The 54,968-nt window shown below is 66.3% G+C and carries 54 protein-coding genes and 2 riboswitches (1 of these 56 running past the window's edge); of the genes, 18 read left to right on the forward strand and 36 right to left on the reverse strand.

The window, feature by feature from the left end:
* Window positions 1–51 precede the first annotated feature (51 nt).
* Window positions 52–342, forward strand: a complete 291-nt coding sequence (locus J2Y55_RS11315; protein ID WP_310152390.1) for a DUF1330 domain-containing protein — start codon at window positions 52–54, stop codon at window positions 340–342.
* A 71-nt stretch (window positions 343–413) separates the two neighbouring features.
* On the opposite strand, the gene J2Y55_RS11320 is transcribed toward J2Y55_RS11315, so the two are convergent.
* Both J2Y55_RS11320 and J2Y55_RS11325 read right to left on the reverse strand, forming a co-directional pair.
* Complete coding sequence (locus tag J2Y55_RS11320) at window positions 414–1,430, reverse strand: LLM class flavin-dependent oxidoreductase (protein WP_310152393.1); 1,017 nt, start codon at window positions 1,428–1,430, stop codon at window positions 414–416.
* Between the two features lie 202 nt (window positions 1,431–1,632).
* Window positions 1,633–2,082 (reverse strand): GNAT family N-acetyltransferase, encoded by a 450-nt coding sequence (locus J2Y55_RS11325; protein ID WP_310152395.1) that lies wholly within the window; start codon window positions 2,080–2,082, stop codon window positions 1,633–1,635.
* A 299-nt stretch (window positions 2,083–2,381) separates the two neighbouring features.
* On the opposite strand from J2Y55_RS11325, the gene J2Y55_RS11330 reads away from it, so the two are divergent.
* Window positions 2,382–3,158 (forward strand): GAF domain-containing protein, encoded by a 777-nt coding sequence (locus J2Y55_RS11330; protein ID WP_310152399.1) that lies wholly within the window; start codon window positions 2,382–2,384, stop codon window positions 3,156–3,158.
* Window positions 3,159–3,354: 196 nt separating this feature from the next.
* Here the strand turns inward: J2Y55_RS11330 and J2Y55_RS11335 are convergent, their stop codons facing one another.
* Window positions 3,355–3,840: a peroxiredoxin gene (locus tag J2Y55_RS11335; RefSeq protein WP_310152402.1), complete on the reverse strand. Its 486-nt coding sequence runs from the start codon at window positions 3,838–3,840 to the stop codon at window positions 3,355–3,357.
* Between the two features lie 49 nt (window positions 3,841–3,889).
* Window positions 3,890–4,741 carry a protein-disulfide reductase DsbD domain-containing protein gene (locus tag J2Y55_RS11340; protein WP_310152407.1) on the reverse strand — a complete coding sequence of 284 codons (852 nt, stop codon included), beginning with the start codon at window positions 4,739–4,741 and terminating at the stop codon, window positions 3,890–3,892.
* Window positions 4,742–4,920: 179 nt separating this feature from the next.
* Between J2Y55_RS11340 and J2Y55_RS11345 the strand changes: the two genes are divergently transcribed.
* Window positions 4,921–5,532, forward strand: coding sequence for a YqgE/AlgH family protein (locus tag J2Y55_RS11345; protein WP_103719611.1), 612 nt, complete (start codon window positions 4,921–4,923; stop codon window positions 5,530–5,532).
* Between the two features lie 82 nt (window positions 5,533–5,614).
* Here J2Y55_RS11345 and J2Y55_RS11350 read toward each other — a convergent pair whose 3' ends face one another.
* The 12 genes from J2Y55_RS11350 to coxB all read right to left on the reverse strand — a co-directional run bounded on the left by J2Y55_RS11350 (window position 5,615) and on the right by coxB (window position 18,700).
* Window positions 5,615–8,557 carry an EAL domain-containing protein gene (locus J2Y55_RS11350; RefSeq protein WP_404978885.1) on the reverse strand — a complete coding sequence of 981 codons (2,943 nt, stop codon included), beginning with the start codon at window positions 8,555–8,557 and terminating at the stop codon, window positions 5,615–5,617.
* A 70-nt stretch (window positions 8,558–8,627) separates the two neighbouring features.
* The gene (locus tag J2Y55_RS11355) at window positions 8,628–9,224 is read right to left on the reverse strand and encodes a GNAT family N-acetyltransferase (protein WP_310152414.1); all 597 of its coding nucleotides are present in this window, start codon (window positions 9,222–9,224) and stop codon (window positions 8,628–8,630) included.
* 6 nt (window positions 9,225–9,230) lie between these two features.
* Entirely contained in the window at window positions 9,231–10,574 is a 1,344-nt protein-coding gene (locus tag J2Y55_RS11360) for a M16 family metallopeptidase (protein ID WP_310152416.1), read from the reverse strand.
* Entirely contained in the window at window positions 10,571–11,986 is a 1,416-nt protein-coding gene (thrC, locus tag J2Y55_RS11365; RefSeq protein ID WP_310152418.1) for a threonine synthase, read from the reverse strand. Before thrC ends, J2Y55_RS11360 begins: the two co-directional genes overlap by 4 nt.
* A gap of 71 nt (window positions 11,987–12,057) precedes the next feature.
* Window positions 12,058–12,849: an SURF1 family protein gene (locus J2Y55_RS11370; protein WP_310152421.1), complete on the reverse strand. Its 792-nt coding sequence runs from the start codon at window positions 12,847–12,849 to the stop codon at window positions 12,058–12,060.
* Window positions 12,846–13,220 (reverse strand): DUF983 domain-containing protein, encoded by a 375-nt coding sequence (locus J2Y55_RS11375; protein ID WP_310152424.1) that lies wholly within the window; start codon window positions 13,218–13,220, stop codon window positions 12,846–12,848. Before J2Y55_RS11375 ends, J2Y55_RS11370 begins: the two co-directional genes overlap by 4 nt.
* A gap of 80 nt (window positions 13,221–13,300) precedes the next feature.
* Entirely contained in the window at window positions 13,301–14,167 is an 867-nt protein-coding gene (locus J2Y55_RS11380; RefSeq protein ID WP_310152428.1) for a cytochrome c oxidase subunit 3, read from the reverse strand.
* 67 nt (window positions 14,168–14,234) lie between these two features.
* Window positions 14,235–14,834, reverse strand: a complete 600-nt coding sequence (locus J2Y55_RS11385) for a cytochrome c oxidase assembly protein (protein ID WP_310152430.1) — start codon at window positions 14,832–14,834, stop codon at window positions 14,235–14,237.
* Window positions 14,834–15,004, reverse strand: coding sequence for a hypothetical protein (locus tag J2Y55_RS11390; RefSeq protein ID WP_199579105.1), 171 nt, complete (start codon window positions 15,002–15,004; stop codon window positions 14,834–14,836). The genes J2Y55_RS11385 and J2Y55_RS11390 overlap by 1 nt, the downstream gene beginning before the upstream one ends.
* On the reverse strand, window positions 15,001–15,957 hold the full coding sequence (locus J2Y55_RS11395; protein WP_310152437.1) for a heme o synthase: 957 nt from the start codon (window positions 15,955–15,957) through the stop codon (window positions 15,001–15,003). Before J2Y55_RS11395 ends, J2Y55_RS11390 begins: the two co-directional genes overlap by 4 nt.
* Window positions 15,958–16,123: 166 nt before the next feature.
* Window positions 16,124–17,758, reverse strand: coding sequence for a cytochrome c oxidase subunit I (gene ctaD / locus J2Y55_RS11400; protein WP_310152440.1), 1,635 nt, complete (start codon window positions 17,756–17,758; stop codon window positions 16,124–16,126).
* Between the two features lie 96 nt (window positions 17,759–17,854).
* The gene (coxB, locus tag J2Y55_RS11405; RefSeq protein ID WP_310153319.1) at window positions 17,855–18,700 is read right to left on the reverse strand and encodes a cytochrome c oxidase subunit II; all 846 of its coding nucleotides are present in this window, start codon (window positions 18,698–18,700) and stop codon (window positions 17,855–17,857) included.
* Between the two features lie 407 nt (window positions 18,701–19,107).
* Here coxB and J2Y55_RS11410 point away from each other — a divergent pair, with 407 nt between their 5' ends.
* The 7 genes from J2Y55_RS11410 to gcvPB all read left to right on the forward strand — a co-directional run bounded on the left by J2Y55_RS11410 (window position 19,108) and on the right by gcvPB (window position 25,987).
* A complete protein-coding gene (locus tag J2Y55_RS11410; protein WP_404978886.1) occupies window positions 19,108–19,608 on the forward strand; it encodes an invasion associated locus B family protein in 501 nt (166 codons plus the stop codon).
* On the forward strand, window positions 19,605–20,240 hold the full coding sequence (locus J2Y55_RS11415; RefSeq protein WP_310152446.1) for a hypothetical protein: 636 nt from the start codon (window positions 19,605–19,607) through the stop codon (window positions 20,238–20,240). Before J2Y55_RS11410 ends, J2Y55_RS11415 begins: the two co-directional genes overlap by 4 nt.
* Window positions 20,241–20,380: 140 nt before the next feature.
* Window positions 20,381–20,480, forward strand: a riboswitch (glycine riboswitch).
* Window positions 20,481–20,591, forward strand: a riboswitch (glycine riboswitch).
* A gap of 51 nt (window positions 20,592–20,642) precedes the next feature.
* Entirely contained in the window at window positions 20,643–21,806 is a 1,164-nt protein-coding gene (gcvT, locus tag J2Y55_RS11420) for a glycine cleavage system aminomethyltransferase GcvT (RefSeq protein WP_310152449.1), read from the forward strand.
* 29 nt (window positions 21,807–21,835) lie between these two features.
* Window positions 21,836–22,210 (forward strand): glycine cleavage system protein GcvH, encoded by a 375-nt coding sequence (gene gcvH / locus J2Y55_RS11425; protein WP_310152452.1) that lies wholly within the window; start codon window positions 21,836–21,838, stop codon window positions 22,208–22,210.
* A 165-nt stretch (window positions 22,211–22,375) separates the two neighbouring features.
* On the forward strand, window positions 22,376–23,716 hold the full coding sequence (gcvPA, locus tag J2Y55_RS11430; RefSeq protein ID WP_310152455.1) for an aminomethyl-transferring glycine dehydrogenase subunit GcvPA: 1,341 nt from the start codon (window positions 22,376–22,378) through the stop codon (window positions 23,714–23,716).
* A gap of 24 nt (window positions 23,717–23,740) precedes the next feature.
* Window positions 23,741–24,397 carry a hypothetical protein gene (locus J2Y55_RS11435; protein ID WP_310152458.1) on the forward strand — a complete coding sequence of 219 codons (657 nt, stop codon included), beginning with the start codon at window positions 23,741–23,743 and terminating at the stop codon, window positions 24,395–24,397.
* 15 nt (window positions 24,398–24,412) lie between these two features.
* On the forward strand, window positions 24,413–25,987 hold the full coding sequence (gcvPB, locus tag J2Y55_RS11440; protein WP_310152460.1) for an aminomethyl-transferring glycine dehydrogenase subunit GcvPB: 1,575 nt from the start codon (window positions 24,413–24,415) through the stop codon (window positions 25,985–25,987).
* A 9-nt stretch (window positions 25,988–25,996) separates the two neighbouring features.
* On the opposite strand, the gene J2Y55_RS11445 is transcribed toward gcvPB, so the two are convergent.
* On the reverse strand, window positions 25,997–26,419 hold the full coding sequence (locus J2Y55_RS11445; protein ID WP_310152463.1) for a type II toxin-antitoxin system VapC family toxin: 423 nt from the start codon (window positions 26,417–26,419) through the stop codon (window positions 25,997–25,999).
* Window positions 26,416–26,679 carry a type II toxin-antitoxin system Phd/YefM family antitoxin gene (locus tag J2Y55_RS11450; RefSeq protein ID WP_310152467.1) on the reverse strand — a complete coding sequence of 88 codons (264 nt, stop codon included), beginning with the start codon at window positions 26,677–26,679 and terminating at the stop codon, window positions 26,416–26,418. The genes J2Y55_RS11445 and J2Y55_RS11450 overlap by 4 nt, the downstream gene beginning before the upstream one ends.
* Before the next feature lie 177 nt (window positions 26,680–26,856).
* On the opposite strand from J2Y55_RS11450, the gene J2Y55_RS11455 reads away from it, so the two are divergent.
* Complete coding sequence (locus J2Y55_RS11455; protein ID WP_310152470.1) at window positions 26,857–28,143, forward strand: L,D-transpeptidase family protein; 1,287 nt, start codon at window positions 26,857–26,859, stop codon at window positions 28,141–28,143.
* 106 nt (window positions 28,144–28,249) lie between these two features.
* Here J2Y55_RS11455 and J2Y55_RS11460 read toward each other — a convergent pair whose 3' ends face one another.
* The 9 genes from J2Y55_RS11460 to J2Y55_RS11500 form a co-directional block, all read right to left on the reverse strand.
* Window positions 28,250–29,077 (reverse strand): dienelactone hydrolase family protein, encoded by an 828-nt coding sequence (locus J2Y55_RS11460; protein WP_310152472.1) that lies wholly within the window; start codon window positions 29,075–29,077, stop codon window positions 28,250–28,252.
* A 103-nt stretch (window positions 29,078–29,180) separates the two neighbouring features.
* A complete protein-coding gene (locus J2Y55_RS11465) occupies window positions 29,181–29,657 on the reverse strand; it encodes a F0F1 ATP synthase subunit B family protein (RefSeq protein ID WP_310152475.1) in 477 nt (158 codons plus the stop codon).
* A gap of 11 nt (window positions 29,658–29,668) precedes the next feature.
* Window positions 29,669–30,226, reverse strand: a complete 558-nt coding sequence (locus J2Y55_RS11470; RefSeq protein WP_310152478.1) for a F0F1 ATP synthase subunit B family protein — start codon at window positions 30,224–30,226, stop codon at window positions 29,669–29,671.
* A 131-nt stretch (window positions 30,227–30,357) separates the two neighbouring features.
* Entirely contained in the window at window positions 30,358–30,585 is a 228-nt protein-coding gene (locus J2Y55_RS11475) for a F0F1 ATP synthase subunit C (RefSeq protein WP_056707584.1), read from the reverse strand.
* 63 nt (window positions 30,586–30,648) lie between these two features.
* Window positions 30,649–31,413, reverse strand: a complete 765-nt coding sequence (locus tag J2Y55_RS11480) for a F0F1 ATP synthase subunit A (protein WP_069690157.1) — start codon at window positions 31,411–31,413, stop codon at window positions 30,649–30,651.
* 44 nt (window positions 31,414–31,457) lie between these two features.
* Window positions 31,458–31,808 carry an AtpZ/AtpI family protein gene (locus J2Y55_RS11485; RefSeq protein WP_092169535.1) on the reverse strand — a complete coding sequence of 117 codons (351 nt, stop codon included), beginning with the start codon at window positions 31,806–31,808 and terminating at the stop codon, window positions 31,458–31,460.
* 222 nt (window positions 31,809–32,030) lie between these two features.
* Entirely contained in the window at window positions 32,031–35,486 is a 3,456-nt protein-coding gene (locus tag J2Y55_RS11490) for an AAA family ATPase (protein ID WP_310152488.1), read from the reverse strand.
* A gap of 156 nt (window positions 35,487–35,642) precedes the next feature.
* A complete protein-coding gene (locus tag J2Y55_RS11495) occupies window positions 35,643–36,263 on the reverse strand; it encodes a DsbA family protein (RefSeq protein WP_404978887.1) in 621 nt (206 codons plus the stop codon).
* Window positions 36,264–36,354: 91 nt separating this feature from the next.
* A complete protein-coding gene (locus tag J2Y55_RS11500) occupies window positions 36,355–36,852 on the reverse strand; it encodes a DUF721 domain-containing protein (RefSeq protein WP_310152491.1) in 498 nt (165 codons plus the stop codon).
* 104 nt (window positions 36,853–36,956) lie between these two features.
* On the opposite strand from J2Y55_RS11500, the gene J2Y55_RS11505 reads away from it, so the two are divergent.
* Window positions 36,957–37,532: a hypothetical protein gene (locus tag J2Y55_RS11505; protein WP_310152495.1), complete on the forward strand. Its 576-nt coding sequence runs from the start codon at window positions 36,957–36,959 to the stop codon at window positions 37,530–37,532.
* Window positions 37,532–38,602, forward strand: a complete 1,071-nt coding sequence (gene mutY / locus J2Y55_RS11510; RefSeq protein WP_310152499.1) for an A/G-specific adenine glycosylase — start codon at window positions 37,532–37,534, stop codon at window positions 38,600–38,602. The genes J2Y55_RS11505 and mutY overlap by 1 nt, the downstream gene beginning before the upstream one ends.
* Here the strand turns inward: mutY and J2Y55_RS11515 are convergent.
* The 3 genes from J2Y55_RS11515 to J2Y55_RS11525 form a co-directional block, all read right to left on the reverse strand.
* A complete protein-coding gene (locus tag J2Y55_RS11515; RefSeq protein WP_310152502.1) occupies window positions 38,577–39,776 on the reverse strand; it encodes a site-specific DNA-methyltransferase in 1,200 nt (399 codons plus the stop codon). The two genes, mutY and J2Y55_RS11515, sit on opposite strands and share 26 nt — an antisense overlap.
* 194 nt (window positions 39,777–39,970) lie before the next feature.
* Window positions 39,971–40,582, reverse strand: coding sequence for a ribonuclease HII (gene rnhB / locus J2Y55_RS11520; protein WP_310152504.1), 612 nt, complete (start codon window positions 40,580–40,582; stop codon window positions 39,971–39,973).
* Between the two features lie 192 nt (window positions 40,583–40,774).
* Window positions 40,775–41,860, reverse strand: a complete 1,086-nt coding sequence (locus J2Y55_RS11525) for a PA0069 family radical SAM protein (protein WP_310153325.1) — start codon at window positions 41,858–41,860, stop codon at window positions 40,775–40,777.
* Window positions 41,861–42,103: 243 nt separating this feature from the next.
* Here J2Y55_RS11525 and J2Y55_RS11530 point away from each other — a divergent pair, with 243 nt between their 5' ends.
* A complete protein-coding gene (locus tag J2Y55_RS11530; protein ID WP_310152507.1) occupies window positions 42,104–42,592 on the forward strand; it encodes a glycosyltransferase family A protein in 489 nt (162 codons plus the stop codon).
* A 54-nt stretch (window positions 42,593–42,646) separates the two neighbouring features.
* Here the strand turns inward: J2Y55_RS11530 and J2Y55_RS11535 are convergent, their stop codons facing one another.
* A complete protein-coding gene (locus tag J2Y55_RS11535) occupies window positions 42,647–43,252 on the reverse strand; it encodes a TetR/AcrR family transcriptional regulator (protein ID WP_310152510.1) in 606 nt (201 codons plus the stop codon).
* Between the two features lie 226 nt (window positions 43,253–43,478).
* Between J2Y55_RS11535 and J2Y55_RS11540 the strand changes: the two genes are divergently transcribed.
* Entirely contained in the window at window positions 43,479–44,321 is an 843-nt protein-coding gene (locus J2Y55_RS11540) for a DUF3313 domain-containing protein (protein ID WP_310153328.1), read from the forward strand.
* Between the two features lie 14 nt (window positions 44,322–44,335).
* On the opposite strand, the gene ypfJ is transcribed toward J2Y55_RS11540, so the two are convergent.
* From ypfJ to J2Y55_RS11560, 4 genes are all read right to left on the reverse strand, one after another.
* The gene (gene ypfJ, locus J2Y55_RS11545) at window positions 44,336–45,220 is read right to left on the reverse strand and encodes a KPN_02809 family neutral zinc metallopeptidase (RefSeq protein WP_310152513.1); all 885 of its coding nucleotides are present in this window, start codon (window positions 45,218–45,220) and stop codon (window positions 44,336–44,338) included.
* A 198-nt stretch (window positions 45,221–45,418) separates the two neighbouring features.
* Window positions 45,419–46,423 (reverse strand): cytochrome d ubiquinol oxidase subunit II, encoded by a 1,005-nt coding sequence (gene cydB / locus J2Y55_RS11550; protein ID WP_310152515.1) that lies wholly within the window; start codon window positions 46,421–46,423, stop codon window positions 45,419–45,421.
* A 13-nt stretch (window positions 46,424–46,436) separates the two neighbouring features.
* Window positions 46,437–47,867 (reverse strand): cytochrome ubiquinol oxidase subunit I, encoded by a 1,431-nt coding sequence (locus tag J2Y55_RS11555; RefSeq protein ID WP_310152518.1) that lies wholly within the window; start codon window positions 47,865–47,867, stop codon window positions 46,437–46,439.
* 140 nt (window positions 47,868–48,007) lie between these two features.
* A complete protein-coding gene (locus J2Y55_RS11560) occupies window positions 48,008–48,829 on the reverse strand; it encodes a uracil-DNA glycosylase (protein WP_310152522.1) in 822 nt (273 codons plus the stop codon).
* A gap of 212 nt (window positions 48,830–49,041) precedes the next feature.
* Here J2Y55_RS11560 and J2Y55_RS11565 point away from each other — a divergent pair, with 212 nt between their 5' ends.
* The 3 genes from J2Y55_RS11565 (at window position 49,042) to J2Y55_RS11575 (ending at window position 54,133) form a co-directional block, all read left to right on the forward strand.
* Window positions 49,042–50,721: an electron transfer flavoprotein-ubiquinone oxidoreductase gene (locus J2Y55_RS11565; RefSeq protein WP_310152526.1), complete on the forward strand. Its 1,680-nt coding sequence runs from the start codon at window positions 49,042–49,044 to the stop codon at window positions 50,719–50,721.
* Window positions 50,722–51,198: 477 nt separating this feature from the next.
* Window positions 51,199–52,974 carry a tetratricopeptide repeat protein gene (locus J2Y55_RS11570; protein ID WP_404978888.1) on the forward strand — a complete coding sequence of 592 codons (1,776 nt, stop codon included), beginning with the start codon at window positions 51,199–51,201 and terminating at the stop codon, window positions 52,972–52,974.
* Between the two features lie 127 nt (window positions 52,975–53,101).
* A complete protein-coding gene (locus J2Y55_RS11575; protein WP_404978889.1) occupies window positions 53,102–54,133 on the forward strand; it encodes a 4-(cytidine 5'-diphospho)-2-C-methyl-D-erythritol kinase in 1,032 nt (343 codons plus the stop codon).
* A 9-nt stretch (window positions 54,134–54,142) separates the two neighbouring features.
* Here J2Y55_RS11575 and tcuC read toward each other — a convergent pair whose 3' ends face one another.
* Window positions 54,143–54,968 carry the 3' portion of an MFS transporter gene (gene tcuC, locus J2Y55_RS11580; protein ID WP_310152529.1) on the reverse strand. The gene runs 497 nt beyond the window's last position, so 826 of the gene's 1,323 nt are visible here — the last part of the coding sequence; the start codon falls outside the window, past its right edge — the gene reads right to left on this strand; it ends in the stop codon at window positions 54,143–54,145.

Below are 54,968 nucleotides of genomic sequence, written 5' to 3' on the forward strand. Positions count from 1 at the left end.
GATTGTGAGAGGATCGTCGGCCTGAACGGTTCATGTCCACGGAGTCTCGCGATGCCCAAAGCCTATTGGCTCAGTTCCTATCGCTCGGTCAGCAATCCCGACGCGCTCGCGGCCTATGCCAAGCTGGCTGGCCCGGCCATTGCCGCCGGCGGTGGCAGATTCCTGGCGCGCGGCCTGCCGGCACAGGTCTACGAGGCTGGGCTCCAGCAGCGCACCGTCCTCATCGAGTTCGACAGCGTCGCGCAGGCGCAGGCGACCCATGACAGCCCGGCCTATCAGGAAGCCCTGGCTGCGCTCGCCGGCGGAGCGGAGCGCGATCTCCGCATCGTCGAGGGCGTGTAGAGCACGCTGATTTTCCACGGAAACAGACCGTCATCCCGGGGCAAGCCCGGGATGACGGCGATGGCTAAGCCTCAGCGCCAGCCGAGAGCTGGCGCGACATGCTTCAGGATCATCTCGATCACATGGGCGTTGTAGGCGACGCCGAGCTGGTTGGGCACCGTCAGCAGCAGCGTGTCGGCCTCGGCGATCGCCTCGTCCTGCGCCAGTTCCTGGATCAGCTTGTCCGGCTCGGCCGCATAGCTGCGCCCGAAGATCGCGCGGGTGTCGTCGATGAAGCCGATCTGGTCGTCGCCCTGGTTGCCGCCGAAATAGGCGCGGTCGCGGTCGTCCACCAGTGCGAAGATGCTGCGGCTGACCGAGACGCGCGGCTCGCGCGCATGTCCGGCTTCCTTCCAGGCCTCACGATAGGCGCGGATCTGCTTTGCCTGCTGGATGTGGAAGGGCTCGCCGCTCTCGTCGTTCTTGAGCGTCGAACTCTGCAGGTTCATGCCGAGCTTGGCGGCCCAGATCGCGGTGGCGTTGGAGCCGGCGCCCCACCAGATGCGCTCGCGCAGGCCCTCGGAATAGGGTTCGAGCCGCAGCAGCCCGGGCGGGTTGGGAAACATCGGCCGGGGGCTGGGCTTGGCGAAACCCTGGCCACGCAGAAGATCGAGGAAGACCTCGGCGTGCCTGCGGCCCATATCGGCATCGCTCTGGCCCTCTGCCGGCTCATAGCCGAAATAGCGCCACCCATCGATCACCTGCTCCGGCGAGCCGCGGCTGATGCCGAGCTGCAGGCGCCCGCCGGCGATGAGATCGGCGGAGCCGGCATCCTCCACCATATAGAGCGGGTTCTCGTAGCGCATATCGATGACGCCGGTGCCGATCTCGATGCGGCTCGTCCGTGCGCCGACGGCAGCAAGCAGCGGGAAGGGCGAGGCGAGCTGGCGCGCGAAATGGTGCACACGGAAATAGGCGCCGTCCGCGCCCAGCTCCTCGGCCGCAACAGCGAGATCGATCGATTGCAGCAGCGTGTCGCCCGCCGAACGCGTCTGGGATTGCGGCGAGGGCGTCCAATGCCCGAACGAGAGGAAACCGATTGTCTTCATGGCTCGACGCCTGTCGCTGCCCGCGAACGCAGCTGCGCTCCACGGAAAGAGGGATGTCCGAGCGGCTGGCGCGAGCACCATGCCGTCTGACGGATGTGTCCCTCATATAGTGGGCCGCAGCAGCGCTCGGGTTGCATGCACGCACATGCTCCCATGCGCGGGCGCAGTCCCGCGACGGCGACAGGCCGCGCTGGCGAGCGTCTCAGCTCAGCGCCTGCCGATAGACGATGAAGCCGGATTTATCCGCGACCTTGTCGTAGAGCTCCTGCGCCTGCAGGTTCGTCTCATGCGTCTGCCAGTAGACTCGGAAGGCGCCCTTGACCTGGGCCATCTCGCGCACGGCCTCGATCAGCTTGCGCCCGACGCCGCTGCCGCGGGCCTCGGCCACGGTGAAGAGGTCCTGCAGGTAGCAGATGTCCTTCGCGCTCCAGGTCGTGCGGTGCATCACCCAGTGGACGATGCCGAGCGCCTTGCCGTCGCGCTCGGCGATGAAGCCGCCCATCGGCTCCGCGCCGCCGGTGAGGCGGGCGAAGGTCAGCTCGTAGAGCCCCGGCGACAGGGCGCTCTTGTAGAAGGTCAGATAGCCCTCCCAGAGCGGCTCCCAGGCGGCGCGGTCGCTCGCGACGAGCGGACGGATGATGACGTCTGACATGGCTGTGCCCCCAAGATAGGCGCCAAGGCTAGCGCGCTCCCCGGGAGCTGTCTCATGACAAGGCGCGATCGCATCGATCACCGCGGCATGGGCATTTATGCCGCTGGCGCATCTCGCGCCGGTGGGATTGGCTTGCCGAGACAAGCGCGGAGTGCCCTTGTCTGGAGGGAGAGCCGGACCCGCGACGCCCTCTACCCTTCTCCCTCGTCGGGGGAAGGTGGATCGGTGAAGCCGAGGCGGTTTAGCAATAGGCACTCCATTTTTGCAAAATAGTAAGCATTGGGGGCCGAAATCGAGCTGTGAAGCTCATCTTGCCACCAGCCGTCGCGAGTCCCGCGGCCTTGCGAGAGCAAGCGCGTCTTGACGCGCTTGCATCCTATGACGTGTTGGACAGTCCGCCGGAGGAGACCTTCGACAGGCTGACACGCCTGGCGAGGCGCGTCTTCAATGTCCCGATGTCCACCGTCACCTTCATTGACGGCCACCGGCAATGGTTCAAGTCGCAACAGGGCATGACGACCTGCGAGACCGATCGAGAGCCGGCATTCTGCAATATGGCGATCCAGCTGCCGGACGCGTTGATCGTACCGGACGCGACACTCGACGAGCGGTTTTCGGACAATCCATTCGTGCGGGGCGAGCCCTATATCCGGTTTTATGCAGGCGTTCAGCTCCGCTCGCCGGACGGTCATGCGATCGGGACCCTTTGCACGATAGACACCCGCCCGCGCAGCTTCAGCGCCGATGACAGCGCGACATTGGCGGAGATGGGCGGCATCGCCACCGACCTGCTCGGGCTGCGCCGACAGGTTTCTCTGGCGAAGCGGGGCAATCGCCCGCGATCGGGCGACGCTCACGCCGTCATGAAGGCGGGGCGCCTGGTTTTCAACAGAGGCAAAACCTCTCTCAGATGCACCGTTCGATCGCTGTCGCCGGCCGGCGCGGCGGTTGACGTCATGTCGACGGCCGGCATCCCGGATCGGGTTGCCCTGCTGATCGATTCCGACGCGACCTCAAGGCTTTGCGACATTGCTGCGAAAGCCGAACAGCGTCTCGAATTGTTGTTCGAGAGTTGATGACAGGGGCCTACGCCTCACTCCTGCCCCTCTCACTGAACTCGGCCTGCCCGAGTTCAGCACTCAAAGTGTCGAAGTCGGGTTTACCCGATTTCGATGCAGGAGAGGGGATCCCGGCGCCCTTCGCCGGAATCCGGCGCATGAAAAAGCCCGCGGCGCTGGGCGTCGCGGGCTGGTATCTGCGCGGTGGCTCGGCTCAGAGCTGCGTCAGCAGGTTCTCGGCGCCGGAGATGTCGGCCTTGCCCGGGCCTTCCTCGATGTTGAGCGAGGTCACGACGCCGTCCTCGACGATCATCGAATAGCGCTGCGAACGGGTGCCGAGGCCGAAGCCCGAGCCGTCGAGCGAGAGGCCGATTTCCTTGGCGAAGTCGCCATTGCCGTCGGAGAGGAACTCGATCACGCCGGCGCCGCCGGTCGCCTTCGACCAGGCGTCCATGACGAAGACGTCGTTGACGCCGGTGACCATGATCGCGTCGACGCCCTTGGCCCTGATGTCGGCGGCGTTGTTGAGATAGCCCGGCAGATGGTTCTTGTGGCAGGTCGGCGTGAAGGCGCCGGGAACGGCGAAGAGCACGACCTTCTTGCCCTTGAACAGGTCGTCGGTCGTCTTGGCGGCGGGGCCGTCCGCGGTCATCACCCGGAACGTCGCCTGGGGAAGCTTGTCACCTACCTTGATGGTCATCGCGCCTGTTCTCCGTGAAGCCTGCGGCCAGCGCCGCGAGGCTCACGAATTAGGGCTTGGCGGCGGGGATGTCGAGTTCCAGCCGCGTCTCGACGGCATTCGGCGAGCCGCGTAATGTGACGATGAACGGTGTCGGCCCAGATGCGCCCTTGGGCCTGTCCTTGAGCCTGACCTTGGCGAGGACGGTTCCGTCGGCCTGCGGGAACAGCATGGCCTTGCCGAAGGACCACATGCCGGGCCCCTCGACGAAGACATCCTCGACTTTGCCGTCGGGCGGCGTGCGCAGCATGAATTTGAGGCCCGGCACGGGCGAGGTTTCATCCAGCCGCGCCTCGGCGATCGACAGCATGTCCTTATGCTCGCCGAGCTTGGCGCGCACCGGGACACGCGCCTCGAACTGCTCCAGCCGCGGCGAGGTCACCGATGTGACGCCGGGCTCCAGCCAGAGCCGGGCCTCGCCCTTGGTGGGAATGCAGATCTTCTCGCAGACGGCATAGTCGAGCTTGAGCACCAGCATGACGGGCTTGGCCGGGTCGACCGGCTGCACCGAGACCGGGATGACGACCTCGCCGACATAGCCCAGCGAATAGCCGGCGCCGTCAGGGAAGCGCTCGGGCGCCGGCCAGCGCACGTCGAGGCCGCCGACATTGTCCGAGCCACTCCAGTCGAAAACCGGCGGCACGCCGAAATCGCCGGGGCTGCGCCAATAGGTCTTGTAGCCAGGGGCCAGCGCGATCTCGATGCCGACGCGTTGTTTGCCCGAAGCTGCGGTCGCGCCCGCGATCAGGCGCAGCGACGCATTGTCGCCCTTCGACCATGACGACATCACCGCCTCCTGCGCGAGGGCAGGGGCGCTCAGCGCCGAAGCGGCGATCACGAGCAAGGTCAAAACGAGTTTCACGATGCTGACTTATGTGTTCCGGCGCGAAATAGCGAATTCAGTCCGCTCATTTTCGACAACGATTGCGTGAAGCGCATGTGCCCAGTGGATGAAGCATGATTGGGGCGCAATCGCGATGTCCGATTTTCATGCACGTCCCCCGGTTCCCAGCGCGGGGGAAAGTGATCTAGCATGGAGCCATGAAGATTGGCTCAAATCAGCGCGTGAGCGGCCGCAGCTATCTCGACGGGCAATGCTTGATCGCGATGCCCGGCATGACCGACGCGCGTTTCAGTCGCAGCGTCATCTATGTCTGCGCCCATTCCGAGGATGGGGCGATGGGGATCATCGTCAACAAGCCGGCCGCCGACACCAAGTTCCCCGACCTCCTGGTCCAGCTCGACGTCATCCCCTCGGACGAGCTGATCCGCCTGCCGAGCCAGGCCGAGCGCATGCAGGTGCTGCGCGGCGGGCCGGTCGAGACCAAACGCGGCTTCGTGCTCCACACCGCTGATTTCTTCCTGGAATCGGCGACGCTGCCGATCGATGACGGTATCTGCCTGACGGCGACGCTCGACATCCTGCGCGCCATCGCCATCGGCAGCGGGCCGGAGAACGCGATCCTTGCGCTGGGCTATGCCGGCTGGGCTGCAGGCCAGCTCGAGAGCGAGATCCAGTCGAATGGCTGGCTGCATTGCGCGGCTGACCCGGAGTTGCTCTTCGACGACGGCATCGAGACGAAATATCACCGCGCGCTGGGCAAGATCGGCATCGACCCGGCCTTCCTGTCGAGCCAGGCCGGGCACGCCTGAGCATCTCCGTCACGCTCGGGCTCGACCCGAGAATCTCTGGCACGAGGTGCTCGGGTCGAGCCCGAGCATGACGCAGCTGCCTCTATGCCGCCTCGGACGAGCTCGCCGCCGCCGCCCCGACCAGGCGCCTCGCCTCGGCCGCAGTCATCGGCTGGCCGAAGATGTAGCCTTGCGCGTATTGGCAGCCGAGCTGGTAGAGCTCGATCGCGTCGGACTCGCTCTCCGCGCCCTCCGCGACCACGTCCATGTGCAGATCTGCGGCGAGCTGGACGATCGAGCGCAGGATCACCGGCGGCTTGCCGTTGCCCATCTGACGCACGAAACTCTGGTCGACCTTGATCGTGTCGAAGGGGAAGCGCTGCAGATAGGACAGCGAGGAGTAGCCGGTACCGAAATCGTCCAGCGACAGCCCCGCGCCGAGATCGCGGATGCGGCTGAGCATCTGCGCCGCATATTCCGGGTTCTCCATCACCAGGCTCTCGGTGATTTCGAGCTTGAGGGTGCCGGGCAGCACGCGCCGGCGGCCGAGCACGGTCTTGACGTCGTGCAACAGGTCGTGACGCAGCAATTGCCGGCTGGAGACGTTGACGCTGGCGAAGATCGGCGGGTCGACCTCGAGCGCCGCCTGCCAGGCTTCCAGCTCGCGCGCCGTGCGGTCCATGACATAAACGCCGAGATCGACGATCAGCCCGGTTTCCTCGGCGATGGCGAGGAAGTCCTGCGGCATCAACCGTCCCTCGCGCGGATGGTCCCAGCGCACCAGCGCCTCGAAGCCGGCGATGGTGCGGTCTTCCAGCCGGACGATCGGCTGGTACATCACCTGGATCTCGCCGCGCTCGATGGCGCGGCGCAGATCGCTTTCGAGCGCCAGCCGGTCGTTGCGGTCGGTCCGCATCGCCGGCACGAAGACCTCGATCTTGTTGCCGCCCTGGCGCTTGGCATGGGCCATGGCGAGCTCGGCGTTCTTCAGCGCATCGTCCTTGCGCGCGGCGGGCGCAGGGTCGAACAGGGCTAGCCCGATCGAGGGCGTCAGGAAGATTTCCCGCTCCGCGAAGGTCACCGGCGTCGAGACGGCGCGGCGCACCAGCTCGGCCAGCGCCAGGATGCGCTCGGGGTCGCGCTCCGAGACCAGGATCATCGCAAAGGTGTCGCCGCCGATGCGGGCGAGCGTGTCCTGCGCCCTGAGAAGCCGCCCGAGCCGGCGCGCCAGCGTCAGCAGGATCGAATCGCCGGCGGAGAAGCCGACGGATTCGTTGACCTGCTTGAACCGGTCGATGTCGATCACGATCACGGTGGGACGGATGTTTTCATCCGCGCGGCAGAAGCCGAAGATCGCGCCCAGCCGGTCCTGGAAGAGCTTGCGATTGGGCAGGCCGGTGAGGTTGTCGTGGACTGCGTCGTGCAGCAGCCGCTCCTGCGCGGTGCGCTGCTCGGTGACATCCGACAGCGTACCGATGACGCGGATGACCTCGCCGTCGGAGCCGATGACCGGCCGCGCCTTGAGGTTGAACCAGTGATAGGCGCCATTGGCCGAGCGCAGGCGGGAATCGAGGTTGAGCTTGCCGCGGCGCTGCTCCAGCACCGCGTCGAGCGTGACGCGGTAACGGTCGCGATCGGCGACATGCATGTGTTCGAGCCAGCGCGCCGCCGAGCCTTCGAGCGAGCCGCGCGGCAATCCGAGCAGCGCCTCGATCTGCGGGGAGACGAAGATCTTGTCGGCAGTGACGTCCCAGTCGAAGACGAGGTCCCCGGCGCCCGAGAGCGCGAGCGCCCGCCGCTCCGTATCCGAGACCAGGCCTTGCGAGACCGCGCCGCCGGCGAAAGCATGCTGGATCACGGTGAAGCCGATCAGCAGCACGATCAGCACCAGGCCGCCCAACAAGGCAGGCGCGACCAAATCGCGTTGAAATTGCCCGGTCACGGTGAAGCCGGCGGCGGTGACCCAGACCGCGAGCAGGAACCAGGTCGGGATCAGCATCACGGCGCGCTCATAGCCATGCGTCGCCAGATGCAGGATCAGGACGAAGCCGACCGCCGCGACCGCCGCGATCGAGATCCGAGCGATGCCTGACGCCATCGGCGCGTCGAATACGGCAAGCCCGAAGAGCCCGGCGAGGCCGAGGATCCAGACGATGGTGACGTGGCTGTAGCGCACATGCCAGCGCGCGAGATTGAGATAGGCGAAGAGGAAGACGAGCAGCGTCGCTGCCAGCACCACCTCCGCGCCGGCGCGATAGATCCGTTCGATCGCGGGAGTCAGCGGAAAGATGCGCTGGAAGAAGCCGAAATCGAGCCCGGCATAGGCCAGCACGGCCCAGGCCAGCGCAGCAGCGGCGGGAAAGATCACCGCGCCCTTGACCACGAAGATGATGGTCAGGAACAGCGCCAGCAGGCCGGCGATGCCGATGATGATGCCCTTGTAGAGCGTCAGCCCGTTGGTTTTCTGGCGATAGGCCTCCTGCTCATAGAGATAGAGTTGCGGCAGGTTCGGCGATTTCAGCTCGGCGACGAAGGTCACCGTCGTGCCGGGGTCGAGCGTGATCAGGAAGACGTCCGCATCCGGGCTTGCTTCGCGGTCGGGGGAGAGGCCCTGGCTCGCAGTCACGGCCTCGATGCGCCGATCGCCGAGATCGGGCCAGATCACGCCTGAGCCGATCAGCCTGTGGAAGGGCGCGACCAGCAATCGGTCGATCTGCTCGTCGGAGTCATTGGTCAGCGCGAAGACGATCCAGTCCGGCCGCGCACCGGATTCGCGCGCCCTGACCGCGATGCGGCGCACGATGCCGTCGGGCCCCGGCGCGGTCGAGATCTGGATGACGTCGCCATCCGACTTGTTGCGCTCCACCACATTGGTCAGGTCGATCACCGCGGTGTCGACGGGAACGCGCACAGCTTCCACGGCAAGCGCCGGGCTCGCCGTCTCGACGGCGAACCAGAGCGCGAGGCCGGCAAGCGCGAGGCCAATCCGGAGAAGTCGATCAGGAATGGACAAACGCGACTCGGAGCTGGGGCGGAAAGCGATCATTCGAATTCTAGTAACCAGTCGTATCGGTGGCTCATGGCGAGGGCAAGGCGAGGAATCGGCCAGCCCACCGTCACTTTTCCATCGGCAGACGGTCGCTGGACAGGGCAGCATAGAGCAGATGATCGGCCCAGGAGCCGTTGATGCGCAGATAGGCCCGCGCCATGCCCTCGCTTTGGAAGCCGACCCGCTCCAGCAGGCGCTTCGACGGTTCGTTGTTGGGCAAGCACGCAGCCTCGACGCGGTGCAGGGCGAGATCCTGGAAGGCGAAGCGCAAGGCGCCGCGCACGGCCTCGGTCATGTGGCCCTTGCCGGCATGGCGCTCGCCCATCCAGTAGCCGAGCGTGCAGGCCTGGGCGACGCCGCGCCTGACGAGGCCGAGGGTCAGCCCGCCGAGCAGGATGTCCGAGCGCGTGTCGAAGATGAAAAGCGAATAGGCTTCGTCGGTCGTGATCTCGCGGGCGGCGCGCTTGACCCGGAGGCGGAAGGAGGTGCGCGTCAGATCGTCCTCGTTCCAGACCGGCTCCCATGGCGTCAGGAATTCGCGGCTCTCCATGCGCAGCACGGCCCAGGCGGCGTAGTCGGTTGCAACAGGCGCGCGCAGCGCGAGGTTCTGCGTGCGGATCAGCGGGCGCGTCGGGGGATCCGTCGAGAAGCGGAAGAGCGCCATCGCGGTTCAGTCCGGGACCCGTGCTGCGTGGAGCAGGCGCTGGGCCGGTGGCAGGCCCTGCAGCGGTCCGACCGCAGCGATCGTCGGCTGGTGGCCGAGCAGCGAGCGCCCGGCGGCGCGGACGTCTTCCAGGGTCACCGCATCGAGCCGCGCGGCAAGCTCTTCGCGCGGGATGGCGCGGCCGAAGAGCAGGACCTGGCGTGCCATCTGCTCCAGCTTGCCGCCGGGGCTTTCGAGCGAGGCCAGAAGCCCGACCTTCATCTGCGCCCGGGCACGCGCGACCTCGACCTCGCTGACATCCTCAGCCGCCTGGCGCAGGCAGGCGAGCGCGACATCGATCAATTCGCCGACATCCTCGGGCGCGGTGCCGGCGCTGATGCCGAACACGCCACAATCCGAGAAGGGCCAGTGGAAGGCGTCGACCGCATAGGCGAGGCCGCGCTGCTCGCGGACCTGCTGGAACAGCCGCGACGACAGCCCGCCGCCGAGCACCGAGGAGAAGATCTGCAGCGGGTAATGCGCGCCATTGCTGAAGGGCTGGCCGGGAAAGCCGAGGACGAGATGGACCTGCTCTTCGTCGCTCTTGATCCGGGCCTCGCCGCCGCGATAGTGGCCCGTCTCGCGGGGGGCGGCGGTGGCGGGGCCCGGGAGCAGGGTGGAGAGGTGCTTTTCCGCCAGGGCGACGAGTTCGGCATGGTCGACGGCGCCCGACGCCGCCAGCACCATATTGCCGGCATGATAGTGCCGCGCCAGATAGGCGCGGATCGCATCGGGCGTGAAACCCTTGACCGTCTTGGCCGTGCCCAGGATCGGCCGGCCGAGAGGCTGGTCCGGAAAGGCCGCCTGCAGGAAGCGATCATAGACGAGGTCGTCGGGCGTATCCTGGACGGCGCTGATCTCCTGCAGGATCACGCCCTTCTCGCGCTTGAGCTCTTCGGCGGTCAGCGCCGGCGCGGTCAGGATGTCGGAGAGGATGTCGACGGCCAGCGGCAGGTCGGAGCCGAGCACACGGGCGGTGTAGCAGGTGTATTCGACTGATGTCGCGGCGTTGAGATCGCCACCGACGCTCTCGATCTCCTCGGCGATCTCGAGCGCATTGCGCCGCGCCGTGCCCTTGAAGGCCATGTGCTCGAGCAGATGGGCGAGGCCGTGCTCATGGGGCAGCTCGTCGCGCGAGCCTGCGCCGATCCAGATGCCGAGCGAGACGGTCACGGCGTGGTCCATATGCTGCGAGACGATGCGCAGGCCCGATGGCAGCGTCGTCAGCCCGACATCGGGGTCGTGCGCGCCATGGCCGTTGCCGGTCGGGGCCGCGATGTCGGCTGTCTCGGCCGGGCCGGTCGCGCTCATGCCGCCGCTCCCCTGACCGCGCGCGCATTCTGCCGCACGAAATCCTCGATGCGGGCGAGATCGTTCGGCAGCAAGGTGAAGCGCTCCTGGCGTTCCATCAGATCGGCGAGATGGGCCGGCAAAGCAGGCGAGACGCCGCTCGCCGCCTTCACCGCCACGGGGAATTTCGCGGGATGGGCCGTGCCGAGCACGATCATCGGCGTGGCCGGATCGGCCTCAAGGCCGCGCCGCGCCGCACTGAGGCCCACCGCCGTATGCGGATCGAGCAGATAGCCCGCCTCGCGCCAGGTCCGGTCGATCTCGGCGGCGGTCTGCGCCTCGTCGACCGCGGTGGCGTCGAATTCATTGCGGATTTTCGCCAAGGGCCCGGCGGCGATCTCGAAACGGCCGGATTGCTGCAGCGATTGCATCAAACGGCGCACGGCAGCGCCGTCGCGGTCATGCGCCTCGAACAGCAGACGCTCGAAATTCGACGAGATCTGGATGTCCATCGAGGGCGAGGTCGTCGCGGCGACGCCGCGCATCTCGTAGACGCCGCTCGCCAGCGTCCGCGCCAGGATGTCGTTGCTGTTGGTGCCGATCAGCAATCGTTGGATCGGCAGCCCCATGCGCTTGGCGACGAAGCCGGCGAGCACATCGCCGAAATTACCGGTCGGCACGGCGAAGGAGACCTTGCGCGCCGGTCCGCCAAGCGCCACCGCCGAGGTGAAGTAGTACACGCTCTGCGCCGCGACCCGGGCCCAATTGATCGAGTTGACGCCCGACAGACCGATCTCGTCGCGGAAGGCGTGGTGGTTGAACATCGCCTTCAGCAGATTCTGGCAATCGTCGAAGGTGCCGTCGACCGCGATGGCGTGGACATTGGGCGCATCGACCGTCGTCATCTGCCGGCGCTGCACATCCGAAACCCGCCCCTGCGGGTAGAGGATGAAGACATCGACGCGGGCAAGACCCTTGAAGGCGTCGATCGCCGCCCCGCCAGTGTCGCCCGAGGTCGCGCCGACGATGGTGGCGCGCTCGCCGCGCAAGGCCAGGACATGGTCCATCAATCGCCCGAGCAACTGCATCGCCACGTCCTTGAAGGCGAGCGTCGGGCCGTGGAAGAGTTCGAGCACGAAGAGATTGTCGGCGAGCTGCGTCAGCGGGCAGACGGCCGGATGCCGGAAGCCGGCATAGGCCTCCTTGATCATCTCGCCCAGCGCCTTGGTCTCGATGTCGCCATCGGTCAGCGCACCGAGAACACGTTCGGCGACCTGCGTATAGGATTTTCCGGCAAAGCCCGCGATCTCGCCCTGCGGCAGGACAGGCCAGGACTTCGGTACATAAAGCCCGCCATCGCGGGCAAGCCCGGCGAGAAGAGCGTCGGAAAAGGAGAGCGCGGGCGCTTCCCCGCGAGTGGACTCGTGCAGCACTGTGTTTGGTCTCGGTGATCCCAGCTGATGCTATAGGCTGCTCTGCCGGTTTGGGCAAAACCGGCTGCGCATCACGGCACTGCGTTGCCGGCCTTGTGCGCCTGCGGGAGCTTGCGCGCCTGCAAGACGAAGGCCACGAACACCCCCAGCAGCGTCAGCGCCAGCCCGAACCAGGTCAGCGCATATTGCAGGTGGTTGTCGGGAATCCGGGCGATCAGCTCCTTGGGGTCGACCCCGGCAGGCGGGGTCAGGCCGTCGCCCTGGCGTTCGGCTTCGAGATAGAAGGAGGGGCCGCCGCTCAAGCCCAGCGAGGCTGCGATGGCGGCGGGATCGCGCGTATAGAACTCGCGCTGGGCGGGCAGATCGTTGGGTGTGAAGGCGTTGCGCACCTCTGCCGCGCGCAGGAAGCCGGTGACGGTCGCCGGGCCCGCTGCGGGCTTGATCTCGCCGAGCCTGTTCTCCGGCACGAAGCCGCGATTGATCAGGATCGTGCCGCCATCGGCCAGTCGGAAGCCCTGGAAGACCCAGCGCCCGAAGCCGGAGAGCTGGCGCGTGCCCGGCCCGCCGGAGGCGATCGTGGTGCGCACGCTGGCGAAGGGGCCGTCGATGAAGGCTCCGCTTGCCGCAACGCGCGTCAGGTCGAGCTTAACGGGGTCGAGCGTGAGCCAGTCGGCGGTAGCGGGCATGGCGGCGGGGGCGCCGGCGGCCTGCGCCTCCAGTCGCGCGATGAAGTCGTGCTTCTCGGTCATGCGTTCGAGCTGCCAGGCTCCAAGCGCGCAAAGCACCAGCGTGCCGATGACCGTCAGGATCGCCGGAGCGAGCAAGCTGGGGCGGCGCCGGGCGGGGAGGGCCTCGCCGCTCATTTCTCCAGCCTGCCCTCTTCCGCCTTGTTGACATATTGCAGGGCGACCGCGAGCCCCTTCATCGGGCGCAGCAGGGCCAGGCAGACGATCACGGCGAGCGGCAGCCAGATCATCATATGCACCCAGATCGGCGGCTCATAGGCAATCTCGACATAGAGCGCCGCGCCCAGCACGGCAAAGCCCGCGATCAGCATGATGAAGACGGCCGGCCCATCGGCCGAATCGGCGAAGGCGAAGTCGAGCCCGCAGGCGGCGCAGCGCGGGCGCACCTTGAGAAAGCCGTCGAACAATTTGCCTTCGCCGCAGCGCGGGCAGCGGCCGGTCAGCCCCGTGGTATAGGGCGAGGGCAAACTATGGTGTTCGTCGGCCATGGCGGCCTCCATCATGTGACTTCAAAGCACAAAGGCGGCCTTGCGGCCGCCTTTGCCATATCAGTGCCTGCGGCCGCTCGTCAGTGCGCGCCAGCGGCGGCGTGGGCGCCCGCGCCCCAGACATAGATCGAGGCGAACAGGAACAGCCAGACCACGTCGACGAAATGCCAGTACCAGGCGGCGAATTCGAAGCCGAGATGCTGGTCGGGTTTGAAATGGCCGAGATAGGCCCGGTAGAGGCAGACCGCGAGGAAGATCGTGCCGATGATCACATGCGCGCCGTGGAAGCCGGTCGCCATGAAGAAGGTCGCGCCATAGACGTTGCCGCTGAAGGCGAAGGCCGCGTGCGAATACTCATAGGCCTGGCAGAGCGTGAACAGGATGCCGAGGATCACGGTGAGCCAGAGGCCTTGCTTCAGCCCCTTGCGGTCGCCCTCGATCAAAGCGTGATGTGCCCAGGTCACGGTGGTGCCGGAGGTCAGCAGAATCAGCGTGTTGAGCAGCGGCAGATGCCAGGGGTCGAAAGTCTCGATGCCCTTGGGCGGCCAGACGCCGCCGGTGAACTCATGGCGGGTGAAGTTGATCGCCTCGTAGCTGAACAGGCTGGCGTCGAAATAGGCCCAGAACCAGGCCACGAAGAACATCACCTCGGAGGCGATGAACATGATCATGCCGTAGCGATGGTGCATCTGCACCACCTTGGTGTGGTAGCCGTCCTTCTCGGCCTCGCGGACCACGTCCATCCACCAGGCGAGCATGGTGTAGAGCACGCCGAGCAGGCCGATGCCGAAGACCATGGGGCCGAGCTTCATGCCGCCCAGCAGCATGGCCTTCATCCACATCACGGCGCCGATCGCCATCACCGTCGCGCTGGTCGCGCCGACGAGCGGCCACGGGCTCGGGTCGACGAGATGGTAGTCGTGGTTCTTGGTATGGGCCCCGGCCATGTATCAGTCTCCGCGTCCGACTTTATCTGCGCAGCGCTTCGGCTTCGCTCGTATTAGGTTTGACTAGTTACAGGTTTGACTTGGCCGCGTCACCCTTGCCCTCGGCGACGGGCTGGCCCGCCTTCGACTGGAAATAGGTGTAGGACAAGGTCATCGAATTGACGCCGTCGAGGTCGCGATTTCCGGCGATCTCCGGGTCGATGTAGAAAACCACCGGCGCCTCCAGGCTCTCGCCCGGCTGCAGCGTGTGCTCGGTGAAGCAGAAGCACTGGATCTTGACGAAATAGGCCGCGCCCTTCTCGGGCGCGATGTTGAAGGTCGCGATCCCGGTCGAAGTGCGGCTGGTGCGGTTGGTGATCTTGTAGAACACCGTCTGCGTCTGGCCGACGCGCAGGCTGATCTCGGGGCTCTCGGGCGTGAAGGTCCAGCCCAGCCCGGGCGCGACATTGGCGTCGAAGCGCACGGCCATGGTCCGGTCGAGGATCACGCCCGCGCCGGCCGTGCCGACCATCGGCGTGCCGCCGAAGCCCGTCGCCTTGCAGAACATGTCGTAGAGCGGCACCGAGGCAAAGGCCAAGCCGGTCATGCCCATGGCGACGCCGGCACAGATCAGCGCGGTGCGCCGCAGGTTCGCGGGCTGTCCGCGAGGCGCAGGGGCGGGCGCCATTACAGCGGCCTGTTCATGATCGCGGGGCCGGTCTTCACCAGCGTCACCACGAAGAAGAACACGACGAGGCCGGCGAGCACGAGCGCAAGCGCCACCGAGCGACGCTTGCGGCGCGCCAGATCCTCTGGCGTGAAAGCCGGTGCTTTCGGGCGCTTGGGAGCCTCGCTCATCCGATCACCTTGGGCAGTGCCCACATCAGACCGAGGCTGTTCTCGGCGAGCAGCACGGCAAACAGCAGGAAGAGATAGAGGATAGAGAAGCCAAACAGCGCATAGCAGGCCTTGCTGGCGGCCTCGCCCTGCGTCGTGCGCAGCACGCGCACCGCAAGGCCGATCATGGCCAGGCCCGTGATCACGGAGACGACAAGATAGATCAGCCCGCCGAAGCCCATCAGGGCGGGCAGCACGGCGACGGGCGCCATCACCAGCGAATAGGCCATGATCTGGCGACGCGTCGCGGCGGCTCCGGCGACATTGGGCAGCATCGGGATGCCGGCGCGGGCGTAGTCCTCGGACTTCACCAGGGCCAGCGCCCAGAAATGCGGCGGCGTCCACAGGAAGATGATCGCGAACAGCACGAGCGAGTGCATGCCGAAATCGCCGGTCACCACCGCCTCGCCGATCATCGGAGGGAAGGCGCCGGCCGCGCCGCCGATGACGATGTTCTGCGGCGTCCAGCGCTTCAGCCACATCGAATAGATCACGGCGTAGAAGAAGATCGTGAAGGCGAGCATGCCGGCCGCCAGCAGGTTGGCAACGAGACCGAGCACGAGCACGGAGCCGACCGACAGGGTCAAGCCGAAGGCCAGCGCCTCCGAGGGCAGGATGCGGCCGGCCGGAATCGGGCGCTTGGCGGTGCGCGCCATCAGCACGTCGATGTCGGCGTCGTACCACATGTTGAGGCAGCCCGAGGCGCCGGCCCCGACGGCGATCGCCAGCAGGGCGGCGAGGCCGATCACCGGATGCACGGAGCCAGGCGCCGTCGCCATGCCGCCGAGCGCGGTGACCACGACGAGAAGCATCACGCGCGGCTTCAGCAGCTCGAAGAAGTCGCGCGCCTCTCCCGTGGAGGTCAGCGCGCCACCTTCGGTGCGAGGATCGATCCTGTCGAACGCAGCGGACATCGGATTCAGGTCAATTCACTTGTTGCGGCACCCCTTGGGGCGCGATGGGCTTTCGGCGGAAGCGAGCCAGGGCAGAAGAAGCTTTGGCCGCCCGTCTCCGGAACGCCTCGACAGGCGCTCGGGAGAGGGGCGGCGGCGGGCCCCGATGAGCCCGCCGCCGGTTGGATCAGTGGTCCGAGCCGGTGATGCGCGGCAGGGTTTCGAACTGGTGGAAGGGCGGCGGCGAGGGCAGCGTCCATTCCAGAGTCGTGGCGCCTTCACCCCAGGGATTGTCCCCGGCGAGGACTTTCTTCGAGAAGGCGGCGTAGACGCCGTAGAAGAAGATCAGCAGGCCGGCGGCGAAGATGTAGGAGCCGATCGACGAGATGAAGTGCCAGTGCGTGAAGGCGTCGGGATAGTCGGCATAGTGACGCGGCATGCCGGCCAGGCCGAGGAAGTGCTGCGGGAAGAACAGCACGTTGGCGCCGATGAAGGCGACGTAGAAGTGCAGCCTGCCGATCCAGTCCGGGATGACGTAGCCGCTCATCTTCGGGAACCAGTAGTAGAAGCCCGCGAAGATGCCGAACACGGCGCCCAGCGACAGCACGTAGTGGAAATGCGCCACGACGTAATAGGTCGCGTGCAGCGAGCGGTCGACGCCGGCATTGGCCAGCACGACGCCGGTGACGCCGCCGACGGTGAACAGGAAGATGAAGCCGTTCGCCCACAGCATCGGCGCGGTGAAGCGAATCGAGCCGCCCCACATCGTCGCGATCCAGGAGAAGATCTTCACGCCCGTCGGCACCGCGATGACCATCGTCGCGAAGACGAAATAGCGCTGCGTGTTGAGCGAGAGGCCGGCGGTGTACATGTGGTGCGCCCACACGATGAAGCCGACGACGCCGATCGCGACCATGGCGTAGGCCATGCCGAGATAGCCGAAGATCGGCTTTTTCGAGAATGTCGAGATGATGTGGCTGACGATGCCGAAGGCCGGCAGGATCATGATGTAGACTTCGGGGTGGCCGAAGAACCAGAACAGGTGCTGGTAGAGGATCGGGTCGCCGCCGCCGGCCGGGTCATAGAAGGTCGTGCCGAAATTGCGGTCGGTCAGCAGCATGGTGATGGCGCCGGCGAGCACCGGCAGCGCCAGCAGCAGCAGGAAGGCGGTGACCAGCACCGACCAGGCGAAGAGCGGCATCTTGTGCAGCGTCATGCCTGGAGCGCGCATGTTCAGGATGGTGGTGATGAAATTGATCGCGCCCAGGATCGAGGCCGCGCCGGCGAGGTGGAGCGCCAGGATGCCGAAATCGACGGAGGGGCCGGGATGGCCGGCCGAGGAGAAGGGCGGATAGATCGTCCAGCCGGTGCCGACGCCATGGGCGCCGGGAGCGCCTTCCACGAACATCGAGATGATCAGCAGCACGAAGCCGGCGACCGTCAGCCAAAACGAGATGTTGTTCATGCGCGGGAAGGCCATGTCCGGCGCGCCGATCATCAAGGGCACGAACCAGTTGCCGAAGCCGCCGATGACGGCGGGCATGACCATGAAGAAGATCATGATCAGGCCGTGGCCGGTGACGAAGACGTTGTAGCTCTGGCCGTTGGCGAAGATCTGGAGCCCCGGCTGCTGCAGCTCGATGCGCATCATGATCGACAGGAAGCCGCCGACGAGGCCCGCCATGATCGAGAAGCACAGATAGAGCGTGCCGATGTCCTTGTGGTTGGTGGACAACAGCCAGCGGCGCCACCCGGTCGGGTGGTGCTCGTGGCCGGCATCGTCATGTCCGTGGCCATGGGCGTCGTGAGCCGCAGTTGCCATGGGGTGGTCTCCTTATGCGAATCGGGTTCGCTACAGTCGGTCGATCGAGTTGCGCCGCAGCAGTGGCCGGGCGGCAAACGGTTCGTAAAACGGCGCCTATTGGCCGACGGCGGCGACCTTGTTGGTCGCGTCGTCGGCATTGGCGAACTTCTTCTTCGAATCGGCGAGCCAGGCGGCGTATTTCTCGGCGCTGACGACCCGGAAGGCGATCGGCATGTAGGAATGGTTCTGCCCGCAGATGAACGAGCACTGGCCGTAATAGATGCCCTCGCGGTCGGCCTTGAACCAGGTTTCGTTCAGGCGGCCGGGGATGGCGTCGATCTTGATGCCGAAGGACGGCACCGTGAACTTGTGGATCACGTCGGCGCCGGTGACCTGGATGCGTACGATCTTGCCGACGGGGACCACGGCCTCGTTGTCGACGGCGAGCAGGCGGGGGGCCTCGGCGGCGGCGATCTTGTTGGTGCTGATCGCCTCGGCGCGCTGCTTTTCGTCCAGCATCAGCGAGTCGAAGCCGAAGGCGCCGCCATCCTGCGGGTACTCATAGGACCAGTACCACTGCTTGCCGGTGACCTTCACGGTGAGGTCGGCCTGGGGAATCTCGAGCTGCAGCTTGAGCAGGCGGAAGGAGGGGATCGCGATGACGACCAGGATCAGGACCGGGATCACCGTCCAGGCGACTTCGAGCAGCGCGTGATGCGTCGTCTTCGAGGGAACCGGGTTCGCCTTCTCGTTGAAGCGCCAGGCGACATAGACCAGGAGCCCCAGCACGAAGACCGAGATGATGAAGATGATGACGTTCAGCCAGTTGTGGAACCAGTGAATGTATTCCGAGACCTCGGTCGCCGGCCCCTGCAGATTCATCTGCCAGTCGCTGGGCATCCCGGTGCCGGCCAGGGCGGCGTCGGGGAGAAGCGCCGTCGCTCCGGCCGCAAGGGCCATGGCGGCCACGGTTGCAAGGGTCCTGCTCAGAAATCGCATCGGTCCGACCTAGCTCCTCATCATGCCCGCTTCGGAACGCCCTGATCGAAAGGCGTCCGTGCGACAAAGTTACGACCCAGCGGCCCACCTTGCACTTCGGCATTGCGATAAATCAAAGATCACGCTTGCGCCAGTGGGGCAATGCGGGCCTTCCACGCATGCCGTGCGGCATAATCGCGCGAGGTCGTATGTCGCGGCGGGCTCGGCTTTGGGCTCTCGCCTTGACAGGACAGGGCCTGCATGGTCCCAACACGGGCATGATTTGGCGAGGGCGGCGCGCGCCGGGGCGCTGACCGGCTTTTCGCCTGAATTCGGCTGCTTTATTCGTCACGCCCGGCGGCGTGCGCCGGTTTGGAGGTTAGGCAGGGATGGGCAAGATGATCGGACGCGTCCTCGCGACCGCGCTGGCCGCCTGCAGCGGCAGCGGCGCTGCGCTGGCCCAGGGCGCGGTCAAGTCGACGCATGGCGACTGGCAGATGCGCTGCGAGGTGCCGCCCGGCGCCAAGGCCGAGCAATGCGCGCTCGTGCAGAATGTCGCGGCCGAGGACCGGCCGAACCTGACGCTGCTCGTCATCGTGCTCAAGACGGCCGATCAGAAGAGCCGGCTATTGCGCGTGGTCGCGCCGCTCGGCGTGCTCTTGCCCTCGGGGCTGGGCTTGAAGATCGACGACAAGGATATCGGCCGGGCCGGCTTCGTGCGCTGCCTGACCACCGGCTGCGTCGCCGAGGTGGTGATGGACGATGCGCTGCTCGGCCAGCTCAAGACCGGCAAAAGCGCCACATTCATCGTGTTCCAGACACCCGAGGAGGGCGTGGGCATCCCCGTCTCGCTTTCCGGATTCGGCCCCGGCGTGGAGACCTTGCCGTGATTGACGCGACATTCAGCCGGCCGCAGTGGCTGATTCTTCCTGTCTTGTGTGTCGGCCTCGCCGGCTGCGGTTCGTCCGGCTCCTCCTCGGGAGAGCCGAGCGCGTTCCAGAAATTCAGCAATGTCGTGATGTTCCAGTCCACGACCGTGCCGCCGGCGCCGCCGAAGACGCAGGGCGAGGTCCAGAAGGAGCGTCAGGACGAAGAAGAGTCGCTGGTCTGCCCCGAGGTGATCATTGCCGATGGCGGCGCCGCGATGCGCGCCCAGTCGGGCACTGACAGCGGCAGCCTGCGCCATCAAATTTCGATTCTGAATGTTGCGCGCGAATGCACGGCGACGGGCAATGGCGGCTACAATCTCAAGGTTGGCGTCGAGGGCCGCGTGCTGCTCGGCCCGGCCGGTGCACCAGGCAGCTATTACGCGACCCTGATGACCACGGTCACGCGTGGCACGACCTCGGTGGCGCGCCGCTCGGCCCGCGTCGGCGGAACGATCGCCAGCGGCCAGGGCGGCGTCGATTTCTCCTATGTCGAGCAGGGCATCGTGGTCCCGCCCGGCCGCGGCGATGTCGAGATCACCGTCGACCTCTCGCCCGCCGGCGCCGCGCCGGCCGCGCACAGACGGCGCAGGTAAGGCGTTTTCGAGCGAAGCGGGTACCGGTCCGCGCGAAGAAGCCGCTCCAGCGCTGCGTGGAAAATCGCGTTGCCTGCCGCGAAACGAGGCAGCCGCCCGATTGACTCAAGGGCTGCCTCCAGTATGTCTGCCTATAGCCGCACATCCCCGCGGGAGAGACCGTGTCCGGACTTGTCCGGATTCGGCGCCGAAGGCGCAACCGCCCCGGAAACGCTCAGGCAAAAGGACCGCTAGGGGAGTTGGCGCTCTGGAAAGTGGTGGAAGCGATTCCGCCCACCGACGGGTGTAACCTGTCCGGCTGACGACGCCGGAATGGGGAAATCTCTCAGGTTCCGAGACAGAGGGGGCGCGCTCCGGACAGTTCCGTCCGGGGCTTGCGCTTGACTCTGGAAGGGGCCCTCCATGGCTGCCGAAGCCGATACCGCGACTGCTCATGCATCGCCCGAGACCCCGTCGCTCAGGACCGCGCTCCATTCCCGCCATGTCGCGCTCGGCGCCCGCATGGTGCCTTTCGCCGGCTACGACATGCCGGTGCAGTACCCCAGCGGCATCCTGACCGAGCATAACTGGACGCGTGAGAAGGCCGGGCTCTTCGACGTCTCGCATATGGGCCAGGCCTTCCTGGTCGGTCCCGATCACGAGACCACGGCGCGCGCGCTGGAAGCCCTGATTCCCGCCGACATCCTCAATCTCGCCCCCGGCAAGCAGCGTTATTCGCAGCTCCTGAACGAGGAGGGTGGCATCCTCGACGATCTGATGGTGACGCGCTCGCTCGACCCCGATGAGGACGGCGCGCTCTATCTCGTCGTCAACGCCGCCTGCAAGACCGAGGACTACGCCCATATCGAGGCGCGGCTGCCGGCCAATGTGAAGCTGATCCGGGCCGAGCATCGCGGCCTGATCGCGATCCAGGGACCCGCCGCCGCCGAGGCGCTGGCCGTGCTCGCGCCCGAGGCCGCCGAGATGGGCTTCATGACCTCGCGCAGCATGAAGGTCGCCGGCATCAAGGCCAATCTCAGCCGCTCCGGCTATACCGGCGAGGATGGCTACGAGATCTCGGCTGCCGCGAACAAGATCGGCGAGATCTGGGACACGCTGCTGCTCGACGCCCGCGTCAAGCCGATCGGGCTCGGCGCGCGTGATTCGCTCAGGCTGGAGGCTGGCCTGTGCCTCTACGGTCATGACATCGACACCACGACCTCGCCGGTCGAGGGCGCGCTGACCTGGTCGATCCAGAAGCGCCGGCGCGAGGAGGGCGGCTTTCCCGGTGCTGCCCGCATCCAGCGCGAATTCGCTGAGGGGCCGGCGCGCGTCCGCGTCGGGCTGCTGCCGGAAGGGCGCGCTCCGGCTCGCGAGGGCGCCGAGATCGCCACGCCCGAGGGCGAGATCGTCGGCAAGGTTACCTCTGGCGGCTTTGGCCCGACGCTGAACGCGCCCTGCGCCATGGGCTACGTCGCCAAGGCGCATTCTGCTCCCGGCACGCGGCTTGATCTGATCGTGCGCGGCAAGCCGCTGTCGGCGGTCGTCGCCGCGATGCCCTTCGTGCCCAACCGCTACAAGCGCTGATCCCGATTCCCTTTCCAGGAGACAAGACCATGGCCGAGACCCGCTACACCAAGGACCACGAATATATCCGCATCGAGGGCGACACCGGCACGGTCGGCATCAGCGACTATGCCCAGGCGCAGCTTGGCGACGTCGTCTTCGTCGAATTGCCTGCCATCGGCAAGGCCGTGACCAAGGGCGGCGAAGCGGCCGTGGTCGAGAGCGTCAAGGCGGCGTCCGAGGTCTATGCGCCGGTCTCCGGCGAGGTCGTCGCCGTCAACAGCGATCTTGAGGCCTCGCCCGGCACGGTCAATGAGGATCCGGCCGGCAAGGGCTGGTTCGTCAAGCTCAAGCTCAGCGACGCCGCCGAGCTCGAGGGCCTGATGAGCGAGGCCGAGTACCAGGATTACGTCAAGACGCTTTGAACGGTGTCATCCCGCATGCGCTGCGGCACGAAAGTGCTGCTGCGCTGAAGCGGGATCGCTCTCCGGATAAGGCGCCTTCTCGTCATACGATCCCGTGTCTGCGCAGCGGCACTTTCGTGCCGCAGCGCACACGGGATGACACCCAACTCACCACGGAAGCACCCCATGCGCTACCTCCCCCTTACCGACACCGACCGGATCGACATGCTCGCCCGCATCGGCGTTCCCGATGTCGATGCGCTGTTCAGCGACGTACCGGCGGGCAAGCTCCTGACCGCGCCGCTCGATCTGCCTCGCTCCAAGGGTGAGCTCGAGGTCGAGCGCATCATGGGGCGCATCGCGGCCAAGAGCGTGGCCGCCTCTTCCGTGGCCTTCTTCGTCGGGGCCGGAGCCTACAAGCATCATGTCCCGGCGACGGTGGATCACCTGATCCAGCGCTCGGAATTCCTGACCAGCTACACGCCCTACCAGCCCGAGATCGCGCAGGGCACGCTGCAATATCTCTTCGAGTTCCAGACCCAGGTCGCGGCGCTCACCGGCATGGAGGTCGCCAACGCCTCGATGTATGACGGCTCGACCGGCACCGGCGAAGCCGTGCTGATGGCTCACCGCGTCACCAAGCGCCGCAAGGCCCTGCTGTCGGGCGGCCTGCACCCGCATTACGCCGAGGTGGTGAAGACGCTCTCCGAGATGGCGAGCGACGAGGTCGTGGCGCTGAAGCCCGATGTCGCGGCCGATGAGGACATCCTCGCCCAGATCGACGACGAGACCTCCTGCGTCGTCGTGCAATCGCCCGACGTCTTCGGCAATCTGCGCGACCTCGCCCCGATCGCCGCGAAGGCGCAGGCCCATGGCGCCTTGCTGATCGCGGTCGTCACCGAAGTGGTTTCGCTCGGCGCGATCACCTCGCCCGGCGAGATGGGGGCCGACATCGTCGTCGGCGAAGGCCAGTCGATCGGCAACGCATTGAATTTCGGCGGCCCCTATGTCGGGCTCTTCGCTGCCAAGTCGAAATATGTCCGCCAGATGCCGGGCAGGCTCTGCGGCGAGACGGTGGACGCCGACGGCCAGCGCGGCTTCGTGCTGACGCTCTCGACCCGCGAGCAGCATATCCGCAGGGACAAGGCGACCTCGAACATCTGCACCAATTCCGGCCTCTGCGTGCTCGCCTTCACCATCCACATGACGTTGCTCGGCCAGGCCGGGTTGTCGCGGTTGGCCGAGGTCAACCACGCCAACGCGGTCAAGCTCGCCGACATGCTGGGCGGGGTGAAGGGCGTCACCGTGCTCAATGAGAGCTTCTTCAACGAGTTTACCGTGAAGCTGCCGAAGCCCGCCGCCGCGGTGGTCGAAGCGCTGGCCGAAAAGGGCGTGCTCGCCGGCGTGCCGGTCTCGCGGCTGTTGCCCGGCGCTGGGCTCGATGACCTGCTGATCGTGGCGAACACCGAAGTGAATACGGATGATGATCGTGACGCCTTCGTCGCGCGGCTGCGCGAGGTTCTCTGACGTTTAACGGAAGGAACGGCTCTCATGTCCCTGCACGCCATCATCGCGCGCCGCCAGCGAGCGCTCATCGCCTCGTGGGTGCGCAGCCCGCTCGTGCAGGTGCAGGTCGAGGCGCCCGGCGTCCTGCCGGGGCTGGTGTTCATCTCGGATGCCGGCGAGGCCGGCATGGCTGGCGGAGTCGGCCGGCGCGACGAACGCAATGTCGCCATGGTGACCAGGCCCGGTGATCCCGATGCGCAGGCGAGCTGCTGGGTCGCGGCGCGTTATTCCGGCTATCGCTCCGCCTATCTGGCGTTCATTCGCGAAGCCTATGGCGTCAGGGCGACATCTGCCGAGCTTGCCGGTTTCGACATCGACCATCTGCTCAATCGCGCCAGAAGCCCGCAGGATTCGACCTTCATCCGCATCGAGGCGATTCCGGCGGCCGCCAATCAGGATTGGGGGCGGCTGTTCGAGAAAGCCGCCTCGGATCCACGCTTCTATGCCAACCAGGCGCGCGAGCGGCGCACCATGAGCTGGGTGATCTGCGCCAAGCTCGCCGGCCAGGCGCCGCCGAACGGTCCCGGCGATCAGGCCGGAATCAATCGCCTCATACAGTATTTCGTTTCGATCGGGCTCGACGCGGCGGAAGCGCGCGACGGCCTCAACTCGATGCTCTCATTCGCCTATAAGTTTCGCTGATCGGACATAAACACCATGCTCAATCGTCAGGGACGTCCCACCCAGGCCGGCGAGGCTGCCAGCGAGCAGCACGCCACCTTCACCGGCAACAAGGCTCTGCAGCAGATCGAGCCGCTGATCTTCGAGATCGGCCATCATGAGACGACGGGCGTCGATATCGATGCGCCCGCGCCGTTCAAATCGCGCCTGGGCAAGCATGCGCGCAAGGACGGCATCGGCCTGCCCGGCCTCTCCGAGCCCGAGGCGATGCGCCATTACGTCCGCCTCAGCCAGAAGAATTACGGCATCGACACCGGGCTCTTCCCGCTCGGCTCCTGCACGATGAAGCACAATGCCCGCCTGAACGAGAAGATGGCGCGGTTGCCGGGCTTCTCCGACGTGCACCCACTCCAGCCGGTCTCGACCGTGCCCGGCGCGCTCGACGTCATGCTGCAGCTCTCGCACTATCTGATGACGCTGACCGGGATGCCGGCGGTTGCGCTGTCGCCGAAGGCCGGCGCGCATGGCGAGGCCTGCGGCATGATGGCGATCAAGGCCGCCATCGCCGCCAAGGGCGAGGGCGCGACCCGCAATGTCGTGCTCGTGCCGGAATCGGCGCATGGCACCAATCCGGCGACCGCCGCCCTGATCGGCTTCTCCGTGAAGTCGGTGCCGGCCCGTCCGGACGGCACCGTCGCGGTCGAGGACGTCAAGGCGCTGCTCGGGCCCGAGATCGCCGCGATCATGCTGACCAACCCCAACACCTGCGGCATCTTCGAGCCGCAGATCGTCGAGATTGCCGCCGCGATGCATGAGGCCGGCGCCTATTTCTACTGCGATGGCGCCAACTTCAACGCCATCGTCGGCAAGGCCAAGCCCGGCGATCTCGGCGTCGACGCCATGCACATCAACCTGCACAAGACCTTCTCGACGCCCCATGGCGGCGGCGGTCCGGGTGCGGGCCCGGTCGTATTGTCGGAGCGGCTCGCGCCTTATGCGCCGGTGCCCTTCATCCATGTCGAGAACGGCAAGCCGCGCCTGATCGAGAACAAGGACGATGCGCCCGCCGGCAACCAGCCCTTCGGCCGCATGACAGCCTTCCACGGCCAGATGGGCATGTATGTCCGCGCGCTCACCTATATGCTCAGCCACGGCTCTGACGGCATGAAGCAGGCTTCCGAGGACGCGGTGCTGAACGCCAACTACATCCGCGCCGGCCTGTCCGACCTGATGTCGCTGCCCTTCCCGGACCACCCTTCGATGCATGAGGCGCTGTTCGACGACGAATGGCTCAAGGGCACCGGCGTCTCGACGCTCGATTTCGCCAAGGCGATGATCGATGAGGGCTATCACCCGATGACGGTGTATTTCCCGCTCGTCGTGCATGGCGCGATGCTGATCGAGCCGACCGAGTCGGAATCCAAGGCCTCGCTCGACCTCTTCATCGCGACGCTGCGTGACCTCGCCATGGCGGCGCAAGGTAACGACAAGGCGCGCTTCACGGCAGCGCCCCACCACGCCCCGATCCGCCGCCTCGACGAAACCCGCGCCGCGCGCCAGCCGGTGCTGAAATGGGTCAAGCCGCAGCCGATCGCCGAAGCGGCGGAGTAGGGGCGGACGTTATCGGAGCTGCCAGGGATCGAGAAGTTCAAGGTCCAGTCGCTCGAAATCACGCGTGTTTCGAGTGACGAGGACCAATCCACGAGCGTGGGCGGTGGCTGCGAGCAGGCCGTCCATGGCTTGGACATTGGCTCCTCGGCGCTGTGACAACGCCATTAGGTCGCCCCAAGCTTTCGCGATCATTGGGTCGATGCCAAGAATGCGATCGCCAAAGCGGTCGGGAAGGTCGTGTTCCAGCCAAGCTTCGAAGACCTGGCGCTTCCTTCCGTGATCGAGAGAAGCGACCCCGTAGCGAATCTCGGCGAGGGTGATGACACTGATGTACAGTTGGTCTTCACGTTCGTCGACGAAGCGGGATACGCTGGGCCAGGGGCTGGGTTTTGCCAGTTCCGAGACCACATTCGTGTCCAGCAGGTAGGTCACAGCTCTACCTTACGCGGAGGATGGTCAAGCCGAACCAGATCGAGATCAGCACCGCGCAGAGGCGAATTCTGAAAGAACTCGGTCAACGTGCCCTTTCGTCCGGTCTTCCTTTCCCACTCGTCGATGGACACGAGGACGGCCGTGGGCTTGCCATTCCGTGTCACGGTCTGCGGTCCTTCGGAGCGCGCTTTCTCGATCAGTTCGGAGAACCGCGCCTTTGCGCTGGCGACGGTCCAGTCCACCTTGTGTGGCGTGCTCATGCCAAACGTCCTTATTTTATGGTCATGATGGTCAAGATAGTCATCATTCGTATTTTGTCCATGGCTCGCGCCCGGAAACGTTCCGATACGTAATTCTCTCCCCGGCCTTAAGGCTTCCTTGACCATATGCGAGGGAAGCTTCCGAGGTGCGCCTTCGGCGCATTGTGGGACCGTTCCATGGCTGTGCGTTTCGTCAAGATTTCCGTCGCCGCTGCCTTCGCCCTTTTCCTGGGCGCGGCAGGCGCGCGCGCCGAGCAGCCGAGCTACGGCCCCAACACCTATGACCGCACGCTCGAGGCGCTGATCGCGCATGAGGACATCGCCAATCGCGGCGGCTGGCCCAAGGTGCCGGGCTCGGTTTCGAGTCTGAAGCCCGATGCGCAGGGGCCCGACGTCACGATCCTGAAGCAGCGATTGATGCTGAGCGGGGATCTCGCCCCCGAGGCCCTGTCGGGCGATGTCTATGACGCGGCCGTCGTTACCGCGGTGAAGCGCTTCCAGCTTCGTCATGGCCTGTCGGATCTCGGCACGGTCGGCCGGTTGACGCTGAAGGCGATGAACGTGCCGGTCGAGGTGCGCCTGAACCAGCTGACCGCCACGCTGGAGCGGCTGAAGAGCAACGGCTTCACCTTTGCCGGGCGCTATGTCGTGGTCAACATCCCCGGCGCCAGCGTCGAGGCGGTGGAGAACGGCGTCGTCCAGCGCCGGCATCTCGCCGTGGTCGGGCGGTCGGACCGGCCCTCGCCGGTGCTGCAGGCCAACATCACCTCGGTGAACCTCAACCCCTACTGGACGGTGCCGACCTCGATCGTGAAGGCTGACATCATCCCCCATATGCGGCAGGATCCGGGCTTCATCGCCAAGTCGAACATGAAGCTGCTGGGCGCCGAGAACAAGGAAATCGACCCCGCGAGCGTGAACTGGGCAAGCCTTAAGTCGCCCTATTTCACCGTGCGGCAGGAGCCGGGCCCGACGAACTCGCTCGGTCAGCTCAAGATCGATATGCCAAATTCCGAGGCGGTCTACATGCACGACACGCCGAAGAAGACGCTGTTTCGCAACGATGTCCGCTTCAACTCGTCGGGCTGCGCCCGTATCGAGGGCGTTCGCGACCTCGCCGCCTGGCTGCTCGAAGGTACGGAGTGGACGCAGCCGGCGATCGAGGCCGAGATCGCCAAGAACGAGCGCAAGAACATTCCCCTGAAGAAGTCGGTGCCGGTTGCCTGGGTCTATCTCACCGGCTGGCAGTCGGGCGATGGGCTCGTCCAGTTCCGTGAGGACATCTACGGGCTCGACACACCGCAGGGCATCGCCACCTCGACGATAGTGGCGCGCAAGCCCAAGCCTAAGACGCCGCCCCAGGTTCCTCCCCAGAGGCTCGAGGCCAAGCCTGCCGTGACGGCGCCGGCCAAGCCCGTGGCGGTGAAACCTGCCCCGGCCACGACGGCGACCGCCATCAACTGAGGGGCTGCAGCATCAGACCGAACTTGGTATTCGGATTGATGCTGCTGCGCTTCGACTATGCATCGGCCTGCCCCGAAAACCGGTTCCCAGTTTTCGGGCCGATGCTCTAAGGCGCGGCGAGGATCGCCATCACGGCGCTGATCGCCTGCTGGCGGGCCTCCGGATTGGTACCGATCGTGACCTTGCCGTCCGGGCGCTGCGAAAAGGCGGCGTTGCGCTCGCGCAGCGGCAGGTCGGGATGGTCGAAATCGTGATAGGCGCCGGCAAAGCCGGTGAACTGCGCGCCGCCGCGCTGGGCCAGTTCCTGGCAGGGCGCGGCCGGTGTCCAGTCATCGGCGAGCCCCTGCAGGATCGTGGTCGGCACCTTGGCGCTCCAGCCGCGCTTCAGGATCACACGACAGCCCGGATAGAAGGCGATCACCTTGCGAAACCCGCCAGCGCCGGCCGCGGCTGCGTCACCGGCTACGCGCAGCACCGTCGAGCCGCCATTGGACCAGCCGATCAGGCTGGTGCGCCCGGCTGCGACGAAGGGCTGCTGCGCCAGCCAGTCGCTCGCGCCGAAGGCATCCTTGGTGCGCCCGGCCGGGGTCAAGGCGCGGTCGCGATCATTGCAGAGCGAGGATAGTCCGCGCGGGCGAAAACTGTCGGGCAGCAGCACGGCGTAGCCGGCGGCGTTGAGGCGCTGGCTCCAGTCGGTCTCGCGCGCATTCATCTTGCCGGAGCGGCTCCAGAGGCCGGCGCAGCCATGCATGGCCACCACGGTCGGGAAGGGCCCTGTGCCCGCCGGCTTGGCGAGCCAGCCCGTCAGGAGGGTGCCGTCGCGCGAGGCGAAGCTGACCTGCTCCATCGCGAATGCCGAGCCGGCGAGGCCCAGGCCGATAGGATCAAGGAGGAGGGTGCTGGCGAGAACAGCGGTCCGAAGGAACGGCATCATGGAACGGAAGCCTCCTGAACGGCGCAAGGCGGCGGCGCGCCAAAGAAAAACGCCGCGATCCCAGGGGATCGCGGCGTCGATTTGATGGCCGGCCGAGACAAACTCAGTTCAGCTTGGCCTTGACCTCTTGCAGGCCGGTCGAGAAGGCGGCTTCGCCGGCCTTCCCGGCCATCTGCCCACGCAGGATGGCCTCGGCGGCGCGGGTGGCTGCCTCGGCGGCGGCGGCGCGAACCTCGGCCTCCGCCTGGATCTCTGCCTGAGCGATCTTGTCCTCCGCCGATTTGGTGCGGCGGGTGACGAACTCGCTCAGCTTGGTCTCAGCTTCGGAAGCGAGACGCTTGGCCTCGTCATTGGCCGCAGCGATGATGCTGGCGGCCTCCGCTTCGGCGGCCTTGCGCTTGGCTTCGTATTCGGCGAGCAGCTTTTCGGCTTCCTGCCGCAAGCGGCGGGCCTCGGCCAGTTCGCGGGCGACCATCTCGCCACGCGAATCGAGCGCGGCCGTGATTTTCTTGTGCACGCCGAACTTGGCGAGCAAGCCCAGGAAGATGACGAAGGCGACGCCGACCCAGAAGGTATCCATCTGATCTCTCCTCAGCCCTGCGCCAGGGCTTGATCGACCGCGTCGGACGCCTCAGCCGTGCTGGGGGCCTGACCCGTCAACTTGGTCACGATCGCGATCGCGACTTCGCTGCCGAGGCCGCGGACATTGGACATCGCCTTCGACTTGGTGCTGGCGATGGCGGCTTCCGCCTTGTCGAGCTTGGCGGTGAGTTCGGCCTCGACCGAGCGGCGACGCTCGTCCGACGCCTTGGCGCCGGCGTCGCGGGAAGCCTGCGCGATCGACTGCGCGTTCTTGCGGGCTTCCGTGAGAGCCTTCTCATAGGCCTGGGAGGTTTCCTCGGCCTTCGCCTGCATCTCTGCAGCCTGGTCGAGATCGCGCGAGATCGTGTTCGCCCGCTCCTCCAGGATGGCGCCGACACGCGGCAGGGCGACCCTCGACATCAGCCAGTAGAGGGCTCCAAACGAGATCGCCAGCCAGAAGAGCTGTCCGGCGAAGGTCCTGGCGTCGAAGGGCGGGAAGGAGGCCTTGGCGCCGTGCTCTGCCGCGGCCTGGGCCGCACCGGCCGCGAGCAGGGCGGCGGAAGCCACCAGTCCTCGTCCGAAGACGGTTGCAGAACGAAGCGGCATGGCAATGCCTTTCAGCCGGAAGAGCAGTGATGCCGGCACTCCGGCGCCACGAGACGCGCCGGAGTTCGACAAGGCGACGTAAGATGCGTGCGTCAGAGCACGAACATCAGGACGAGCGCGACGACGAAGCAGAAGATGCCCAGACCTTCCGCGAGCGCCGCGCCGATGAAGGCACGCCCGAACTGGCCGTCGGCGGCCGAAGGGTTGCGCAGCGCGCCCGAGAGGAAGTTGCCGAAAATGCTGCCGACGCCGATGGCGGCGAGGCCCATTCCGAGGCAGGCGAGGCCAGCGCCGAGATACTTGGCTGCAACAGGATCCATAGTCTTTCTCCGGTGTGAAAAGCTTGAGCGGGTGGGTGAACTCTCGCGATCTCGGCTCTGGGCTCAGTGGCCCGGATGCAGAGCATCGTTGAGATAGACGCAGGTCAGGATCGCGAAGACATAGGCCTGCAGGAAAGCGACGAGGAACTCGAGGGCGGTGAGCGCGATGGCGAGCAGCAGCGGCAGCGGCGCGATGACATAGCCGAGCACGCCGGCTCCCGTGGTCAGCGCGACGACGAAGCCGCCGAAGACCTTGAGCGCGATATGGCCGGCGAGCATGTTGCCGAACAGACGCAAGGAGAGCGAGATCGGCCGCGAGACGAAGGAGACCGCCTCGATCAGCACCATGAAGGGCAGGAGCCAGCCGGGAACGCCCGACGGCACGAACAGGCCGAAGAAATGGCTGCCATGCTTGACGATGCCATAGACCAGCACGACGCCGATGACGAGGAAGGCGAAGGCGGCGGTGACGATGATGTGGCTGGTGACGGTGAAGGAGCTCGGGACCATGCCGAGCAGGTTCGCCGTCAGCACGAACATGAAGAGCGAGAAGACGAAGGGGAAGAAGCGCATGCCGTCCTTGCCCATCACACCTGTGACCGTCGAGGCGACGAATTCATAGGCGATCTCGGCGAGCGACTGCAGGCGACCGGGCACGGTGGCGCGCTGGCTCGAGCCATAGATCATGACGAGCGAGACGACGCCGACGATCAGGACCATCAGCAGCGAGGAGTTGGTGAACGACAGGTCGAGCCCGAAGGGGCGCAGGCCCACGATCGGATGGATCTCGAATTGGTGGATCGGATCGATTCCGCCGCCAGCCGCCATGTCTCAAGCCCCTCGTCGCGCAGCCAGCCTGGCTGCCTCTTCGGTTATTTCTTCGCCGCGTCGTCCTGAGACCCTGAGGTCGGACGCACGCCGAGCCGATAAGCGGAACGAAAACCGGCGATGGTGCCGAGCGCCAGGAAGGCGATCAGCAGGAACGGAGACGTTCCGAGCCACCGGTCTCCGAGGAACCCGAGAAGGGCGCCCGCGATGATGCCGCCTGCAAGATCGGTTGCTGCGCGAAACCCGGATGACATCGCGCCCGCAAGCGCCTTGTCCTTCCCCGCCGGACTTGCGCCCGGCTTTTCACTCTCCTCGGCCCGCCCGATGGCGGACTTCAAAGAGTCCAGTCTTGCGCGCAACTCCGTATCTGAGGCGCTTTTGTCAGGTTCCGACATGGCGATGATCCCTCCCTGATCGCGAAATGGCCACGATCCGGTGAAAAACCACTCTATCCCTGTCCAGACCCGCGCATCGAGCCGTCGTCAGCACGGCCTCCTTTATTGCCCGGTCCCCGCCCTGTCAAGGCAGGGCAAAGTGGCTTAAGGTATTGGAATATTTATAAATTCAGGCGAGATGCGACATTCTTGCCGCATTGCCGCGTCGATTGTGGCAATTTTTCAACCGGCCTCGCGGATGCGTTCGGCGGTCGCGAGGTCGACCGAGACCATCTGGCTGACGCCGCGCTCGGCCATGGTGACGCCGAAGAGTCGGTCCATCCGGGCCATGGTGATCGGGTTGTGGGTGATCAGGATGAAGCGCGTCTGCGTATGGCGCGCCATCTCGTCGAGCAGGTCGCAATAGCGCTCGACATTGGCGTCATCGAGCGGCGCATCGACCTCGTCGAGCACGCAGATCGGCGAGGGGTTGGTCAGGAACACGGCGAAGATCAGCGCGGTAGCGGTCAGGGCCTGCTCGCCGCCCGAGAGCAGCGTCATCACTTGCGGCTTCTTGCCGGGCGGGCGGGCGAAGATTTCCAGCCCCGCCTCCAGCGGGTCCTCGGAATCGACCAGCTTCAGCTCGGCCGTGCCGCCGCCGAACAGCACGCTGAACAGGCGCTGGAACTGCTCGTTGACGATCTCGAAGGCGGCGAGCAGGCGTTCGCGCCCTTCGCGGTTCAAGGCGCCGATCGCCTGGCGCAGGCGCCGGATCGCCTCGCTCAGATCGTCGCGCTCGCCCGTCATGCCCTCGCGCTTGGCCTTGATCTCGGAGAGCTCGTCCTCGGCGCGCAGATTAACCGCGCCGAGCCGCTCGCGCTCGGCCTTGAGGCCGGCGAGGCGGCTTTCGACCGCGCCCTGCACGGGCAGGTCCTCGCCGGGCTTCAGCCCCGTCAGCCCCTGCAGTTCGGCCAGCGTCGTCTCCAGCCCGTCCTCGATCTGGCGCGCCACGTCGGAGACGCGCTGGCGGGCGGCCTCGAGCCTGGCCTCGGCGGAAGCGCGCAATTCACGCGCGCCGGCCAGGCCTTCGAGCGCGGCCCGCGCCTGGCGATCGGCCTCGGCCAGGGCGGTTTCCGCCTTGGCGAGGCTGTCGGCTGCTTCGCGCCGGCCAGCCTCTGCGGTTTCGATCTCGGCGACGATTCGGCGACGCTCGACCAGGAAGGTGTCGGGCGCCTCCAGCAGCGCCTTCTGCTCGGCCGCGACCGTCTCGATGCGGCGCCTGGTTTCCTCGGCCGTCTGGCTGGAGGTGGCGGCGCGCTGCTGCCAGGCCGCGACATCCTGCGCGATGGCGGCGCGCCGCTTCGTGCGCAGCTCCGCCTCGCGCGCCAGGGTTTGGACCCGCGCCCGCGCATCGGAAGCCGCGACGCGCCGTTCGCCCAGCTCGACGCGCGCCTTCAGCAGCACGGTTTCGAGATCGGTCAATGGCGAGAGCGCACCGTACGCCTCCTCATGGCCGGCCGCCTGCGCCGTCGCTTCAGTGATGGTCTGGCCGAGACGCTCGATCGCCTCGCTCAGCGCCGAGCGCCTTGCGGCCGTCTCGCTGGCTTTGCGCTCGGCGGCGGTGAGCTGTTCGCGCGCCTGGTCGAGCCCGCGCCGCGCCACGCGCACGGCTTCGAGCGCCACGGTCTCGGTCTGGGCCGCGGCTTTGGCTTCGTTCGTTGCCGCATCGAGGCCGTCCCGCGCTGTTTCCGCCGCCTCGCGCGCGGCCTGAGCTTCGCGTTCGAGATCGCCGAGCCGGTTCTTCTCGGCGAGACGGCGCGCGGCCGGGGAGGGCGCTTCGGCGGCGCTGGTGAACCCGTCCCAGCGCCAGATATCGCCTTCGCGCGAGACCAGCCGCTGGCCCGGCTTGAGCTGATCGCGCAGATGCGCGCCATCAATGCGCGCCACGATGCCGATCTGCGCGAGCCGGCGTTTCAGCGCGGCGGGACCGCGCACCTGCTGGCCCAGCGCCTCGACGCCGGCAGGCAAGGCCGGGTCGTCCCCGCCCGGGCCGGTGTCGCGCCAATGCGTCGGCGCGGAGGCCTCGGTGGCGGCGTCGAGATCGTCCCCCAGCGCCGCGCCGAGCGCGGTCTCATAGCCCTTGGCGACGCTGATCGCCTCGATGACCGCCGGCCAGAGATCGCCGGCCGCCGGCGCGAGCAGCTTCTGCAAGGTCTTGATCTCGGTTTCCAGCCGCTGCGCCTTGCGGTCGGCCTCGGCCAGCGGCCCGCGCAATTGCGTCTCGCGCTCGCGGGCGGCCCCAAGCGCGCCGCGTGCGGCATTGGCCCGGGCGTCGGCCTCGCCCATCGCGGCCTCGCTGGTGGTGACCGCCTCCTGTAGCGCCGCCAAAGGCGTCGAGGCGGTCGCGGCGTCGAGCGCGGCCTGGTCGCGCAGCAAGCGGTCGCGCTCGCCCGAGGCCCTGGTGACGCGCTCGCGCGCCTCGCGCAAGGCGCGCTCGAGTGCGCCGCGCCGCGCTCCGAGATCGGAGAGGCGCGCCTGTGCGGCGGCGTGCTCGGTCTCGGCTGCGGCAAGGGCGGCTTCCGTCTCGGAGAGGCTGGCCGTTGCCGCCTCGGCGCTGGCCGCGGCGCCTGCGCCCTCGCGCGCCAGCTCGTCATCCTCTTCCGCCAGCCGTGACAGGCTTCCGCTCGCATCGCGCGCGACGTTCTCCTGCCTGGAGAGATCGCCCTGGAGCTCGGTCAAGCGCCGGCCGAGTTCCTCGCCGCGCTGCCTGGCGCGACGGTTGGCGGCCTCAATCTCGTCGAGGCCGCGCTTGAGCCGCACCAAAGTCGCGGCCGCCGCAGCCTCTCCTTCGCGCAGCGCCGGCAGCGCATGCGCCGCGACGGCCTGCATCCGCGCCGCTTCCGCCTGGATGCCGGTTTGTTCGGCGACGCCGCGCACGGCGGCCTCCAGCGCGCGCTCGCCCTGCGCTTCCTGCAAGCGTGCCTCGTGATGGGCGATCAGCGCCAGCACGGCTTCCGCCCGGCGGATATCGGCGGCCAGGCTGCGATAGCGCCCGGCCTGCCGGGCCTGGCGCTGCAGCGCCTCGATCTGCCCGTCGATCTCGCCGAGCACGTCCTCGAGCCGCGTCAGATTCTCTTCCGCCCCGCGCAGGCGCAGTTCGGCTTCGTGGCGGCGGCTGTGCAGGCCGGCGATGCCGGCGGCGTCCTCGAGGATGCGCCGGCGCGATTGCGGCTTGGCCGAGATGATCTCGCTGATCTGCCCCTGCCGTACGAGAGCGGGCGAGCGCGCGCCGGTTGCGGCATCCGCGAACAGGAGCTGCACATCCTTCGCGCGCACTTCCTTGCCGTTGACGCGATAGGTCGAGCCTTCCTCGCGCTCGATCCGGCGGGTGACTTCGAGGACATCGGTCTCGTTGAAGGCGGCAGGTGCCTTGCGGTCGGTATTGTCGAGGGTGAGCGCGACTTCGGCCATGTTGCGGCCGGGGCGCTCATTCGAGCCGCCGAAGATGACATCGTCCATCCCCGAGCCGCGCATGTTCTTGAACGAGCTTTCGCCCATCACCCAGCGCAGGGCTTCGACGAGATTGGATTTGCCGCAGCCATTGGGGCCGACGATGCCGGTCAGCCCCGGCTCGATCAGAAACTCCGTCGACTCGACGAAGGTCTTGAAGCCGGTGAGCTTGAGGCGCGTCAGCTGCATGAGCGCGCCTTCCCTTCTCCCCCCGGGGGAGAAGGTGTCTGCGAAGCAGACGGATGAGGGAAGGAACTTAAGCCCTCGACCGCCCTTCCCTCATCCGTCAGCGCTTCGCGCAGCCACCTTCTCCCCCCAGGGGAGAAGGAAGACAAGCGCGCGCTCTCAGCCCGCCAGCAGCGGTTCGAGGATCTTGTCGAATTCGGCGATCGAGAGCGCACCTGAACGCTTCTGCCCGTTGATGAAGAAGGTCGGCGTCGCATCGACACCAGCCTTGGCCCCACGATCCTTCACTTGCGTGACGGCGTCATAGATATCTTGCCTTTTCAAGCAGGCTTCAAACGAATCCTGTGTGAAACCGGCCTGTTTGACCATGCTCGACAGCGCATCAACCGGTTTGTCGGTGAAAGCCCAGGCCTTTTGCTGGCTGAACAGCATGTCGGTCATCGGGTAGTATTTGTCGTTGCCGTTGCAGCGGGCAAGCATGAAGCCCGCCGTCGCCAGCGGATCGAGCGGGAATTCGCGCAGCGTGAAGCGGATCTTGCCGGTGTCGATGTACTTCGCCTTCAGCGCCGGCCAGGTGTCCTGATGGAAGGCGGCGCAGTGGCTGCAGGTCATCGAGGCGTATTCGATCACCGTCACCTTGGCGTCGGCCGGGCCGAGCCAGACATCGCCGAGCGGGCCGGCCGTGGTCAGGTCGGTCTGCGCCTGGGCACTGCGCGCGCCCAGCATCGCGGCGGCTGCGAGGCCGGCGGTGCCGGTCAGAAGCTGTCGCCTGTTCGTCATAATGCAGTGTCCTTGAGAGCGAAATCGGTTGCCGGACCATAGAGGCCATCACGATTGTGGCAAGATCGGTTCGGCGCGATCGTGCCGGCGCTCACGAAGCTGTGTCGGGCCGGCCAGCATGCTTGCCCGCGCCGACGGAGCGGCCGAGCCGCTCCAATGCTGCCCGCAATTCCGGGTCAGTGATGCCGGAGACCTGCTGCGCCACGCGCGCGACCGTCGCGGGATCGGGCGGTGGCGGCGCTTTCCTGGTCACCGGCGCCTCGACGGGGCCCTGTTTCAGAACGAGCTTGCCGACGGCGCGCCAGCCGAGATGGGTGTTGACCCGCTCCAGCACGAGCGGCGCGAGTTGCTGCATCTCCAGCGCGAAGGCGCCCTCGACCCGCACCACCATCGTTGCGGGATCGGAGGCCTCGCCCGGCGCGGGCCGGCGGCGCGGCCAGTCGATCTTGAGCGGCCGCGAGCGTGCCGCCAGCCGCTCGCCGACGATCTCGGGCCAGAGCGAGACGATGGCACGGCCGGCAAAGCCCTGCGCGGCGAGCGCCGGCGCAAGGCAGTCATCGATCAGGTCGGCGAGAGGTTTGGCAGCCATGCGCCATTGTGCGGGAGCGGTGCGGTGACGCACAAGTCCCCTGTGACAATGCCGTGAGGGATCATCTAAGGTTGCAGAGCGGCTGCGGGGGATTTGAGATGCGTATGGTGTCTGTGCTGGCGGCGTTCTGCGCCGTGACGGTTCACGCTGCCTCTGCGGTCGAGATCTCGCAAAAGGGCGCGATGGCGACGCTGAGCGGGCCAATCAACAATGGCGATGAGTTTCTGCTGCGCGATTTCCTGACCACCCCCCAAGGCGGGCAGGTCAAATTCATCCATCTCAACAGTCAGGGCGGGCGCGTTCTCGCCGCGCGTGAAATGGCCCGGCACATTCGCAAGGCCGGGCTGGTCACCGTCGTGGATGCGTCGCGCGCGCTCTGCAATAGCGCGTGCACGGCCCTGTTTGCCGCGGGTGTCAGACGGCACTATCTCAACGCGACCTTCGCCGATGGCGCGGGCGGGCGCGGAGGTCTCGGCTTCCACGAAGGCAACAGTCTTCAGGCCTCCGGAGCGCGGGGGTATTCGGGCGGTGCGGTGGCCGAGATGAACAACATCTATTACGAAATGGGCGTGCCCGGTGCGGCATCCCTGACAACCAAGGCTGCCTTCAACAGAATGTACCGAATCTCGGGGCAGACCGCGCTTTCATTGGGGATCGCCTCATCGCTCTCGCCTCCGTAATGCCTACGCCGAACGCCGCCGATCTCCTCGCCTGGTATGACCGCCATCGCCGCAGCCTGCCCTGGCGGACGCTGCCGGGCGAAAGGCCCGACCCGTATCGCGTCTGGGCCTCCGAGATCATGCTGCAGCAGACCACGATCACGGCGGTAAAACCCTATTTCGAGCGCTTCATGGCGCGGTTTCCAACGGTCGAAGCGCTTGCAGCTGCGCCCTCCGAGGAGGTCATGCAGGCCTGGGCCGGGCTCGGCTATTACTCGCGCGCCCGCAATCTGCATGCCTGCGCCATGGCCGTGACAGAGAGCCATGGCGGCCGCTTTCCCGACACCGAAGCGGGCTTGCGCGCGCTGCCGGGCATCGGCGCCTATACCGCCGGCGCGGTGGCCGCGATCGCCTTCGACAGGCCCGCTGCCGCCGTCGACGGCAATGTCGAGCGCGTCATGACCCGGCTCTTCGCCATCGAGGCGGCGCTGCCCGGCGCCAAGCCCCTGATTCGCGAGCATGTCCTGGCGCTGCTGCCGATGGCGCGGCCGGGCGATTTCGCGCAAGCGCTGATGGATCTCGGCGCAACGATCTGCACGCCGCGCAACCCGGCTTGCGGCATCTGCCCCTGGCGCGAGCCTTGCCGGGCGCAGGCTACTGGCACCCAGGAGAGCTATCCGCGCAAGGCTGCGAAGAAGGCTGGCGTCACTCGCTACGGCGCCGCCTTCGTGCTGATGCGCGAGGATGGCGCGCTCCTGGTTCGCACGCGCCCGAACAAGGGCCTGCTCGGCGGCATGGCCGAAGTACCGACCAGCGACTGGCGCGCCGATTACGAACTGGATGGCGCCGCGCAGGACGCGCCATTGGCGACGCGGTGGCGCAAGCTGAGCCCGCCAGTACGCCATGTCTTCACGCATTTTCCGCTGGAATTGACGGTGCTGGTGGCAAAGGCGCCGCTGACGGCGCAAGCCCCAGCGAGCATGCGTTTCACGCCGCCTGGCAAGCTGCGCGAGGAGCCGTTCCCGAGCCTGATGCTGAAAGTGGTCGAGGCCGGGCTGGCGGCGCTCAGGCCGCCGCCATCTGCGCCCTGATCTCGCCGCGCAGGACGTCGAGCAGCATCAGCCCGGCCGGCCGCTCGACATGCCAGAAGGTCCAGCCATTGCAGCTCGGCAGGCCCTGGGCCAGCGCTCCGACCTTGTGGATAGAGCCGACCGCCGGACCCAGCATCAGCGTGCCGTCGGCGCGGATCGTCGCCTTGTGGCGGCGCTTTTCGTCCGTGACGCTCTCGCCGGCCTTCACCAGCCCGGCCTCGACCAGGCTGAGGAAGGGCACGCGCGGCTCGCTGCGCTTGGAGGGCGCGGTCGAGTAGGCTTCCGGCGGCAGCGGCTCGATGGCGGCGATGCGCTTGCGGGCGGCGGCAGCATAGGCGGGATCGCGCTCCAGCCCGATGAAGCGCCGGCCGAGCGCCTTGGCGACGGCGCCGGTCGTGCCGGTGCCGAAGAAGGGATCGAGGATCACGTCGCCTGGATTACTGGCCGAGAGCATGACGCGGGCGAGCAGGGCCTCGGGCTTCTGCGTCGGATGGACTTTCACCCCCGCATCATCCTTCAGGCGCTCCTCGCCGGTGCAGAGCGGCAGATACCAATCGGAGCGCATCTGCAGGTCGTCATTGCCGCCTTTGAGCGCCTCGTAGTGGAAGGTGTATTTCGATGAGGCGCCGCGCGCCGCCCAGATCAGCGTCTCATGCGCATTGGTGAAGCGCCGGCCGCGGAAATTCGGCATCGGATTGGCCTTGCGCCAGACGATGTCGTTCAGCATCCAGAAGCCGAGATCCTGCAGGATCGAGCCGACGCGGAAAATGTTGTGATAGGAGCCGATGACCCAGAGCGCGCCGTCGGGTTTCAGCACGCGGCGGCAGGCCGCAAGCCAGGCGCGCGTGAAGGCGTCGTAATCGGCGAAGGACGAGAATTTGTCCCAGTCGTCGTCGACGGCGTCGACGAGGCTGTCGTCGGGCCGGCGCAGGTCGCCACCGAGCTGGAGATTATAGGGCGGGTCGGCGAAGACGAGGTCGACGCTGGCCGGGGGCAGGCGCTCGAGCGCGGCGACACAGTCGCCGACGAGCACCTGATCGAGAGGGAGTTCGAGAGGAAGGCCGGCCGCCTCGAGCCGTGGAGCCTTGATCGGTGACTGCAGCGCGGGCCGTCCGGTACGCGGAACTTGAATCCGGACGGCGGCGCTGGTGGTCCCGGTACGCAAAATACCCATGACGCCCCAAGACCGTTACGCAACTTGAACAGTCGCGATATTGCTCGGACAGGGTAAAAGCCGGGTTTCCGCGATGAAAAAAATGCGTCTCGTTTTGGGGCTGCAGCTTTTGCCTAGTCCCTTGATCCCGCTGCCGAATTCCTAATCGAGTGTTAATGGCGTGCGCATTTGCGCAAGGCTCCGGCCGGTTCGCCTCAGCGCTGCCAGACGCCCTTCACCGGCGCAAAGCTGTAGCGATGCTCAGGGCAGGGGCCGTGCTCCTGGATAGCCGCGCGGTGGACCGCCGTGCCGTAGCCGACATGCCCGGCGAAGCCATAGGCCGGGTAAAGCTGCGCCAGCCGCGCCATCATTCTGTCGCGCGTCACCTTGGCGATGATCGAGGCGGCCGCGATCGAGGCGACGAGCGCGTCGCCTTTGACGATCGCCTCGCAGCGGCAGGGCAGGGACGGCGGGTCGTTGCCGTCGACCAGAACCTTGAGCGGCGCGAGCGGCAGGGCGGCGACGGCGCGCTTCATCGCCAGCAGCGTTGCCTGCCGGATGTTGATGGCGTCGATCTCGGCTGCGGTCACGCTGGCGATGCCGATCGCCAGCGCCGTCCCAGCGATTGTGTCGAACAGCGCCTCGCGCCTGGTGGCGCTGAGCGCCTTCGAATCGGCGAGCCCGGCGGGAACCTTCCCAGGGTCGAGGATCACTGCCGCCGCGACCACCGGTCCGGCCAATGGCCCGCGCCCGACCTCGTCGATCCCGGCCAATGGCCAGAACCCGGTTGCGATGGCTTGCGTCTCACGGCTGAAATCGGCGCTCATGCCGCGCCTTATGCAACATGCGGTGCCGGCCGGCCATGCTCTCGGCATGGCTGTCCACGTCATCCCGGCCAGTGTGTTCCCCGTCATGGTCGGGCTTGTCTCGGCGATCCACGTCTTCCCTCAGTGAGGGCGTGTTCAAGACGTGGATGCCCGCCACAAGGGCGAGCATGACGATGCGGTTTTGCGGGCTCTTCAGAACAAACTCAGCTGCGCCTTTTCCTTCTCGGGCTTCAGGAACAGGTCGTTGCGCAATCGCAGGCGCGTCGCGTTGAAGCCGAGCCGCTCGGCCGCCATCTCGAAGCGCCGCCCGATCATCCAGGCATAAGGCCCCGAGCCGACCTGACGCTGGCCCCAGGCCGGGTCGTAATCCTTGCCGCCGCGCGTCGAGCGGATCAGCGAGACGACATGGCGCAATTTGTCGGGATGGTGTGTCAGCAGCCAGTCCTGCACCAGATCCTTCACCTCCAGCGGCAGGCGCAGCAAGACATAGCCTGCTTCGCGCGCGCCGGCGGCCCTGGCGGCATCGAGAATGCGCTCGATCTCATGTTCGTTGATCGCCGGGATGATCGGCGCGACCAGGACCGTGACCGGGATGCCGGCCTCCGACAAAGCCTTGATCGTCTCCAGGCGTTTGGCCGGGGAGGCGGCGCGCGGCTCCATCGTGCGGGCGATCTTGGGGTCGAGCGTGGTCAGCGAGATCGCGACCTTGGCGAGACCTTTCGCGGCCATCGGCGCCAATATGTCGATGTCGCGCTGGACCAGCGCCGATTTCGTCACGATCCCGACCGGGTGGTTGAACTTCGCCAGCACCTCGAGGATCGAGCGCATGATCCGCAGCTTCTTCTCGATCGGCTGATAGGCGTCGGTATTGGTGCCGATCGCGATGGTGCGCGGCTGGTAGGAAGCCGCGCTGAGCTCCTTCTCCAGCAGGATCGCCGCATCGGGCTTGGCTGTCAGCTTGCTCTCGAAGTCGAGCCCCGGCGACAGGCCGAGATAGGCGTGGCTCGGCCGCGCGAAGCAATAGACGCAGCCATGCTCGCAGCCGCGATAGGGATTGATCGAGCGGTCGAAGGAAATATCAGGGGAGTCGTTCCTGGTAATGATCGTGCGCGGCTTCTCGATCGAGACCTCGGTCTTGAAGGCCGGCAATTCGCCGAGCGTGCCCCAGCCGTCATCCTCGAGGACGCGTTGCTCGGCCTCGAAGCGCCCGCCCGGATTGATCGTGGCGCCGCGCCCGCGCCGGCGTTCCGGGTCGATCCGATGCCCGGCATAGGCCATCGGATCGAGCGGTGCGACGCGCGCGGAAACCGAGGCCGGCTCGCTGTCATGCCGCTTGAGCGGCTGGGCCGGAATCGGCCGCGAAGAGGGTCTCGCAGAGGGCGTGGCTTGGCGCATGACGCTGAACCGTCCTGGAAACTGCCGGGAATCGACATGTTTCTATGTTTCCAATGTGAACATATAGGGAACAGATTGCAAGTGACAGGATTGCGACATGTTGCGCTGCGTCATATGGATTTGCGCATGCTCACAGCCGTGATCCGGGCCGACGGCCCTCCCAGCCTGCTTGCCGCGACCTTCGCGGTCCTCATTCCCGCTGTCGCCGATGGATTCCTGGGCCATGCGGTGGTGGTCGATGCGGGTGGTAGTCGCGATGTCGAGCGATTGGCCGACGCCACCGGCGCGAGCTATCTGCGCACGGGCGCCGCGGAGGGCTGGCATCTCGGCGCGGCGCAGGCGCGTGGGGACTGGCTGGTCTTGCTCGATGCGGGCGATGCGCCCCAGTCGCATTGGGCCCAGGTCGTCGACCGGCATCTCATGCTTGCACCCGACAGTCCCGCCTTGATCCCCTTGCGCGGCGTCGCCGGTTCGCTGCGCGAGCGCGCGGCGATCTCCTTCGGCGCGCGTCGGCTGCGTGCCGGCCTCGTCGTGCCCAAGGGCCTCGTCCTTGCGGGCAGGCTTGGCGGAGCGCCGCGTCGCCTGTCGGTGCGGCGGGAACGGGCGGGCGCCTGAACGCTTGCCGCGGGGCGAGCAATGGGTCAGCGTCGCCTCGATCTGAAATTCAATTCACTGGGTGCATTGAATCTCGAACATCATCCGATCAAAGGCGTCGGCCACACAATCTGCGAGCTTCATCTCGTTTTCATCTCGCAGCCAGATGTGTGTGGCAAAGCGGATCGCGCCAGATGACAATATAGAAGCAAATAATAGCCGATCATGAGACTCTCTATCTGGCCACAAAGTCGACAGGCCTCTCAGGATAGCCTTTTCAAGATTGATTTCATTCGCGCGATTCTTGCTCTGGAGTGCCGTATTGTTCTTCATGATTTTCGCGATCGCGAGCGTTCTCTCCGCATCGAAGCGCGCCAGGTTTGAAAGAATCGCCTTGCGCACGACCTCCATGGCGGGTTCGCCAGGGGAGCCTCGGGCAATGGATTCGGCGATCATCTCATAATATTCGCGCAGGTGCGAAAACAGGATTTCGTCCTTGCTGTCGAAATAATTGAACAGGTGCCTTCTGGAAATACCCGAAGAATAAGCGATTTCGGCGAGCGTCGTAGCGTCGTACCCGTTCTCAAGAAACAGGCGAATGCTGACATTGGTTATGTGTTCGTGCTTCTCGCGGCGATTGCGCTCGCGAAGGCCTTCTGGTTTGGGAGATGCTTGTCGCATACCTGCCTCAACTGGATACTGCCGACCATATAGACGTGGTTGGCGTAAAGCAAAAATCGAGATGTCCGAGGTTTCAGGCTTGAGCGCGCTAGCGGTGCCGACACAAAGGCGACTCAATTAAACTGCACTCTGTGCACTAATGGCCCAAAGGGATCACTCCAAAGGCTGTTCGGATCCAACGTCGCGGCCGGCGACGCAAGCCATCTCGGTTGGGAAAAGCGTGAACATGCAGAGAAATCCTCTGATTTCCTTCATTGGAATAGCCGGCGCGCTGCTCGGAGGCTGCGCAACCGGCTCGTTGGAGCAGGCCGGGTCGCTTCAATCATATGACAGTTTGGAGCAATCGGACGGTTTGTTGACGCGCTCGAAGCTGCGCGTCGACAAACCGAGCGTGACGAAGGCCCGCACAGTCAGGATCGTCCCTACCGCTTTCTCGGCTTCCTCGACGCAGCCGAGCCTGACGCCCGCGCAACGGCGCCTGGTAGCGAATGCGATCGACCGTGCCATGTGCGGCGGTCTGAGCGAGCGTTTCGTCGTGGTCACCCCGTCCGAGCCCGCCGATCTCACGGTTCGCGCCCTCGTCACGCAGGTCGCACCGACGGATGTCGTTTCCGCGGGGGTCTCCCGCGGCGCATCGGTTGCGAAGTCGATTCTCCTGCCTGGGGTGCCTGTTCCGCTCCCGCGCATCCCTGTCGGACTGGGAAGCATTTCGCTCGAGGCTGAGGCTCGCGACGCCAGCGGCAAGCAGCAGGCGGCAATGGTCTGGGGGCGCGGCGCAAATGCCTTCCTGACCTCGGCCCGGATGAGCGAGGAGGGCGACGCTTACACGCTGGCGAGCGATTTCGGATCCGATTTCAGCAAGATGCTCGTCACCGGCGAGACGCCGTTCGGCAAGGCGCCGACATTCCCGTCCTTCGAACAGATCGGCGCGCAGCTTGGCGGCGACGCGAAATACGCCGCTTGCCGGGCATTTGGGCCGTCGCCGGGCCTTGTCGGCCTGCTCGGCGGCAGCGTTGGTGTTCCGCCAAGCTGGACGGATAAAGGCGCTGCCGTTCCCGTTGAACGATAGGTCGGGAGCGGCTGCTAAAGCTGGCTCGTCCTGAAGGTGTCGCAGCTCTGCATCGAGCCCGAGCGTAGCCCGGTGGTGAACCAGCGTGTGCGCTGCGCCGAGGAGCCATGGGTGAAGGAATCGGGCACGACGACGCCCTGCGAGGCCTTCTGCAGCTTGTCGTCGCCGATCGCGGACGCGGTCTTCATCGCCTCGTCGACATCGCTCTGGTCGATCCGGCCCATCGCCTGGATGTTGTTGGCCCAGACGCCGGCGAAGCAGTCCGCCTGCAATTCGATGCGCACCGAGATCGCATTGGCGTCACGCTCCGAGGATCGCTCGCGCAACTGGTTCGCCTTGGGCAGGATGCCGATCAGGTTCTGGATGTGGTGGCCGACCTCATGGCCGATGACATAGGCATAGGCGAAATCGCCGCCGCCGCCGAGCTTGCGCTGCATCTCCTGGAAAAAGGAGAGGTCGAGATAGACCTTCTTGTCCGGCGGGCAATAGAACGGTCCCATCGCCGCCTGGGCGGTGCCGCAGCCGGAGCGGTCGACGCCGGAATACAGCACCAGGCGCGGCGCCTGGTAGCGCGTATTCGCCTGCTGCGGCAGCACCTTGGTCCAGACGTCCTCGTTCTGCGCCAGCACGGCCGAGACGAAGCGGCCCATCTCGTCCGAGGGCGGGCCCGAGGACTTCCGGGTTTCCTGGGTCGGGGCGCTGCGCCCCCCAATGCCGCCGATCAGTTCCGCCCCGCCGATCAAGAGGCGCGGATCGATGCCGAGCGCCCAGCCGACCAGGCCGAGCACGACCATGGTGCCGATGCCGACGCCGCCGCGCCCGCCGGGCAGGCCGGCATAGGTGCCGCCGCCACGCCTGTCCTCGACATTCTCGGACTGGCGATAATCTTCCCATTGCATGGCAGGCACTCCGCTCTCTCGGCCGCCAATCTCTGCGAGCGGGGCCGGAAACTCAAGTCGTCTTGCGGCGGCTTGTTCCCAAGCCGGTCCCAGTTGCTCGGGCCGCGATTCCGGAACAATTTTTCAGTCAGCTTGACCCGTCCTTGCGAGGAGCGTGAGCAATGACGGGTCAGGACGTGCGAAAATTGCCCTGGCCAGTCAATGATAGCCGCCGTCGAGCTTCACCTTGCCGCGGAAGGTCCAGTATACGAAGGCGGTGTAGAACAGGATCATCGGCAGCAGGAAGCTCACCCCGATCAGCACGAAGACATGCGAGGCGGGCGCTGCCGCCACGTCCCAGATCGTCAGGCTGGGCGGCACGAGATAGGGATAGTTCGAGATCGCGAGGCCGAGGAAGCAGAGCACGAAGATCGCGATGGTGAAGGCGAACGGCGTGAATTCGTGCTGTCCGTGCAGCCGCTTCCAGACCATCCAGCCGCAATAGGCGGTCAGCAGCGGGAAGGGCCAGAGCAGGGCGAAGTTGGCGGGCGTGAACCAGCGCTCGGCGATGCGCGGATGCGCGTAGGGTGTCCAGAGCGAGACCAGGATCGCGAAGGCCATCAGGCCAAGCAGCAAAAGCTTCGCCTGGCCCCGGGCCCGCTCGGCGACCGCGCCTTCGGTCTTGTAGACCAGCCAGGTTGCGCCCAGCAGCGCGTAGCCGACGACGACGCCCGCTCCGCACATCACGGAGAATGGCGTCAGCCAGTCGAAGGGCTTACCGGCGAACTGCCCGTTCGCGACCGTGATGCCCTGGATCAAACCGCCCAGGATCAACCCCTGTGCGAAGGCGGCAATGGTCGAGCCGAGCCAGAAGGCGAGGTCCCAGATGCGGTGCTTGGGCTTGGCGACCCAGCGGAACTCGAAGGCGACACCGCGGAAGATCAGCGCCAGCAGCATCAGGATCACCGGGATATAGAAGGCCGGCATGATGATGGCGTAGGCCATGGGGAAGGCAACCCACAGCCCGCCGCCGCCCAGCACCAGCCAGGTCTCGTTGCCGTCCCAGAAGGGAGCGACCGAGTTCATCATCTGGTCGCGCTCGGCCTCGTCCTTCGTCGCGGGGAAGAGGATCGCGATGCCGAGGTCGAAACCGTCGAGCACGACATAGAGCATCACGGCGGTGCCGATCAGCCCGGCCCAGATCACGGGGAGATACCATTCCATTATCGGTCTCTCCTCAGCTCTGGGGTTGGATTCTGTCGTCGCCGGGATGGCCGTCGCCGAACAGGTCGGAGGCTGGTCCCTGCGCCGCCTTGAGTGTGCGCTGGGACGGCTGCTCGGGCGCGTCCTTGTCACCGATCTCGTCGGGCCCCTTGTCGATCAAGCGGTTGATCAGCAGGATTCCGGCCGTGAACACCACGCAGTAGACGCAGACGAAGAGCGCCAGCGAGATCGCGACCTCCAGCGTCGTGATCGGTGAGACCGCATCCTTGGAGCGGATCACCCCCGTCGCCAGCCAGGGCTGGCGGCCGACCTCGGTGACGAACCAGCCCGACAGGATCGCGATGAAGCCGGCCGGCCAGCTATATTGCGCGAGCCAGAGCCAGCGCCGCTCCTCGAAGACCCGGCCCCTCCACCACAGAAAGGCGCCGAGCCAGCCGAAGCCGATCATCAGCACGCCGATGCCGACCATGGCGCGGAAGGCGAAGAAGGGAATCTTGACCGGCGGCCTGTCCTCGAGCGCGAAATCGTTGAGGCTGGGAAAGAGCGCGTCCATGCTGCCATGGGTTAAAAGGCTCGCCAGGCCGGGAATGGAGATCTCGAAGCGGTTGAGTCCGGCCTGCTCGTCGGGCCATGCGAAGAGCACGAGCGGGGCGGGTTTTGACGAATCCCAATGCGCTTCGATCGCGGCGAGCTTGGCCGGCTGGTATTTGGCGGTCTGCTTGCCGTGGAAATCGCCGATCAGCGCCTGCACCGGCGCGGTGATGGCGATCATCAGGATCGCCATGCGCACCATCGTCTTGGCCGATTCGGTGCGGTGGCCGGCGATCAGATGGCGCGCGCCCGTCGCCAGCACGACGAAGGCGGTGGTGAGATAGGCCGCCGTCATCATGTGCATGTAGCGCAGCGGGAAGGTCGGGTTGAAGACGATCTGCATCCAGTCGAGCGGGTAGGCGATGCCATCGCGGACTTCGTGCCCTACCGGATACTGCATCCAGCTATTGGCGGAGAGGATCCAGAAGCCCGACAATGCCGTGCCGCCTGCAACGATCACGGCCGAGAGAAAATGCAGCCAGGGCGGCACGCGCTTCCAGCCGAACAGCATCACGCCCAGGAAGGACGCCTCGAGGAAGAAGGCGGTCAGCACCTCATAGCCGATCAAGGGGCCGATGACGTTGCCGACGACGAGCGAGAACCGGCTCCAATTGGTGCCGAACTGATAGGACAGCACGATGCCGGAGACCACGCCCATGGCGAAGGAGACGGCGAAGATCTTGGTCCAGAACCGCGCCAGCAGATGAAATTTTTGGTCGCCGGTCTTGAGCCAGAGGCCCAGCAGCGTCGCGATATAGGCCGAGAGCCCGATCGTGAAGGCGGGAAAGACGATGTGGAAGGAAATGGTGAAGGCGAACTGGATGCGCGAGAGCAGAAAAGCGTCGATCGTCATCGCAAGGCTCCGTCCGGCTTCGCCGCGAAAAGCGGGTTGTACGACTTCGCCAAAACAGCATCGCCGCCAACGGTGACGTTAGTCAAACCGGCGGCGCGTTTCTGCGGCCCGTAGCGCCGCAGGACGTTATGTCCAAGGGGTCAGCAGGGGGGGCAGGTCTTGGCGTCGAGCGCAGCCTTGAGCGCCCGCAGGTCGCGCCAGGCCAATCGCTTCTGCAAGGGTTGGCGTAGCAGATAGGCCGGGTGCAGCGTCGCCATGGCGCGGATGCGTCGCGTGCCGGTGTCGTACTCCAGCCATTTGCCGCGCGATGCGAGGATGCCGGTGAGGCCGAGCAGCCCCTGCGCCGAGGGCGCGCCGATGCAGACCAGGATGTCGGGGTTCGCAAGCTGGATCTGGCGCTGGATGAAGGGCAGGCAGATCGCGACCTCCTGCGGCGTCGGCGTGCGGTTGCCCGGCGGCCGCCAGGGCAGGAGATTGGCGATATAGACATGCTCCTTCCGATTGAGGCCGATCGCGGCCAGCATCCGATCGAGCAATTGCCCGGAGCGCCCGACGAAGGGCAGGCCGATGCGGTCCTCGTCGGCGCCCGGCGCCTCGCCGACCAGCATCAATCGAGCGGCCGGATTGCCGTCGGAAAAAACCAGGTTCTTGGCGGTCGCCTTCAGCGCGCAGCCCTCGAATTGCGCGAGCGCCTCCTTCAAGGCGTCGAGCGTCGTGGCCTGCTGCGCCATCGTCCTGGCGGTGAGGGCGGCATCGTCGGGGGCCGTAGCCGTCGCGGGCAGCGCCGGCCGGGCGGCGGCTGCGGTTGCGCGCACGAGCTGCGGCGGGGCGGGGCGCACGGCGGCGGGCTGCGGCGCTTCCATGAAATGGTCGTGCGGCGTCTCGTCGAGCGCCTCGGTGACGCCCATCTCGGCGTACCAGGCGAGCAGCTCAACAGGATCTGGCGCGGCGGTGGACATCATCGCTGGGGTTCTAGCACGCACATATGCGTCTTCGCGAGCCGCCGCAGTTGCAAATTGGAACGCACGCTTCGATAGAGGGTTTCCAGACTGACGCCATGTCTGTCTTGAGCGCCATGCCTGTCTTGAGCCATGCGCGGCTTGAACGGACAGGCGATATAGTTCACATATAAACTAATTGGCTTCAAGCCAGTCGAAGGCCTCCGGAGGGCAGGATGGATCTCAAGGAAGCGCAGAGCGAACCGCGCGAGAGCATGGACTATGACGTCGTCATCGTCGGCGCCGGTCCAGCCGGCCTTGCCGCCGCCATCCGCCTGAAGCAGCTCGACGAGACGATTTCCGTCGTGGTGGTCGAGAAGGGGGCCGAAGTCGGCGCTCACATCCTGTCGGGCGCCGTGATCGACCCGGTCGGCCTCGACGCGCTCCTGCCCGATTGGCGCCAGGACGAGGGCCGCCCGCTGACGACTGAGGTCAGCGAGGACATCTTCTATTTCCTGACCGAGCCCAACGGCATCCGCCTGCCCAATTTCGGCATGCCCAAGCTGATGAACAACCACGGCAACTTCGTCGGTTCGCTCGGCCTCGTGGCAAAATATCTTGCGGCGCAGGCCGAAGCGCTCGGCGTCGAGATCTATCCGGGCTTCGCCGCCGCCGAATTGCTGTTCAACGAGGATGGCTCGATCGCCGGCGTCGCCACCGGCGACATGGGCATCGCCAGGGATGGCACGGTTTCGGAGCGCTACACCCGCGGCATGGAATTGCGCGGCCGCTACACGCTGCTGGGCGAGGGCGCGCGCGGCTCGCTCTCCAAGATCGCCATCCGCAAATTCAAGCTCGACGAAGGGCGCGAGCCGCAGAAATACGGCATCGGCCTGAAGGAGATCTGGCAGGTCAAGCCGGAGAAGTTTCACAAGGGCCGGGTGCAGCACTCCTTCGGCTGGCCGCTCGACAACGGCACCGGCGGCGGCTCCTTCCTCTATCATTTCGACGACAACCTGGTCACCGTCGGCTTCGTCGTGCATCTCAACTACACCAACCCGACGCTCTCGCCCTTCGACGAGTTCCAGCGCTTCAAGACCCATCCGCTGATTCGCGATCTCTTCGATGGCGCCAAGCGCCTGTCCTATGGCTCGCGCGCCATCACCGAGGGCGGCTTCCAGTCGGTGCCGAAGCTCACCTTCCCGGGCGGCGCGCTGATCGGCTGCGCGGCGGGCTTCGTCAATGTGCCGCGCATCAAGGGCAGCCATAACGCCATCCTCTCAGGCATGCAGGCGGCGCAGCATCTCGCGCCCGCTTTGGCGGCCGGCCGTTCGCATGACGAGGTGGTCGAGATCGAAACCAGCTGGCGCGACAGCGCCATCGGGCGCGACCTCAAGCCGGTGCGCAACGTCAAGCCGCTCTGGTCGAAATACGGCACGCTCCTGGGCATCGGGCTGGGCGGCATCGACATGTGGCTGAACCAGCTCTTTGGCTGGTCGCCCTTCGGCACGCTCAAGCACGGCAAGCCGGATTACGCGACGCTGAAGCCTCTCAGCGAGGTCAAGCCGATCGTCTATCCCAGGCCCGACGGCAAGCTCTCCTTCGACAAGCTGTCATCGGTCTTCCTGTCCTCGACCAATCATGAGGAAGACCAGCCGGCGCATCTGAAGCTGACCGACCCCTCGATCCCGATCGACAAGAACCTGCCTGTCTATGGCGAGCCGGCGCGGCTCTATTGCCCGGCCGGCGTATATGAGGTGGTCTACAAGGATGCCGAGGCGAAGACCGAGCCGCGCTTCGTGATCAACGCGCAGAACTGCGTCCACTGCAAGACCTGCGACATCAAGGACCCGGCCCAGAACATCACCTGGACGGTGCCCGAGGGCGGCGGCGGGCCGGGCTACTCGAATATGTGAGCCTGAATCGGCGTAAAGCGCTGGTGTGGATAAGGAAAAGGCGCGCCGCTCGCACGGCGCGCCTTTTCTCTTTGGTCGGCGATATGGCCGCCTCAGCCCTTGCGGACGACGCTCGGGGCCGGCTTGGTGGGCTCGGGCTTCGCGCAGCCAGCGGCGAAGCCGGCCAGCAGGGCGACGGCGGCAATGCTCAAAACGATCTTTTTCATGTGAATGATCCCAGGTGAATCGTCGCGGTACATGCGAACGCTTCAGTCCTAGCCTTAAATTCTTGAGGCATGGACACGGAAAACTGCGGGAACGTTGCGGCGCAGCATGCTTCTGTCGGATTGTTGCATCGTTGCTACGGATTCAGCTGAGCAGCGCTCCAATGGCTTGCCCGTCCGCCCGGAAACCGCCATCTTGAACGCTTAAGCGAAGTGGTCCCGGTCGCGCTGATGTATGGCCGCGCGTGACATACAGGCTGCGGACCGAGGGAGAATGACAATCGTGACGTTTCGATTGAGGGGCCGCGGCCCGAGCACGGCGGTCGCCCTGGTGTTTTTTCTCGCATTGCAGGCCGGTGCCTCGGCTCAAGGGGCGGCTGCGACGCGTACGACGGAACAGCTGGAGCCCGCCGACAGCCTGGAAGGCAATTACCTGGCCGCGATCGTTGCGGGTGCCGGGCGTGATCTCGGCGCGGCCTCGGTCTATCTGCGCGAGGCGATCAAGGGCGATCCGCTGAACAATGATCTGCTGGAGCGCGGCTTCGTCGCCTTCCTGGCAGATGGTGCGATGAGCGACGCCTTCCGCGCCGCCGACAAGCTGATCCAGCGTGATCCCAGCAACGGTCTGGCCCAGCTCGCGGTCGGCATTCGCGCGATCAAGCAGAAGAGCTATCAGACCGCGCGCGGTCATCTCCAGCGGGGCGGCCGCGGCCGCGCCGCCGACATCACCGCGACCTTGCTCTCGGCCTGGGCCTATGCCGGCTCCGGCCAGACCAACAAGGCGCTCGAGACGCTCGACCGGCTCAAGGGCGAGGCCTCCTACAACCTCTTCCGCGACTACCATGCCGGCCTGATCCTCGATATCGCCGGGCGCAAGGTCGACGCCGAGAAGCGCCTGAAGAGCGCCTATGATGCGGAAAAGACGACGCTGCGCCTGGTCGATCTCTGGGCCCGCCTGCAGGCGCGCAACGGCAATTATGACGGCGCCGCCGCGACCTATGGCGAGTTCGACCGCCTCCTGCCCAACCATCCCATCGTCCGGGACGGTCTTGCGCGGGTTGCCGCGCGCGAGCCGCTCGCCCGCCAGGTCGGCACGGCCCAGCAGGGCGCGGCCGAAGTCCTCTACGGCCTGGCCAGCGCCGGCAATCGCCAGGGCGACGAGGCTGCCGCGCTGCTCTATCTGCGCCTGGCGATCTATCTCGACCCCAGCCATGATCTGGCGATCCTGACGCTCGGGGACATCCTCGAACGCTCGAAGCAGCCCGAGGATGCCGTCGCGGTCTATGACAAGATGCCGGCGACCTCGCCGCTGCGGCCCAATGCCGAGATTCAGGCTGGCCTGGCGTTGGAGACGCTCGGCAAATCCGAGGAATCGATCAAGCATCTGCAGGCGCTGATCACGGAACGCCCCGACGATGTCGATGCGCTCTCGGCGCTCGGCAATGTCTACCGCACCCGCAAGCTCTTCAGCGAGGCGGCCGAGACCTACGACAAGGCCATCGCCAAGCTCGCGGTTCCCGGGCGGGCGAACTGGGATCTGTTCTATTTCCGCGGCATTGCGCGCGAGCGCACCAAGCGCTGGCCCGAGGCCGAGGCGGATCTGCGCAAGGCGCTGGAGCTGATGCCGGAGCCGCTCGGCCGCGAACGCGCGCTGGTGCTGAACTATCTCGGCTATTCGCTGGTCGATCAGCACCTCAAGCTCGACGAGGCGCTCAACATGCTGCGCCGCGCCGTCGAGCTCAGGCCGCGCGACGGCTACATCACCGATTCGCTCGGCTGGGCCTATTACCGGCTGGGGCGCTACGACGATGCGGCGCGCGAACTCGAGCGCGCCATGGAATTGCGCCCCTCCGATCCGGTGATCAACGACCATCTCGGCGATGTCTATTGGCGCACCGGCCGCAAGCTGGAGGCGACCTTCCAGTGGAATGCGGCCCGCGACCTCGGCCCGGAGCCTGAGGATCTGGTCAAGATCAAGCAGAAGATCGAGCGCGGCCTGGAAGAGCCGCCCTCCGCCAACGCCGCTGAGCCGAAGAAGGACGGCGGCTGAGGCCTGGATCGTTTTCCATACGGCTTGCATCGTCATTGCGAGGAGCGATAGCGACGAAGCAATCCAGGAGGGCTCGCTCGACGGCCCTGGATTGCTTCGCTGCGCTCGCAATGACGGGGCGAGGTGAATGGACAGCCTTCTGGTGACCACCGGCCGTCCCGGATTTCCCATGCCAGCCGCGCTGACAACCCGTGCCCGCGCCAAGGTCAATCTGAGCCTGAAGGTGCTCGGCCGGCGCGCTGACGGCTATCACGAGCTCGAAAGCCTGGTCGCCTTCGCCGGCATCAGTGATGAACTGACGCTCGAACCCGGGTCGGAACTCGGCCTGAGCATTGGCGGCCCGCTTGGCGGCGGGCTCGAAGCCGACGAGCGCAACCTCGTCCTGCGCGCCGCCCGCGCGCTTGCCGATGAAGCAGGCCCGCTGCGCTGGGGCCGCTTCCACCTCGTCAAGCGCCTGCCCGTCGCCTCTGGCATCGGCGGCGGCTCGGCCGATGCGGCAGGCGCGCTGCGCCTGCTGGCGCGCTTGAACGGGATTCCGCGCGGTGAGCCGGCTTTGCTGCGCGCAGCGGCCAGGGTCGGGGCCGACGTGCCTGTTTGCCTCGATTCGCGGGCACGGGTGATGGCCGGCATCGGTGAACGTCTGGGGCAGCCCTTGCGCCTGCCGCCGCTCTTTGCCGTGCTGGTCAATCCGGGTGTGCCGGTCGAGACGACGGCGGTGTTCAGGGCGCTGGGTTTGCAGCCGGGACAGCCGCATCCTCCCCATACGAGCCCTCATCCTGAGGAGCCGCGCAGCGGCGTCTCGAAGGATGTTCCAGGAGGCTCCGGAACCCCTTGGAGCATCCTTCGAGACGCCATGTCTGAAGACATGGCTCCTCAGGATGAGGGCTCGCGTGAAAAGGGTCTGGACCGCTCCGCGCTTCTAAGGGCGCTCGCCGAAAGCGGCAACGACCTCGAAGCGCCGGCGCGACGCGTGGCTCCGGTTCTCGGCGAGGTTCTCGCCTGGCTGGCGGCCTTGCCCGGGTGCCGGCTCGCGCGCATGTCGGGCTCGGGGGCGACCTGCTTTGCCCTGTTCGATGATTGCCGGGCCAGCGCGGCCGCGGCCAAGGCGCTGCAGAGGAGCCGCCCGAACTGGTGGGTCAAGCCGACCGTGCTGCGTTAACGGGTGGCGTCAGCCGCCGGGCGACAATCCGGCGCGGCTCACGGCCCCAGCCGTGACCTGCGGGCGCGACCGATAGGCCAGCCAGGTCGCCAGGAAGCCGCAGGCGGCGGCGAACATCAGCCAGAGCCCGGCGACGGCCCGGTTTCCGGTGACCTCGATCAGATAGGTGCTGACCGCAGGCGTGAAGCCGCCGAACAATGCCGTCGCCAGGCTGTAGGCGACGGAGAAGCCGGTGGTGCGCAGTTGTACCGGGATGATCTCGGTCAGCGCGACCACCATGGCGCCGTTATAGCTGCCGTAAATGAACGACAGCCAGAGCTCGACCTCCAGCAGCCTGACGAAGGACGGCGCGGAAACCAGCCAGGACAGCGCCGGATAGGCGCTGACGAACATCAGCAGCGTGAAGGCGAAGAGCAGCGGCTTGCGGCCGATCCGGTCGGAGAGCGCCCCCATCACCGGCAGCCAGAACAGGTTGGACAGGCCGACGCAGACCGTCACCAGCAGGGCGTCGAGGCCTGTCAGCTTCAAGACCTCGCGCCCGAAGGTCGGCGTGTAGGCGGTGATGAAGTAGAACGACACCGTCGTCATCGTCACCAGCAGCATGCCGATGATCACGCTTTGCCAGTTCTGGACGAGCGAGCGCAGGATCTCGCGCGGTGAGGGGTGGCTGGCGCTCTTGCGCCGCTCCTCGAACTCTTCGGTCTCCTGCATCGAGCGGCGCAGCAGGAAGATCAGCGGCACGATCAGGCAACCGACCAGGAACGGGATGCGCCAGCCCCAGGCCGTCATGTCTTCGGGGGGCAGGATTGTGCTGAGCCAGACGCCGAGCAGCGCC

Origin of the sequence: Allobosea sp. BE125 (assembly GCF_031456075.1) — a bacterium.
Lineage (GTDB): Bacteria > Pseudomonadota > Alphaproteobacteria > Rhizobiales > Beijerinckiaceae > Allobosea.

What these genes read in the sequence shown, in the direction of transcription:
- J2Y55_RS11560 (WP_310152522.1), bottom strand. Translation starts at nt 48,829, where the DNA reads ATGATGTCCACCGCCGCGCCAGATCCTGTTGAGCTGCTCGCCTGGTAC.
- J2Y55_RS11500 (WP_310152491.1), bottom strand. Translation starts at nt 36,852, where the DNA reads ATGGCTGCCAAACCTCTCGCCGACCTGATCGATGACTGCCTTGCGCCG.
- J2Y55_RS11380 (WP_310152428.1), bottom strand. Translation starts at nt 14,167, where the DNA reads ATGGCCGGGGCCCATACCAAGAACCACGACTACCATCTCGTCGACCCG.
- gcvT (WP_310152449.1), top strand. Translation starts at nt 20,643, where the DNA reads ATGGCTGCCGAAGCCGATACCGCGACTGCTCATGCATCGCCCGAGACC.
- J2Y55_RS11565 (WP_310152526.1), top strand. Translation starts at nt 49,042, where the DNA reads ATGGATCTCAAGGAAGCGCAGAGCGAACCGCGCGAGAGCATGGACTAT.
- J2Y55_RS11320 (WP_310152393.1), bottom strand. Translation starts at nt 1,430, where the DNA reads ATGAAGACAATCGGTTTCCTCTCGTTCGGGCATTGGACGCCCTCGCCG.
- J2Y55_RS11435 (WP_310152458.1), top strand. Translation starts at nt 23,741, where the DNA reads ATGTCCCTGCACGCCATCATCGCGCGCCGCCAGCGAGCGCTCATCGCC.
- gcvPB (WP_310152460.1), top strand. Translation starts at nt 24,413, where the DNA reads ATGCTCAATCGTCAGGGACGTCCCACCCAGGCCGGCGAGGCTGCCAGC.
- J2Y55_RS11335 (WP_310152402.1), bottom strand. Translation starts at nt 3,840, where the DNA reads ATGACCATCAAGGTAGGTGACAAGCTTCCCCAGGCGACGTTCCGGGTG.
- J2Y55_RS11525 (WP_310153325.1), bottom strand. Translation starts at nt 41,860, where the DNA reads ATGGCCTATGCCGGGCATCGGATCGACCCGGAACGCCGGCGCGGGCGC.
- ctaD (WP_310152440.1), bottom strand. Translation starts at nt 17,758, where the DNA reads ATGGCAACTGCGGCTCACGACGCCCATGGCCACGGACATGACGATGCC.
- J2Y55_RS11385 (WP_310152430.1), bottom strand. Translation starts at nt 14,834, where the DNA reads ATGGCGCCCGCCCCTGCGCCTCGCGGACAGCCCGCGAACCTGCGGCGC.
- J2Y55_RS11370 (WP_310152421.1), bottom strand. Translation starts at nt 12,849, where the DNA reads ATGAGCGGCGAGGCCCTCCCCGCCCGGCGCCGCCCCAGCTTGCTCGCT.
- mutY (WP_310152499.1), top strand. Translation starts at nt 37,532, where the DNA reads ATGCCTACGCCGAACGCCGCCGATCTCCTCGCCTGGTATGACCGCCAT.
- J2Y55_RS11515 (WP_310152502.1), bottom strand. Translation starts at nt 39,776, where the DNA reads ATGGGTATTTTGCGTACCGGGACCACCAGCGCCGCCGTCCGGATTCAA.
- coxB (WP_310153319.1), bottom strand. Translation starts at nt 18,700, where the DNA reads ATGGCCCTTGCGGCCGGAGCGACGGCGCTTCTCCCCGACGCCGCCCTG.
- J2Y55_RS11480 (WP_069690157.1), bottom strand. Translation starts at nt 31,413, where the DNA reads ATGGCGGCTGGCGGCGGAATCGATCCGATCCACCAATTCGAGATCCAT.
- J2Y55_RS11355 (WP_310152414.1), bottom strand. Translation starts at nt 9,224, where the DNA reads ATGGCGCTCTTCCGCTTCTCGACGGATCCCCCGACGCGCCCGCTGATC.
- J2Y55_RS11575 (WP_404978889.1), top strand. Translation starts at nt 53,102, where the DNA reads ATGGACAGCCTTCTGGTGACCACCGGCCGTCCCGGATTTCCCATGCCA.
- J2Y55_RS11465 (WP_310152475.1), bottom strand. Translation starts at nt 29,657, where the DNA reads ATGGATACCTTCTGGGTCGGCGTCGCCTTCGTCATCTTCCTGGGCTTG.
- J2Y55_RS11375 (WP_310152424.1), bottom strand. Translation starts at nt 13,220, where the DNA reads ATGGCCGACGAACACCATAGTTTGCCCTCGCCCTATACCACGGGGCTG.
- ypfJ (WP_310152513.1), bottom strand. Translation starts at nt 45,220, where the DNA reads ATGCAATGGGAAGATTATCGCCAGTCCGAGAATGTCGAGGACAGGCGT.
- J2Y55_RS11540 (WP_310153328.1), top strand. Translation starts at nt 43,479, where the DNA reads ATGCAGAGAAATCCTCTGATTTCCTTCATTGGAATAGCCGGCGCGCTG.
- J2Y55_RS11325 (WP_310152395.1), bottom strand. Translation starts at nt 2,082, where the DNA reads ATGTCAGACGTCATCATCCGTCCGCTCGTCGCGAGCGACCGCGCCGCC.
- J2Y55_RS11535 (WP_310152510.1), bottom strand. Translation starts at nt 43,252, where the DNA reads ATGCGACAAGCATCTCCCAAACCAGAAGGCCTTCGCGAGCGCAATCGC.
- J2Y55_RS11495 (WP_404978887.1), bottom strand. Translation starts at nt 36,263, where the DNA reads ATGACGAACAGGCGACAGCTTCTGACCGGCACCGCCGGCCTCGCAGCC.
- J2Y55_RS11360 (WP_310152416.1), bottom strand. Translation starts at nt 10,574, where the DNA reads ATGAGCGCGACCGGCCCGGCCGAGACAGCCGACATCGCGGCCCCGACC.
- J2Y55_RS11485 (WP_092169535.1), bottom strand. Translation starts at nt 31,808, where the DNA reads ATGTCGGAACCTGACAAAAGCGCCTCAGATACGGAGTTGCGCGCAAGA.
- J2Y55_RS11505 (WP_310152495.1), top strand. Translation starts at nt 36,957, where the DNA reads ATGGTGTCTGTGCTGGCGGCGTTCTGCGCCGTGACGGTTCACGCTGCC.
- gcvPA (WP_310152455.1), top strand. Translation starts at nt 22,376, where the DNA reads ATGCGCTACCTCCCCCTTACCGACACCGACCGGATCGACATGCTCGCC.
- J2Y55_RS11315 (WP_310152390.1), top strand. Translation starts at nt 52, where the DNA reads ATGCCCAAAGCCTATTGGCTCAGTTCCTATCGCTCGGTCAGCAATCCC.
- J2Y55_RS11455 (WP_310152470.1), top strand. Translation starts at nt 26,857, where the DNA reads ATGGCTGTGCGTTTCGTCAAGATTTCCGTCGCCGCTGCCTTCGCCCTT.
- J2Y55_RS11395 (WP_310152437.1), bottom strand. Translation starts at nt 15,957, where the DNA reads ATGTCCGCTGCGTTCGACAGGATCGATCCTCGCACCGAAGGTGGCGCG.
- cydB (WP_310152515.1), bottom strand. Translation starts at nt 46,423, where the DNA reads ATGGAATGGTATCTCCCCGTGATCTGGGCCGGGCTGATCGGCACCGCC.
- J2Y55_RS11475 (WP_056707584.1), bottom strand. Translation starts at nt 30,585, where the DNA reads ATGGATCCTGTTGCAGCCAAGTATCTCGGCGCTGGCCTCGCCTGCCTC.
- J2Y55_RS11530 (WP_310152507.1), top strand. Translation starts at nt 42,104, where the DNA reads ATGCTCACAGCCGTGATCCGGGCCGACGGCCCTCCCAGCCTGCTTGCC.
- J2Y55_RS11410 (WP_404978886.1), top strand. Translation starts at nt 19,108, where the DNA reads ATGGGCAAGATGATCGGACGCGTCCTCGCGACCGCGCTGGCCGCCTGC.
- J2Y55_RS11555 (WP_310152518.1), bottom strand. Translation starts at nt 47,867, where the DNA reads ATGACGATCGACGCTTTTCTGCTCTCGCGCATCCAGTTCGCCTTCACC.
- J2Y55_RS11460 (WP_310152472.1), bottom strand. Translation starts at nt 29,077, where the DNA reads ATGATGCCGTTCCTTCGGACCGCTGTTCTCGCCAGCACCCTCCTCCTT.
- J2Y55_RS11490 (WP_310152488.1), bottom strand. Translation starts at nt 35,486, where the DNA reads ATGCAGCTGACGCGCCTCAAGCTCACCGGCTTCAAGACCTTCGTCGAG.
- J2Y55_RS11570 (WP_404978888.1), top strand. Translation starts at nt 51,199, where the DNA reads ATGACAATCGTGACGTTTCGATTGAGGGGCCGCGGCCCGAGCACGGCG.
- rnhB (WP_310152504.1), bottom strand. Translation starts at nt 40,582, where the DNA reads ATGAGCGCCGATTTCAGCCGTGAGACGCAAGCCATCGCAACCGGGTTC.
- J2Y55_RS11390 (WP_199579105.1), bottom strand. Translation starts at nt 15,004, where the DNA reads ATGAGCGAGGCTCCCAAGCGCCCGAAAGCACCGGCTTTCACGCCAGAG.
- J2Y55_RS11450 (WP_310152467.1), bottom strand. Translation starts at nt 26,679, where the DNA reads ATGAGCACGCCACACAAGGTGGACTGGACCGTCGCCAGCGCAAAGGCG.
- gcvH (WP_310152452.1), top strand. Translation starts at nt 21,836, where the DNA reads ATGGCCGAGACCCGCTACACCAAGGACCACGAATATATCCGCATCGAG.
- J2Y55_RS11345 (WP_103719611.1), top strand. Translation starts at nt 4,921, where the DNA reads ATGAAGATTGGCTCAAATCAGCGCGTGAGCGGCCGCAGCTATCTCGAC.
- J2Y55_RS11350 (WP_404978885.1), bottom strand. Translation starts at nt 8,557, where the DNA reads ATGATCGCTTTCCGCCCCAGCTCCGAGTCGCGTTTGTCCATTCCTGAT.